This is a genomic window from Alistipes timonensis JC136, assembly GCF_900107675.1.
In the GTDB taxonomy this organism is placed as follows: Bacteria; Bacteroidota; Bacteroidia; order Bacteroidales; family Rikenellaceae; genus Alistipes; species Alistipes timonensis.
Window position 1 is genome coordinate 57672 of record NZ_FNRI01000004.1, and the last position, 57671, is coordinate 115342.

Below are 57671 nucleotides of genomic sequence, written 5' to 3' on the forward strand. Positions count from 1 at the left end.
TTCCGCTCCGCACGGTGCGTGCGGAGACCAAGGGGGAAAGGCCGAAAAGGGCGGCGAGCAGCAGGGCGTAACGTGTCAAGCCGGAAGCAAAAAGGGATTTTACGACGCAAGATAGCAATTTCTGCCCCAATCGCACAATCCGGCTGCAAAAAAGTCGGTTCGGACATCGGGGCGGAATCGGGGCCTGCAGGTTATTTGCCTTGCAGGGCATCCATGACGGCGTTGCTCTGGCGACGGTAGAGGCGCAGGTTGTAGGTGAGTTGAAGCGACACGTAACGGCCCACGCCGAGGTTCGTCACGTTGCGCAGCGTGGTGCCCGTCACCGTGCGGCGGAAGGTCGTGCCGTTCTGGTCCAGCAGGTCGTTCACCCCGACGCTCACCTCGCCCAGCCGGTTGCGGAAGAGTTTCACGCCCAGCAGGGCGTTGCAGATCAGGCGCTCTTCGAGGAACGTGTCGGTAATGCCCTTGTAGTAGTTGTAGTCGGCGTTGGCGCGCACGACGAGGCGTTTCCACGCCACGAACGTGGCTTCGGCCCGGGCGGTCTGGCTGAAATAGGTGTTGTCCAGCGTGCGGACGTGCGACGTGCTTTTGCTCACGTTGTAGCGTCCCGTGTAGCTGACGCGGAAATCGACGCTTTCCGAGATGTTGCTGCCCAGCACCACACCGGCGTTGTAGGAGCTGTTCGACAGTTCGTTGCGCTCGCCGTTGATGATGCTCGGGATGCGTCCCGTCGAGACGCCCGCCCGGAAATTGAGGTTCGAACGCAGCCTCCGTACCGGCATGCCGTAGTTGACGCTGGCGCGCAGGCTCCAGTATCCCGGGAGGTTCACCGGCTTGGTGAACTGGTTGCCCTCGCCCAGCAGCGTCCCCTCGTCGTCGATGACGAAATCCGGCGTGTCGATCACCAGCGAGTCGGTGATGGTGTTGGGGCTGAGGGCCGCCTCGGCCGAAACGGTGAACGTGCGTCCCCGTTCGGGACTGGTGCGGATGTACTGCCCCGTCAGCCGGTGGGTGTAGACCGGGTCGAGATGCGGGTTTCCGGCGAAAACGTTCTGACGGTTGGTGGTGTTGACGATGCCTTGCAGGTCGGTGGCGCGGGGATTCGACGTGCGGCCCACGGCCGTGAATTTCAGGGTGTTGTTGCGGGTGATGCTGATGTTCGACACCACGTTGTAGGTGAGGTTGTCGAACGACGCGCCGGTCTTCTGCCGGTAGGGAAAGGCGTAGTCGCTGTCGAATTCGGCGTGCTGGTAGTAGAGCGTCGCCGCGACCTTCGTCTTTTTGAAATAGTATTGGTAGGTGCTGCCGACGCGGTGGGTCAGGAACGCATAGTCGTACTCCGTGGACTGCTTCGGGTTGCGTTCGTCCGGAAACACATTCTCCTTGGTGAGCACGAACGTACTGCGGTCGACGCTGTTGTCGGTGTAGTTGATGCGGTATTCGAGGCTCAGGCGCGACCGTTTCGAAAGCGCCCGGGTGTAGCTCGCGCTGCCGTTCACGTCGTAGCCCGGCTGGTCGCGGTCGGTGCGCGAGACGTTGCGCGAGGAGTAGTCCGTGGTGTCGCACTCGATGTCGTCGGGGTCGCGGAAGGTGTACTGCCGCGGGAAACTGAACTGCTCGTAGGAACGATAGGTGCCCCCGAAGCCGAACGTGAGGTTGTGCGACTTCTTGCCCGGCAGGCGGTAGCGGTAGATCAGGTTGTTCGAGACGTTGAATCCCTTGCTGTCGCTCAGCCCGAAGTTGCGGCGGCGGTTGACGAAGCGGATGTCGTCGTCGGAGAACTTGTTGTCCGTGCGGCTCAGGAGTTCGTTGCGGGCGTTGTTGTCCTGCAGGCTGAACGACGTGCGCATCATCATCGAATGGCGTTCCGAGAACCGGTAGTCGATGCGCGAATTGAAACGGTGGTTGAGGTTGAGCGCCTTCGAACGGTTCTCGTCGTTGTAGAGCACCAGTTTGTCCGATGCGGTGAAGGTCTGTTTGTCGCTCCGGCTGGTGTTGTGGTTGTCGGTGCGGTTGAAGAAGTAGCTGGCCGTGACCTTGCCCTTTTTGCCCCAGTCGTCGCTGTAATTGACGCCCACGGCCTGCACGGTCGAGATGCCGTCCATCGGGCGTACCATGAAATTCTTGTTCGAGGTCCGGGAATTCGATTCTTCGGTGGTCCCGAGGATGTCCTCGAACGAGAAGTTCTGGCGGCTGACGTTGTTCACCAGCCCGATCACCGAGATCCGGCGGTCGTTGTTGAAGATGTTGACATTGCCCCCGCCGATGTACTTGTCCGGGATGCCGTAGGCCCCGAACACGCGGCCGAAAGCGCCCCGCCGCTTGTCGGGAAGCGTCACGATGTTCAGCGCCGTGACCCCTTCGCCGGTGTCCACGCCCGTAAACTCCGATTGGTCGCTCTGCGTGTTGTAGATGTCGATGCTCTCGATCATGTCGGCCGGGATGTTGCGCACGGCCGACATCACGTCGTTGCCGAAAAATTCGCGTCCGTCGACATAGACGCGCTGCACGCTGCGGCCCTGCGCTTCGATTGCCCCGTCGGCGATCTCCAGTCCGGGCATCTTCGAGATCAGCGATCCGGCGTCCGAGCCGAACGACACCTTGTAGGCCGAGGCACGGTAGGAGAGCGTGTCGCCGCGGACCGACGACCGGAGTGCCGGGACCTCCACCACCACGTCGTCGATGGTCTCGGCACGGGGCGCGAGCCACAGCGAGTCGAGCGCCACGGCGGTCGTTCCGACCCGCAGGTCGGTGCGCAGCGAGTCGTAACCCAGCGAAGTGACGGTCAGGCGGTATTCGCCGCGCGGCACGCGGGGGAAGAGTCCCCGGCCGTCGATGTCCGAAGTGGTGTAGAGAGCCGCGGCCGCGGTGTCCGTGCGGCTGCGCAGCTCGGCGACGGCGCCCACCACGGCGTCGCGCGTCGTGCGGTCGGCGACCCGGAAACGCACGGCGACGGGCTGTGCCGCGGCGGTCGCGGCGCAGAGCGTGCAGAACAGCAGGAGCAATGTTTTTTTCGGGTGCATCGGTCGGTAGTCGTTCGATGTGCAAAGATAAAGGTTTCCGGTGCTCGGAATTTCGTTTTTTCATTATATTTGTCAAAATAATTCCGTTCACTCCCCGAGACGTTATGAAAAACAAGGATATCTTCACTTTCCGCGACGCGGAGAAACAGGCGGGCCCGGTCGCCTTTTCGACGATGCTCAAACCCGCCGGCTCGGCGTGCAACCTCGACTGCCACTACTGCTATTACCTCGACAAGGCCGTGCAGTACGGCGGCAAACAGGCCGTGATGAGCGACGAGCTGCTGGAACTTTACGTCCGGCAGTATATCGAGGCCAACGACGTCGATACGGTGCAGTTCTGCTGGCACGGCGGCGAGCCGCTGCTGCTGGGGGTGGATTTCTACCGCCGGGCGATGGACTTCCAGCAAAAATACGCCGACGGCAAGCGGATCGAGAACACCCTCCAGACCAACGGCACGTTGGTCGACGAGGCGTGGTGCGACCTCTTTGCCGGGAATAATTTCCTGGTGGGCATTTCGCTCGACGGTCCGCAGGACATCCACGACGCGTTCCGCCTGACGAAAGGCGGCCGGCCGACCTTCGAGCGCGTGATGCGGACGATCGGAATGTTCCAGCGCAGCGGCGTGGAGTACAACACGCTGAGCGTGGTGAACCGGCTGTGCGAAGGGCGCGGCGGGGAGATCTACCGTTTCTTCCGCGACACGGTGCACAGCCGTTACATGCAGTTCCTACCCGCTGTGGAGCACGTCGTCGACAAACCGGGTTTCCATCGTCCGCTGATCGTGTCGCCCGAGAGGGAGGGGGCGCGGCTGGCCGAATGGTCCGTCACGGCCGAGGGCTACGGGCAATTCCTGTGCGACCTCTTCGACGAGTGGGTCGTGAGCGACGTGGGGCGCTGCTACGTGCAGCTGTTCGACGCCACGCTGGCCCAGTGGTGCGGCGTGCAGCCGGGCGTCTGTTCGATGGGCGAGACGTGCGGCGACGCGCTGGTCGTGGAACACAACGGCGATGTCTACTCGTGCGACCATTTCGTCTATCCCGAATACAAGCTGGGCAATATCCGCGAGACGCCGCTGGCGGAGATCTACCGCTCGCGCAAGCGGGTGGATTTCGGCCTTGCCAAGCGCAATGCGCTGCCCGCCGAGTGCCTGCGGTGCAAATATTACTTCGCCTGCCGTGGCGAGTGTCCGAAACACCGCTTCGAAACGGGGTCCGACGGATGCCGCAAGAATTCGCTCTGCGAGGGGCTGTACCGTTATTTCCGCCATGCGGAACCCTATATGGACTACATGCGCGAGCTGTTGTCGAAGCAGCAGGCCCCGGCGTGGGTCGTGCCCTTCGCCCGCAAGCGCATGGGGCTGATGTAAAAATGCGACGATCCGGATTTGTGTACAGGGCTTGCGGGTCCTGTTTTTTTATGTTTTGTTCCGGGGCGATCCCGCCTTTCGGTCTTTCCGGCCGGGCCGAATAATTAAAATCTTTTAGTTTTATTTCAGGCGGGTTTAACGATTAACCGACAACGCTTTAGCCGTCGGGCGGGGCTCTCCTGCGGTCCGGGCCCGGGGTGGGCCGGTGCAGTCAAAGCGGGCGTTTCCCGTTTTAACTGTGATGCTGTACACAGAAAATATCCGATTATTTCCCATTATTCTTCAGGCGTTTATCGTTTCCTATTACCGTTTGCTGGATGACGTTCCCTTGTCCTGACATCCCCTCTTTCCTGGACGTCATTACTCATTTTTGAGGCCGTAACGCCGGCTTTGTCCGCGTCAAACCGAAGCTAACATTCCAGGCACCATCTGCAAAACGTGCCTCACCGTCTCCGCATTCCTGCGGGGCGCCTGTGGCACCATACCCGTCCGGATCGTTCGGAACCGCACCCGTCATACGAGTTTCTCAGCGCTTAATTCATTGTCTTTTATACCTTTGTGCGCACCTGAAGTCACTTGTTGCGTAAGTGCCGTCGCCGGATATGAACGGGTACGGCCGCCCCCGTCATGTCCGGACCGGACATTTTCTTCATTTTTTCTTGGGACAAAACATCCCTGACCATCTCTACACTAATAGAAGACAATATGGATCAACAATTTTGGAATTTGATCCGCGAGGGCGATGAGCACGCCTTCAGGACACTATACAATCTGTATGAAAACAGATTATTCCGGTATGGAATGGGAATCGCGTATGACGAAGAGTTGATAAACCATGCCATTCAAACGCTGTTTACCTATCTTTTCGAGCGTCGGAAAAGCATTTCCGTGCCTGTATCGCCGTTCGCCTACCTGGCCAGTTCGCTGCGCCGGCTCGTTCTGAAAGAGGCGGGAAAACGCCGGAACGACTGCCTGTCGATCGACGATGTGCAGGTCGCGGGTTATGATTTCGGCCTGGAGGTCGATGCCGAGGCCACGATGGTCCGGGCGGAATGTACCGAGCAGACGGTCCGGGCCCTGCAGGGCGCCCTGAACGGACTTACGAATATGCAAAGAGAGATAATATACCTGAAATATTACGAGGGATTGGACAACAAGAGCATTTCCGAAATCACGGGGTATGCCGACAAGACAATCCGCAATGTGGCCTCCACGGCACTTGCCCGCTTACGGAAAGACAAGATGCTGGGCCGGGCGTACGGATGATCGTTCCGGATATTTTTTGAATGGGCGTTGAATAAAACAGGAGGAAAAAGGAGATGGAGCAAACTGATATGGACGACTTGTTGTCGAAGATGGTATTGAAGACTCCGATCAACAGACACATGGAGGAGATCGGCGAGATTCTGGCCCGCAAACGCGCTGCCAGCCGCCGCCATGAGACTTTTCGCCGCCGGCTGACGCAGTGGAGCGTGGCGGCTTCCATCGTCGTGATAACGGTGGTGAGCAGTCTGATTCACTTCTCGGAGACCTATTTCGAGAGCGGGGGACAAGAGCTGGTCCACCTGCTGCCCGACAACTCCGAGGTTATCGTCATGCCCGGTTCCCGGGTGTCGTACAACCGCTTTACCTGGCTTTTCAACCGACGTGTCACGCTCGAGGGCGAGGCCGTGTTTTCCGTCACGCACGGACCCCGCTTCAGCGTGGGGACCCGTTCGGGCGAGGTCGTCGTTCTGGGAACGCGGTTCCGCGTGAAGCAGCAGGAATACGACCTGCTGGTCGTGTGCTACGAAGGATCGGTGCGGGTCGTCGTTCCCGTCGGGGAGTTGGTGCTGCAACCCGGCCGGAAGGTCCTTTACGACTCGGCCGGCGTCCGGCTTTCGGACGTTTCCGAGCCGTTGCCGGCCGTCCTGTCGTTCAATGCCGTTCCGCTCGAGGAGGTCATCCGGAGCATCGAGGAGATTTTCGGCGTCACCGTGACCGGGCAGGAACCGTATGAGGCCATCGTATTCACCGGATTCATAACCACCTCCGATCTGGACGGGACGCTCGAGGCTGTTTTCCGGGCCTGCGGTATTCCCTACCGGGTTTCCGGGAATGAAATATCGCTGAAATGATGGGACGCCTGCTGTGTACGCTTGCGTTCGTGATCGTTTCGGCCGTGCCGGGTTCCGCCCTTTCGGCCCGGCCTGCAAACCTCACACACCTGCTGGAACGCCTTGCGGTCGAGCGGAATGTTCACATTGCTTTCAGCCATATGCTGACCGATCCCGTCGTCGTGCGGGACCCCTCGTCGGAGGGGGATGTCCCCGCCGTGCTGGAACGCTGGCTCGAAGGCACGGACCTGCAGTTCAAACACCTGGGCGAAAACTACTACATATATAAGGGGTACCGGCAGGATACTTTGCCCGGAGTCTCGGCCGCACCTGTTTCCATGCCTGCCCCGGCGTTCGACCCGTTGCCGGTCGTCGCGCCCGTCCCGCTCCCGCAGTCTGTGCAGAGACGATTTTACGAATCCCTTCGGGCGGCCTCCGTGCCGTTGCCTGCTCCGCACTCCTCCTTTCGGCCCGTCCGGTTGGAGCCGGTTCCGATATTTCGCCCGGCGGCCGCCCTGCCGACGCCCGGAAGCGGGTATCTGCCGGCGTGGGCGGTCAAAACCAACCTGCTTTACGACGCGACCCGGACGCTGAACCTGGGCGTGGAGTTCGGCCTTACGCGCCGGTGGTCGCTGGACGTTTCGGGGAACTACAATCCGTGGACCTTTTCGGAGAACCGGAAGATGAAACACTGGCTCGTCCAGCCGGAGGTCCGCTGGTGGAGCTGCACCCGGTTTTCGGGGCACTTCGTGGGGTTCCACGCGCTCGGCGGCGGATACAACTGGGGCGGGATGCTGCCGTGGGGAATCCGTCCGGGCGCAGGGCTCCGCGGCCACCGCTATCAGGGCTGGCTCGCCGGCGCGGGCGTGAGCTACGGCTACCATTGGGTGCTGGGCAACCGCTGGGGCCTCGAGGCGACGGTCGGCGCGGGCTATGCCTACCTCGATTACGACAAATACCCGTGCGCCAAATGCGGCCGGAAGATCGGCAGCGAGACGCAGCACTACTTCGGCCCCACCAAAGCAGGTATCACGCTGATTTTCATGGTGAAATAAATCTCAGTCCGAGTTCGCGCGGAAAATAGTCCTGAAATTCTTGGGACAAAATCGGGATTGGCGTCTCTTTACTTACAGAGCGACTTTTCCGGAAGACGGGTTTCCGCAGCGTGCGTTCGCACGTGGGATAAGAAGACGCAGTAAAACAATACGAGAAAAAATGAGAAAAGCTTTGATGCTGGTCCTTGTGGCGATATGCTTCGGCTGTTACGGGTCGTATGCGCAGAAAGCGGCGGTCAAAACCAACCTGCTTTACGACGCGACCTCGACGCTGAATCTGGGCGTGGAGTTCGGCCTTGCGCGCCGGTGGACGCTGGACGTTTCGGGGAACTACAATCCGTGGACCTTTTCGGAGAACCGGAAGATGAAACACTGGCTCGTCCAGCCGGAGGTCCGCTGGTGGAGCTGCACCCGGTTTTCGGGGCACTTCGTGGGGCTCCACGCGCTCGGCGGCGGATACAACTGGGGCGGGATGCTGCCCTGGGGCTTCAACACGGGCAGGATGTTCGGTTCGATCCGCAACGAAAATATCCGCAACCACCGCTACGAAGGCTGGCTCGTCGGCGCGGGCGTGAGTTACGGCTACCATTGGGTGCTGGGCAACCGCTGGGGCCTCGAGGCGACGGTCGGCGTGGGCTATGCCTACCTCGATTACGACAAGTACCCGTGCGCCAAATGCGGCCGGAAGATCGGCAGCGAGACGCAGCATTACTTCGGCCCCACCAAAGCGGGGGTCACCCTGATATTCATGATCAAATAATTTGCACTTCCTGACTATGAAAAAGATACGCATGATCTTGTTGGCGGCATGTCCGGCACTGGCCTTCCCCTTTGCGGGCGGCATGGCCCAGGTGCGGCAGGGCAATGTCACCGTGCAGGTGAACGAACTTGCCCAGCGCGGCGATTCGCTCTACGTCGATATGGCCGTGACGACCCGGGGACGCAGCGTCCCCTCGCGGATGAGCGCGGATTTCATCCCGGTGCTCGTCTCCGGTGAGCGTTCGCTGGCCCTGCCTGCCGTTTCGCTCATGGGACGCCGCAGCTATAAGAACCACCGCCGCGCAATGGCGCTGATGAGCGCCGGAGCGCGCGCGGCCTATGAAAAATCGGCCCCGTATTACGTGGTGCCGGATTACAAAGGCGACAGCCGGATGGACTACCGTCTGACGCTGCCTTACGAATCGTGGATGTCCTCGGCACGGCTGAACCTGCAGCGGGACGACTGCGGCTGCGGCAAATCCGCCGTAACGGACGTGCGGCTGCTGGCCGGCAAGGTGGACCTGGAAGAGGTGATCGTCGTCGAACGCTACCTCGTCCAACCCCATCTGGCCTACGTACAGCCCGAAGCCGAGGCGGTGAAGAGCCGCGCCGAGCAGGGCGAGTCGTTCCTCGACTTTGCCGTCGGAAAAACCGTCATCAACCCCGAATTCGGCCGCAATGCCGCCGAGCTGGAGAAAATCCGCCGGATGATCGACCTCGTGCAGGGCGACAAGGATGTGACGATCAACCGTATCTCCATCACGGGCTACGCCTCTCCCGAGGGTTCGCTGGCGATGAACGAACGCCTCTCCGAAGGGCGCGCGAAGGCCCTCCGGGACTATTTGCAGAGCCGTTATCCTGCGATTCCGGGATCGCTCTACTCGGTCCGCTTCGGCGGCGAGAACTGGGAGGACCTCGTGAAGGCGCTCCAGACCTCCGACATGCCCGACCGGCAGGCCGTGCTCGACATCATCGACCGCTATTCGATCACCGAGGGCCGCGAGGCGAAGCTGATGGCCCTGAAGGGCGGCGCTCCGTGGCGTTATATGCTGCGGGAGATGTTCCCCGCCCTGCGTAAAGTGACGGTCACGGTGGATTACGACGTGCGGAATTTCGACGTTGAAGAGGCGAAGACCGTGGTGAAAACCCGTCCCCAGAATCTCAGTCTGAACGAGCTCTATCTGGTCGCCAACACCTGCGAACCGGGTTCGGCGGATTTCAACAACCTGTTCGAGACGGCGGTGAGGCTCTATCCCGAGAGTGTGACCGCGACCGTTAACGCGGCCGTCGCGGCGCTGGAGCGGCGGGATTTCGTCGGCGCCGAAAGATACCTCCGGAGCGTGAAGTCCCCGGACCGGATTCCCGAATGCGACAATGCCTGGGGGCTGCTGCTGATGCTGCGCGACCAGGATTACGACCGCGCCGAGCCCTATTTCGAAGCCGCCCGGGCGGCGGGTCTGGAAGCCGCGCAGCGAAATCTCGCCGAGATCGCACGCCTGCGGGAAAACCTCGACCGGATACGCGAAGCCGAGCTGAAGAACCGCAAACACGGAAGATAGAGAACCCAAATAGTGAAAACGCCTTATTTATCAATAAAAAATTCAAAACTATGAAGATGAAAACTGTTTTTGTCGCCTCTCTGGCGGCGATGGCTCTGGCTGCATGCAGCAAGGACGCCGATTCGGGGGCTCCGGCTCCCGCCGCGAAGACCAACTTCGCAGTCTCCCTCCCGGGCAATCTGGAGACCTATGCGGTCGAGGACCCGCAGGCCGCAGGCCAAATCACGCCCTATTACGACAATGTGACCGTTTATCTGGTCGATGCCGGTGAGAATGCAGTGGGCTATGCGTGGACCGATGCCGAAATCAAGGCCCGGCAGAAGCGTTTCGAGCAGATCGTCGAGCCGACTTTGGTCGGAGTCATTGTAAACTCGGGCGACGTGATGCTGCCGACGGGGGCGATTTCGCTCGCCGATCTCAATGTGGTCATGCAAACACTGGCGGTCGCCGATCAGAACAAGCCGATCAAAACCCTTGCGGCCGAGGATGCCAAGGGCAATGCCGCCGGGGATTACCTTCCCATACAGCAGGTGATCCTCATGGGCCAGCAGACGACCTTCACGGACGAGACTTCCGATGACGGCCATACGCTGAAGAAAGCTGCTGTGGAGCTCGAATCGCTGGCAGCGCGTTTCGAGGTGGGCACCGTAAAGCCGGGTACCGGTCTGGATGCGCTGACCGTCGAGGCCGTCTACATCAACAATTTCCACAACAATTACGGCGGTTCCGCCACCACGTCCTATACCGAGGCTTCCTGGCCGTCGACTTATGCCCCCTCGTGGGCGACCGACGCCTACAACGCGGCCGTGACTTCCACGGACGGAACGAAGGTGTATGCTTATCAGGTATTTGCGAGCAATCTGATTCCCCACATCGTCTATAAAGTGAGCGGCACGGTTTCGGCCGGCTATAAACTCGCCGACGGCACGGGTGATGCGGACAATCCGACTCCCTTCACCGGTAAGTTTATCACGGTCAAAGGTTTCAAGGAGAATGGGGTTACTCTCAGATCTATCGCGCCGCACAAGATTTACAAGATGGGGCTGGACGGTAGCGGCATCGAGATCACTCCCGACAAGATCACCGACAAGCCCGAGAAGAACAAGATCGACTTGGTCGTTGCCATCACGGTTGCCGATTGGACGACAGCCAACGTCATCCCCGAAATTTAAGTTTTTCCGAATCACCCCGGGGGAGGGGAAATCCTCTCCCCCGGATTTTTACTGAATGATCCATGAAAAAAATGCATAAAATCCTCTGCGTCCTGACCGCGCTGGTCCTGCTGGCAGCTTGTGACAAAGATGCCGAACAGGGCGGCATGCCCGCCGCCGGCAAGACCAATTTCGAGGTCTCTCTTCCGGCCGCTTTGGAAACTTACGCGGTCGAAGACCCGCAGGCCGCAAATGCAATCACTCCGTTCTACGACAACGTTACGGTTTATCTGGCGGATGCCGGCGGCAATGTGACACACTACGCCTGGACCGACGCCGAAATCAAGGCGAAGCAGAAGCGTTTCGAGCAAGTCACGGAACCGGCGCAGGTGCTCGTTATCGTGAATTCGGGAAGCGTCGTCCTGCCGACTGGAACCGTTCCCCTCAGCGAGCTTACGGCCGCAATGATGAGAAGCAGCGTGGCGGACCAGAACCAGGCTGCCAGAACCCTTGCGAACGAGGATGCCAAAGGCAATGCCGCCGGCACTTACAACTCCGTGCAGCAGGTGATGCTCGCCGGCGACCAGTCGGTCTTCACGACGGAAACGGCTGATGACGGCCACACGCTGAAGAAGGCGTCCGTGGAACTCAGCTCGATCGTATCCCGCTTTGAGATCGGAACCGTGAAAAAAGGGACGGGACTGGACGTCCTGACCATCGAAGCTGTTTACGTCAATAATTTCCTGAACTTCAACGGCGGCATCTACAATAGCACCGTCCAGAACTACGACGAATCCACCTGGCCTGCAACGTTCACTCCCGCCTGGGCGACCGACGGCTACAATGCGGCCGTGACCTCCGCTGCCGGGACGAAAGTTTATGCTTATCAGGTTTTCAGCGGCAGCGTGGTTCCCCATATCATTTACAAGGTGAGCGGGACGGTTTCAGCCGGTTACAAACTTGCCGACGGCACGGGCGATGCGGATAATCCGACCTCCTTCACCGGGAAGTACATCACGGTGAAAGGCTTCCGTGAAAACGGCACGCTGCTCTCATCCACCATGTCCCACAAGATCTACAAGATGGGTCTGGAGAACGGCGGTATCGAGATCACCCCCGACAAGATCACCGATAAGCCCGAGAAGGACAAGATGGACCTGATCGTAGGCATCACCATCGCCGACTGGACGACAGCCAACGTCACCCCCGAAATTTAAGTTTTGCCGAATTACCCGGAGGGGAGGGCTTCTTCCCTCCGGTTTTTACCCCAAAAAGCAACACATGAAAAAACTATCGAAAACCCTCTGTATTCTGATTTCGCTGGCATTGCCCGCTGGTTGTATCAATGAGGATATGAGCGATTGTCCGTCCCCGTACAATACGGAGCTTACTTTCAGCTACTCCGGCGATCGGCAGGACCCGGCGATGTTCTCCCGGACGATCGACGGGGTGACGCTTGTCGTTTTCGATAGGGCGGACGGACAGCATATTCTGGACAAAGCGATCGTGAAGGCCGACCTGAACCGGTTTCAGGGTACGGAGCTCGATCTGCCGGCCGGCGATTACCGGATCGTTTGCTGGGGCAATGCCTTCGACGACACGGAATTGCTTTCGGACAACCTCTCCGAAGGCCGCGTGCACGCGCCCGCCTACGGCTCGGGCGGGAAAATCGCCACCAACGACCACCTTTATTACGGTGAGTACGACATAACGGTTCCGACGGCCGCGGATGCGTCGGGAAAGGTGACGGGAGACATCCCGTTCCGGAGTGCGCATATCGACATGCGCATCTATATGAAGGGTTTGGACGGGCTGTCCGATCCGGCCGCGTGGCCGGAGCTCGAAATCGGGAATCTGATGCCCCAATACGATCTCCGGATGAACGCCATACAGCCTTTCGGCACGACGTATCATCCCGTGCTGGCACAAGACGACGAAAAAAAGGCGCTGGCGGCCTGCTTCCAAGTGCTGCGTTTCGCCGACGACAATCCGGTGACGGTCACCGTCCGCGAGGCCGCACCGGGCAATGCGGTCAGGGCCGCGGTGAATCTCCGGGAATACATGGAGAAGAACGACATATCCGTGGACAACCTCCACGAAGCGGCCGTCGAAATGCTGATCGAATTCACCGATCTGGGCGTCTCCATTACGATCCCCGACTGGAATTCGAGCATTACCGACCCCGAAATATAAGAACAGAAAAAGAAAGATTGAGCGATGAGAAAATATACTGTATTGCGGACCTGGGCCCTGTCCCTCCTGTTGTCGGGCCTCCTGTACGGCTGTGCCGAGGACCATACCGACGGCGGCGTCAGGACAGTGGACCTGCAACTTGCGCTGAACACCTATGCGGCGTCGGACGATCCGAATGCCTCGGCGAACGAAACCGCGGTCGGATCGGCGTGGGTCTATATTTTCAATGAGCACGGGGCGCTCGAGAATCCCGGCAGGACCGCCGTGTTGCCGGGGCCTTCGGGCTCCGCCGCCGACGGGAGCGGCCGCCTGAACGATACGTGGCGCGTCACCGTGGGACGGAAGGATATTTACGTGCTGCTCAACGCCGGACACCTGACGCGCGGCGGCACGGCGGTCGATCTCGCCTCCTACAATCCCTATTCGAAAACGGAGCTGGAGACGCTGATGACCGATCCGGCGAATTTCACGGCGGATTTCCCGGCTGCGGGGAGCGCCGGGATGCTGATGAGCGGCAAGTTGAGCACGAATGTCACCCCCGTCGCTTCGGTGGCGACGGTTCCCGTGGAACGCCGCTATGCACGCGTCGATCTGCGCCTGCGTCGCAAGGCCGATCTGACGGGGGCTGGCGTCGTCGTCAAAAGCACGACGTTCGAAAACCGCCGCGAAACGGCGCATGCCTTCGCTCCGGCGACCGAAAGCACGGGGGCCGACGCCGTGTGCCTGAACAGTCACGGAGATATCGCGCTCGGAGCGAGCACGACGGATTATACCGCCGTCACCTCGTTCTACACCCTGCCGCGCACCGGTGCGTCGAAAGCCGCCTGCCTGAAGCTGGCGATCAGTATCGACGGCAGGGATTACACGCTGCCCGTCTACATCAACAGCGGGGCGCTCGGCGGCAATACGGCCAATAACGAAAACCTGCCGCTGGACATCACGGCGAACAAGGTCTACAAGGTCGACGTGTCGCTCGACCGGCAGAGCGTTACGGTTGCGATGGACATTCTCGAATGGAACGAAGAATCGGTGAACGGCGACATCCAGGGTTCGTCGCTGGTTCTGGATTCGGTGGTTTTCGTCCGTGCGGGGCGTGAGACGCTCGTTCCCGTCGTCACGAAGGCCGATTCGGTCTATGTGAAACTCTCCGAGGCGGCCGTGACGGCCGGCTATTCGCTGACGGACGCCGATGCCGACGGTGTTTTGGGAATCGAGACCGCCGGCGGCAACGCCGCAATCCCCGTCACGGGCCCGGCCGCCTATCCCGTCGGAACCCAATACGGCATGACGGTCATGGCCGGCGACATCCGCCGCACGGCGCAGCTCCGGGTCGAAGGAACCCCGGTGCTGGAGGTGGCCGACAAGGTCGTTACGTTCGGTTATGCGGGTGAAACCAAGCCTTATCAGGTGACGAGTTACGTGGACCTCGGCGACGATGCCGGCACGAAGATTCCGGTGGCTTGGACGGCGGAGTTTTCGCTCGACGAGGGCCGGACCTGGACGGCGCCGAAACCCGCATGGCTGACGCAGTTCACCGATACAAACACGGGCAGCACGGTCCCGGCGGCGTTCGATGCACAGCTCGCGGCGGTAACCGGGGTCACTACCCCGGCACCCCGGGAGGCCCTGCAGGCCGCTGCTCCGGTGAGTGATTTCGACCTTTCGATGACGCGCTCCCTGCGCAATACGGCCAACTGCTATCTGGTCAATGCCTCGGGAACCTATACGCTTCCGCTGGTCTACGGCAATGCCGTTAAGAACGGCGGGTCCAACCCGGCGGCCTATACCTCGACGAAGAGCGGAGCGAACGTCCTGACCGGATTTGTCAACCACCTGGGCAATGCGATCAGCGATCCGTATATCTACAACAATCCGGGCTGTACGCCCGCCGACGCCTGCCTCGTCTGGCAGGATGCCGAGGGGCTGGTGCGGAACGTGGCCCTTACGGCTGACAAGCAGAGCATCGCGTTCGAGGTGCCGAAGGCCACGATTCAGCAGGGCAACGCCATTGTCGCCGTGCGCGACGCTGCGGGGGCGATCATGTGGAGCTGGCATATCTGGGTGACGGATTACAAACTGGGCGGCGATTTGCGTCCGGTGACGAACTTCCAGTCCATCGAATACTACCTCATGCCCGTCAACCTGGGTTGGTGCGACGGTCCGACGACGGCTTATGAAGGCCGCCGCGTGTCGGTAAGGCTCACGCAGGAAGGAAGCGGGCTGAGCAGGACCTTTACGCTCGATCAGCCCGGGCAGACGATCGTCGGATTCGGAAGCAATCCCTACTATCAGTGGGGGCGCAAAGACCCGATGCTTCCGGGCGTATACCTGGGGACCGGAACTACCGCTGTCGACAAGAGCTGCTATACCGACAGCGACAAAACCGGATACGCCTTCAATAAAACCGGGCTGACAACCAATGCGATCAGCGAATATATCGGGAATCCGCATTGTTTCAATACAAGCACCACCATGGACGAGCTGTACTACAACCTGTGGAGCGCCGACAATACGCAGACGGTAGCCAATTACGATCCGATTGTCAAAACGGTTTACGATCCGTCGCCCGTGGGATATTGCGTCCCGCAGGGGACTGTGTTCACGGGATTTTCGTACAACGGAGCCTCCATTTCCTCCGGCGGTTACGGGACGCAGATCAATTCTCCGTACCAGTCCGCAGGCGAATTCACGGCCGTCCGGGGATTCCGCTTCTATTGCAACAGGATGAACGGCGAGGGCGTTTTCGATCCCAATGGCGGTACGGTTTTCTTCCCGGCGACAGGTTACCGCAGCACAGGCGGAAGATTGTCCTCTTACGGCACGGACGGTGGTTATTGGTCCGTGATTCCGGTTAACGCGAGACTTGGCCGCAGCATACTGTTCAATAAGGATCGGATTTTACTGGCAAACAACCAGGACCGCTATACCGCCCATTCGATACGTCCCATTCTGGAACAATGATATTTTTGAATTACGGAGTTATGAAAAAGATACTTATATACGGGTTTTACCTGCTGGCGGCCGCCGCGCTGCTGGCCGGCTGCATCAGGGACGAAGCGGTGGCTCCCGCCGCGTCCGGCGACAGGCTGATCCTCCGGATGCCCGATGCGCAGGAGGTGGCCCTCACCCGCGCCGCTACGGAGGCCGAATGTCGGATCGGCAACCTCTATGCACTGGTCTACCGCGGCGGATCGCTGGTCTATAAACAGACGGCGGCTGCGGCTGCGGTCACCGGCAACGGGACGGCGCAGCCATCCGTCGACCTGAACTATAAAGTCCGTCCGGGCGATAAAATCTATGTCGTGGCGAATTATCCCGCATCGGTCGGGACTTCGCTGCAGGGCCTCGGTACGGGAGCTGCCGAGAGCGGCCTTTCGGCGCTGCTCGTCTGTGACAATCCCGTCTACGGCCGTGTCATGCAGCGTTCCGAAACGCAGCCGATGTACGGGTCGGTCATCTGGTCCGCAGGGTCGAACACCTGCGAGCTGGTGCGTTCGCTGGCCAAAGCCTCGGTCGTGCTGGACGATTCGGGCCTCTTCGCCGGAAAGACCCTGAGCTTCATCCTGGCGGGCGCTCCCCAGAAGACGAGCATGGAGGTCGTTTACGACACGGATGCGGACAAATACGAAATCCCGAACGTCGACGGACTCGGCGGGACGTGGAGCACGGCGGTCAATACCGACGACATGATTCCCCTGACGGGTGAGAATTACTGCGCTCCCTATCCGATTTCGATTGATGCCGGCGGGGTGTCGGTCGACAGGAACACGTTCGACAAACGCCGCTCGGCGCTGATCCTGTGCGCCGCTGCTGGGGAGGCGAAAGAGTACTACCGGCTCGACTTTTCGCGGCAGCTTTCCTCCACGACCATCCTGGGCGACGCCTCGAACGAATATATCGACATCGATCCCAATACGCACTATGCCTTCCATATCAGGAGCGTGAAGAGCGGCGGTTACTCCACCGCCGCCGAGGCGTGGCAGAATCCCGGCAGCAACATCGAATATACGGTCACGGTGTCGGGCGACGGGTGGAAAAGCTCCACGGGCAACGGTCAATACCTGGTCCGGACGGACCGGGATACGGTGCTGGTCCTGAAAAACGTCGCGGCGGCTTCGGACCTCGTGAAATTCGCCTGCCAGATGCCCGACGCCGGGCAGAAACCGGGTGGCGAACTTCCGGGATCGGTCGACACGCGGGTCGTGACCCTTGTCGGGCCGGACAAGGAGACCCTCGTTCCCGTTGAGAATATCCAGCTTTGCACGAGCGACGGCACCCCCGTTGAGAACAACATGTTCGACTTCTCGGGCGAGACGATTCCCGCCGACGGTTACCCGCTCAAATACATTGCAGGAGCCAGTGTCCCTGCGGGTCACGTGTATCTGAGGATTCGCTACGGCAATATCGACCATTACGTGCCGCTTGCGTATGTTACGCTCTATGTACGGGCCAACGTGAACACGATCACTTATCAGGGGAGGAAGGACGCCACCCTGGATGTTCGGAGCTATTACCAGGCTTCGGGTACGTCCGCCTGTTCGCCCTGCCCCTGGACGGCGGAGTTTTCCGTCGACGGCGGTGCGAGCTGGACGAAATCGGCGCCCGACATGCTGTCGGGATTTCCGGAGAGCGGGCGGGGATCGTATGATGCTCCCGAGGAGGGTTTCCCGAATCTGTTTAAGTTCGACGTGACGGCGCAGGCCGTCGCCGAGGACAATCCGCACAACGAGGTGCTGCGTGCCACGCAGAACGTCAGCGGCGTTTACGACCTCTCGACCAAGGGCGGCCGGACGGCTATGAACACGGCGAACTGTTATCTGGTGAGCGCCCCGGGCAGCTATACTTTTCCGCTGGTGTACGGCAACGGAGTAAAGGACGGTGTGCCCAATGCTGCGGCCTATGCCGCTGCGGGCGGAACGAACATTCTGGACCTGTTCCTCAATTATCAGGACGCCCCGATCGACGATCCCTATATCTACAATGATCCGGGCATCCAGTTGGCGGACGCCTGCCTCGTCTGGCAGGATGCGCCGAACCTGGTCAGCGGCATCGCACTGGCGGCGGATAAACAGTCGATCCGCTTCGAAGTCGACCGCAGCACGATCCGGCAGGGCAATGCCGTTATCGCCGTGCGCGATGCGTCGGGCGAGATCGTGTGGAGCTGGCATATCTGGGTGACGGATTACATCCTCGGCAGCGACCTGCGGAGGGTGACGAACTTCCAGGGCAATGAATATACGGCGATGCCGGTCAACGTCGGCTGGTGCGACCGGGAGGTCATGGTGAGCGAGGCCCGCAGCGTGATGGTGCGGATCACGCAGGACAGAACCGGCGTGAGCCAGACTTTTACCATCGATCAGACGGCCTATTCGAACGACCGTCCCGGCCATAACCCCTATTTCCAGTGGGGACGCAAGGACCCGATGCTGCCGGTCGTCGGAACTATGAAAGACAAGGATTTTTACACCGATCTCCCGGAATATGCCTTCGACAAGTCCGGAGCGGGCAAGGTCTCCGTCAGCGAAGCGATCCGGCATCCGCATGTATTCTATAACTACGGGTCCGAGGGTCCGGTGTTCGACTGGTGCACGGAGCGCTACCTCAATCTCTGGGGAACTTCCGTCAGCGGGATCGAACATGCCGTCGGGGTGAAAACCATCTACGATCCGTCGCCCGTCGGCTATATAATGCCTCCTGCGGGCTTTTTCACGGGGTTCTCGGCGACGGGCGGTACGGTCAGTTCGGTTTCGCAGTTCAATGTGGAGGGCGGTTTCGATGCCGGCTGGAACTTCTATGGTGAAAAAGGCGGAAAGGGCGGTCTTATTTTCCTTCCGGCGGTCGGTTACCGCACTTACGTGTCCGGTCACGGACTAACTTTCGGCAACACCGGTTACTGTTGGTCGTCCTCCACCTACGATTATGACAGCGGGTCCTCTTATAATTTCACGCTTTCCGAGGGCAAGCTGACGCCGACGTCCACTATAAGCCGTGCTGCCGGGCTTTCCGTAAGGGCTGTCAGGGAATAACGCCATGGGAAGAATCCGTTGCATACTGACCCTGCTGCTGCCTGCGGTTCTCGGCTCCTGCATCGCCGAGGATTACGAGGGGCCGGACCCGAATCTGCCCACGCGGACGATCCTCGTCTGGCTGGGCGGCGACAACAACCTCTCGGACGAGACGGAGCGCAAGATCGAGGCCCTGCGGCAGGGATGGACCTACACCGGAAACAAATGCCTGATCTACCGGGATTCCCGCGACGGGGCGCACCTGCTGCGCCTGCGCGGGGGTTGTCGGACGACGCCGACGCCCTATGTGGAGACCGTCCGGGACTACGGTGCGGAAAATTCCGCTTCGCCGGAGACCTTTGCGCGGGTGCTGCGGGAGGTTGCGGACGCTTATCCGGCGGACAGCTACGGGCTGATCTTCTTTTCGCACGCCAGCGGTTGGCTCCCGTCGGGGACGCTGCAAAATCCGCAGAAACGCTCCCGTTCGATCGGTATCGACGACGGGGGTGCGGAACGCGCTGAGATGGAGATAGCGGAGTTCGCCGCGGCCATTCCCGACGGGATGTTCGACTTCATCGTCTTCGAGACCTGCCTGACGGCGGGTGTCGAGGTGGCTTACGAACTGCGCGGAAAGAGCGGCTGCATGCTGGCTTCGTCGGCCGAGATCGTCTCTCCGGGCTTTACTCCGGTCTATCCGTCGGCCCTGCGGCTGCTGTGCAATACAGCCGTGGAGACGCGAACGGCCCTCGGGGCTTTCGGGCGGGCGTACATGGATTATGTTGCGGAAAACTATACCGGGGCACGCCGTTCGGCGACCCTGAGTTTGATCGATATAGGTGAAATATCCCCACTGGCTGCCCGGACACAGGCTGCGCTTCGGACTCGCTCAGCCGAAGCGCCCGACTTATCCCGTCTTCAACATTTTGATCGTCCGGGCAGCTATGGGGATTCTCCGGCTTTGCCGCGGTTCTTCGACCTGGACGAGTGGCTGGAGGAAGTGGCCGCCCCGGACGAATACGAGGCATTCCGGGTCCAGTTGGAGCGGACGGTGGTGTGGAAAGTCGCGACGGAGACGTTCATGGCGGGACAGAACGGATTCATGGTCCGCCGCCATTCGGGCCTTACGGGTTATATCGAGCAGGAGGCATTGCCCGACCTCAACCGCGCCTACCGCCGGTTGTCCTGGAGCGGGACCGTATACGGATATTGATGTTTAAAGCGTGAAGAGACCATGTCCGGAGAATCCCATCCCGAAAGAAAGCGCAGCCGCCTTACATGGGCGGCGGCATTTCGGGCTTGTATGGGCACCCTGTTCCGGATGTCGCTCGTGGGCCTGCTGGCCGTGTGCATGTTCGTTGCGTTCGTCGTCTGCCTGCCGTTCACGGGCATCGATTCCATCCGCAAACGGATGAACGACCCCGCTAACGAAGAGATTTAGGCCCCGCATTGCGGGGCTTCTTTTTTCGGCGGATCGCCCCGAGCAGGGGGAGCGCCGCTGCCAGCGTGATCCATACCACGACTGTCAGTGCATCGGTGACTCCCTCGACGTAAGTCTGGGGAGTCTGTTGCGTTTCGTGTGCCGCGTGGAAGGCCGTGCGGGCGGTGAATACGACCGTCAGGAGGGCGATGCCGAAACTGCCGGCGAGCTGTTTGATGCTGTTCGAAATGCCGGCCGCCGCGGCCATGTCCTGCTGGGTGAGGTTTTTGAGCGAAAAGAGGTTCAGCGGTGCGAACGTCAGCCCCATGCCGAAGCCCCGCAGGTAGAGGACGAACAGGATATGACGGTGGGTGGTGTGGATTGTGAAGCGGCTGGCCAGCCAGAAGCTCAGGGCCATGGCGAGAATGCCCGCGACGACCGGCAGGAGTGGTCTCACGTAACGGGTCATGTAGCCCGAGACGGCCGATAGCACCCCCTGGATAAGCCCTACGGGCAGGAAGACGCTGCCGGCCATCAGGGCCGTGTAGCCCAGTCCGCGCTGCATGTAGAGCGGCAGGAGATAGGTTCCGCCCAGCATCCCGACTGCAAAGAGCGTCAGCACGCCCATCGAGATTCCGAAATTCCGTTCGCCCAGCAGGCGTATCTGCAACAGGGGCGTCGGGTTGCGGAGTTCCGTGACGATGAAGAATGCGAATGCCGCCGCCGCTACGGCGAAACAGGCGATCACCGTCGGCGAGGCCCAGCCTTCATGGTTGGTGGCGGAGTTTCCGCGGGCGAGGGCGAAGATCGTGAGGGGCATGAACAGCACGATGGCGGCGAATCCCTTCCAGTCGAAGGGGTGGCGCACATCGCCCCGCCACTCCTTCTGGATGAAGACCGAGAGCAGGATGGCCAGCAGGCCCACCGGGACGTTCACGTCGAAGATCCTGTGCCAACTGTATGCGTCGACCAGATAACCGCCCAGCAGGGGCCCGAACGAGATCGAGGCCGCCGCGGCCATCGACCACAGGCCCAGCGCCAGCCCCCGCTCCTCGGGTTTGAACTCGCGGGTGACGATCGCCAGTCCCAATGCCTGGATGATCCCGCTGCCGAGGCCCTGCAAGGCCCGCGAGGCGATGAGGAATCCGTCGCTCGGGGACTTTCCGCAGAGCCACGACCCCAGGGTGAACAGCGCCATGCCGAGGATATAGACGCGTTTGTTGCCGAAACGGTCGGCGAACCACCCGGCCGAGGGAAGCATGACGGTCATCGTGATCATGTAGGCCGTGATGACCCATTCGGCCGTGGAGATGCCGATTCCGAACGAGGACATGATGGCCGGGAGCCCCACGTTGACCACCGTCACGTCCAGTACGGCCATGAAGGTCCCGAGCATGATCATTCCCAGGATCCACCATTTGTAGCCGCTGCTTTGGCGGATATGTTCGCGGAGGGTTGCCATCGGCGGGGCGGGGCTCAAAAAAAGTGCCAGTTTCCGGAAATGCACGATTGAAAAGGTCGTTGCGGGCGAACGGCGGTGAGCGCGGCAATCTGAACGGGAGTCGTGAGGTTGCGACAGGCTTATCGGATTGCCGCGCCGGGTTTGCGCATTGAAAAAAGGCGCCGCATCGTGCGGCGCCTTTGTGCGTGCAGGCCCTATAAGCCGGGTTCTGTTCCCGGGGCGAACCCCGGGCCCCTGTCATTTATCTAGGACGGCAGTCTCCTGCTGCCTCGAGCAACCTACCCCCCGGCATCGGGCGAGCAACCCTTAATTGCCGGTATACACGGTCTTGCAACCCACGGGACGTACTGCCGGGCGACATTGCTGCCCCCGCGGTGGGCTCTTACCCCGCCTTTTCACCCTTACCCGCAGTCGCCTGCGGGCGGTCGTTCTCTGTTACGCTTCCACAACCTCACGGCTGTCAGGTCGTTAGCCTGCGTGGCGCTCTGTGTTGCCCGGACTTTCCTCTCCCGGCCTGCGGCCGGCAGCGACAGAGCGGGCCTGCCGCGACAAAGGTAGGGAATTAAAAATTAAGAATTAAAAATTAAGAATTAAAAATTGCAGGCGGCAGGCCGGAACCGTTTGCGGCCGCTTCCTACAATATCTTTTTGATCCAGCGAAAACCCTTGTAGGGCGGGTAGCGGAACGGCAGGTCGGTGCGCTCCGGTGCGATGACCACGCCCCGGCGGTGCGAGAAGGCGTCGAAACTGTCGCGGCCGTGGTAACGGCCCATCCCCGAGTTGCCCACGCCGCCGAACGGCAGCCGGTCGTTGGCGATGTGCATGATTACGTCGTTGAGACACGCGCCGCCCGACGAGGTGCGCAGCAGGGCTTCGTTTCCCGTTTTCTCCGGTCCGAACCAGTAGAACGCCAGCGGTTTTTCACGCGCGTTGACGAATGCCAGGGCTTCATCCGTGTCGTCGAACGGCAGCATCGGCAGTACGGGGCCGAAAATCTCCTCCTGCATCACGGGCCATGCGGGATCGACATCCCCCAGCAGCGTCGGTTCGATGTAGCGGTCCGCCGCGTCCGTGCGGCCTCCGATCAGGATTCTGCCTTGTGAGAGGTAGCCGGCCACGCGCTCGAAGGCGCGGTCGTTGACCAGCCGTACGTAATGGGGACTTTGCTGTGCGTCGTCGCCGTGGAGCCGTTGCAGGGCCCGGGCGAACGTTTCCGTAAACCGGTCTTGCAGCGAACGGTGGATCAGTAAATAGTCGGGCGCGATGCAGGTTTGCCCGGCGTTGAGCGTCTTGCCCCAGGCGATGCGGCGCGCCGCGACCTCGATGTCGGCCCCGCGGTCCACGATGCAGGGGCTCTTGCCGCCCAGTTCCAGCACCACGGGGGTGAGGTTTTTCGCCGCGGCGGCCATCACGACGCGTCCCAGCGCGGGGCTTCCCGTGAAGAAGATCACGTCCCAGCGCATGTCGAACAATCGGGTGTTGACCTCCCGGCCGCCCTGCACGATGGCGACATACGCTTCGTCGTAGATTTCGGCGATCATCCGTTCCAGGGTCTCCGCGACGTGCGGGGTGTAGGGCGAGGGTTTCAGCAGGGCGGTGCATCCGGCCGAAACGGCCCCCACGAGCGGATTCAGCAACAACTGTACGGGGTAGTTCCACGGCGAGACGATCAACGCCTGCCCGAGCGGCTGGGAGAGGATGCGGCTTTTCGACGGCAGGAGTTTCAGCGGCGACGGACGGCGCTCGGGGCGCATCCATTTGCCGAGGTTGCGCAGGTGGTTGCGGACCTCGTCCCGGACGATGCTGATTTCGGTGAGGAAAGCCTCTTCGGGCGACTTGTGCAGGTCGAGCCACAGGGCGTCGCACAGGCGTTTCTCCCAGTTGACGAGGGCCGCTTCCAGGCGGCGGAGCATCGTGCGGCGAAACACTTCGGGAAGTGTCGCTCCCGAGTGGAAATAGGCTTTCTGGGCCGCTGAGAGGGCTGAAATGCGTGCGGCAGGGGTGTTTTCTAAAGGCATAGGCCGTTATTTTGGGGCTTTGGCGGAAACGTTGCAAAGCCGCTGCCGCACTCCGCGGCTATTTTTCGCGGAAGATGTTCAGGTGCGCCAGCAGCGGGTTGCGGCGGTCGAGCATGAGGAACTCCAGCAGCAGCAGGACCAGCGCAGCGATAAGCAGGTATTGATACTGTTCGTTGAACTCCTCGAAGCGGACCATCGACAATTCGGTCTGTTCCATCTCGTTGATCGTCCTGACGATCTCGTCGAGACCGATCGACTGCTTCGACGAACGGACATAGGCGCCGCCCGTGATGTCGGCGATCTTGGCCAGCATCTCCTCGTTGAGTTTCGAGACGACCATCTCGCCCGTCTCGTCTTTGATGAACTCCCCGCCGATCTGGATCGGGGCGCCTTCGGGCGTTCCGATGCCGATGGTGAAGATTTTGACCCCCATCTGAGCGGCGCGTTCGGCGGCGGCGATGGCGTCGTCATCGTGGTTCTCGCCGTCGGTAATCAGGATGATGACCCGTCCGTGGCTCTCCTCCGTATCGCCCGAGAAAGACAGCAAGGCTTGTCCCAACGCCTTGCCGATGGCCGTTCCCTGCACCGAGACCAGCGACGGGTCGATCCGCCGCGCAAAGGCCCGGGCCATGCGGTAGTCGGAAGTGATCGGCAGCTGGACCTTCGGTTCGCCTGCGAAGACCACCAGTCCCACGCGGTCCTGCTGCAATCCTTCGAAGAGCTTGCCGATGGCGTATTTGGTCCTTTCGAGGCGGTTGGGCTGGAAATCCTCGGCCAGCATCGAGTTCGACACGTCGACCGTGAGCATCATCTCGATCCCCTGGGCCTTCTCCTCGCGGAGTTTCGAACCGAACTGCGGACGGGCTGCGGCCAGCACCAGCAGCGTGACGGCAATGCAGAAGAGGATGAATTTGAAGGCCACGCGTCCGGTCGAGACCTCGGGCATCAGCTCCTCGAGGATGCCGGGGTTCCCGAAGCGTGCGAGCCGTTTGCGGCGGCTGCGCGCGGCTAAGCAGTAGAGCGCGACGAGCGCCGGGACGGCCAGCAGCAGCCAGAGATATTGCGGATTTGCGAAGCGGAACATAAGCAAATATTCTTTACGGGATTCGTTTCAGGACGAGATTCGCGAAAAGGAACTCGGCGAGCAGCAGCCCCAGTGCGGCCAGCACCCATGCGAGGTACAGTTCGTGGTAGGAGACGTGCTCGGTCACTTCGACCTTGCTCTTTTCGAGCTGGTTGATCTCGTCGTAAATGGCCTTCAGCTTGGCTTTGTCCGTGGCGCGGAAATACTGCCCTCCGGTCATGTCCGAGATTGCCGTCAGCGTCTTTTCGTCGATCTCGACCTTCTGGTTGACGAACGTGATGTTGCCGAACATGTCCATGGCCGGGTAGGGGGCCATGCCCTCGGTGCCTACGCCGATCGTGTAGACGCGGATACCCTGCGCCTTGGCGATTTCGGCAGCCGTGCGCGGGGCGATTTCGCCCCGGTTGTTCACGCCGTCGGTCAGCAGGATGATGACCTTCGATTTGGCGTCGCTCTCCCGCAGACGGTTGATCGCCGTGGCCAGTCCGTTGCCGATGGCCGTGCCGTCTTCGATCAGTCCGCTGCGGATGCGGGCCAGGAGGGTTTGCAGGGTGCTCTGGTCGGTGGTCAGGGGGCTTTGCGTGAAAGCTTCGCCGGCGAACGCCACCAAGCCGATGCGGTCGCCGTAGCGGTCGGCGATGAACGATCCGGCGACCTCCTTGGCGGCCGTGATGCGGTCGGGTTTGAAGTCGCGGGCCAGCATCGAGCCCGAAACGTCGATGGCCAGCATGATGTCGATACCCTCGGTGTTGGTGCGGACGTTCTGCTCGACGTCCTGCGGACGCGCCAGCGCCACCACGAGCAGCGCGAAGGCCGCCGCGCGCAGTACGAACGGCAGGTGACGCAGGTAGTAACGCACGGTCCTGGGGGCGCGCACGACGCCGGCGACGCTCGAAATGCGGATCGCGGCCCCGCCCTGCAGTGTCCGCCACACGTAGTAGCCGATCATCGGCACGAGCAGCGTCAGCAGCCAGAGGTAATATGGTGAAGCAAAGTGCATAATCGTTTACGTTTTACCAGTTTTTCTTTCCCCGGACCACCACGCCCTGTTTCTCCTTCAGTTTCTCCTGGGTCTTGTCCTCCTGGGCCTGGATGGCGTCGAGCATCTGCTGCTGTTCCTGCGGCGAAATGCCCGAAGGCGTCGGCTGACCCTGCCGGTCGCCCTTATTCTCCTGCGGGTCCTGTTTCCGGTCGCCCTGCCGGTCCTCCGGATCGCCCTTTTGGTCTTTATTCTGTTGGTCCTTGTTCTGTTGATCCTGGTTTTGCTGGTTCTGGTCTTTGTCCTGATCCTTGTTCTGGTCCTTGTCGTCGTTGCCGCCACCGCCGCCGCCGTTCTTGTCCTCGTCGAGCAGGCGCTTGGTGTAGGCGTAGTTGTACTTGGTTTCCATATCCGAGGGGTTCAGGCGCAGCGATTGCTTGTAGCTTTCGAGCGCTTCCTTGTACTTCTGCTGTTTGAATTGGGCGTTCCCGAGGTTGTAGAATGCCTCGGCACGTTCGTCATCCGTGCGCAGCGAGTCGGCTGCGGCCTGCTGCATGGTCTGTTCGGCGCGGTCGAACCGCTCGGCCTTGTAGAGTGCGTTCCCGAGGTCGTAAGTCGCCTCGAACTGTCCCGCAACAGCCTGCAAGGCCTGCTCGTAGCGGCTTATCGCCTGCTCGTAGTTGCCCTTGTTGTACTGCCGGTTGCCCTTGCGCACCAGCGAACGCTCGGGCATGCTCTGTGCCGAGACGCCGGCGGCGGCCAGCAGGAACGGAAATATATACAGGAGTTTGTACATCGTTGCGATCGTTTAGTTTTGCATCGGGGAGTCCTCTTCGGCGGGAATCTCCTCTTCGACGAGTTTGGTCTCCTCGACGAAATAGTAGGCTTTCAGGTAGTCGGCCTCGTTCTGCTCGGCCTCGGGCGTCGCCTTGGCGAATTTCACCAGGTCGGCATCCCGCAGGATAGCCGTCAGGTCCATCCGGGCCTTGTCGGGCAGCTCCTCCTGCCGCATTGCTTCGATGATCTCGTCGGAGGTCATCTCCATGGCTCCGAGGCCCCAGCGTCCGGCGATGTAGGTGCGCAGGATGTCCGTCAGTCCCGAATAATACTGCTTGTGGCGGTTGTTCTGCCACAACTTCTGGTTGTGGAGCGCCTCGAGCGCCTGGATGGCCGCCACGTGCGGAGGCAGCGGCGGGGCGGGTTTGAAGAGGTCTCCGAAGCCCTTGCCGCGGCTGGCGAGCCAGCGTTGGAGCGCATAGGCTCCGGCCAGCAGGATCAGCAGGATCAGGATGCCCCACGTCGCGTAACCTTTGATCTCGAGGAAACGGAACGGAAGGTTCTTCTGCGGTTTGAGGTCGTAGATCGACTGCGACGTGGAGTCGATCTGGAACGTGGCGACCTCCAGATAGACCGAGTCGCGGCTGCGGAGCGTGTCGAGAATATTCTTGTCGGCGTAGAGCACCTGCGCCGCGCCGAGGTTGTACTTGCCTTCGTCGAAAGCCGCCAGCCGGTAACGCTTGCGCAGTTTCAGGTGGCGTCCGTCGCGTTCGAGCGTATCCACGGGGCAGTCTTCGACCAGTTCGATCTTGCCGTCGCGGGGGTCGAACTCGGGGAACTCCACCACCTGCACCAGGTCTTTTTCCACGTCGATGATGTAGTCGAAGCGGTCGCCGATCAGGATGCTGTCGGGTTCGACGCGCGCCGTGACGGTGGGCGTGTCCTGCGCCCGGGCGGCGAGGGCCGTGAAAAGAAGCGCTATTGCAAAGAGTCGTTTCATCGCTGTTTGAACAGTTTCATTAATTCGGCCACGTAGTCGCCGTCGGTCGAGATCATGGCCGTGTCGATGCGGTTGTGTTTGAGCGTTGCGCCGATGCGCTCGCTGCGTTCCTGCCACGAGGCGGCGTAATGGTCGCGCACGGCCCGCGAGGCGGTGTCGACCCACACCTTGCGGCCGCTCTCGGCGTCGCGCAGTTCGACGATGCCCACGTTCGGAAGTTCCGTTTCGCGGGGATCGTAGACGCGGATAGCCACCAGGTCGTGCTTGCTCCCGGCGATTTTCAGGGCGTCGTCCAGCGCCGATTCGTCGCCGGACGAATCCATGAAATCCGAGAGGATGAAGGTCGTGCAGCGTTTCTTGTTGACGTTGGTCAGGAAACGCACCGGCTCGGAGAGCTTCGTGCCTGGCGACTCGGGCTGAAATCCGATCAGTTCGCGGATTATCATAAGGATGTGGCTGCGGCCCTTCTTCGGGGGAATGAACTTCTCGACCCGGTCCGAGAAGAAGATGCAGCCGACCTTGTCGTTGTTCTGCGAGGCGGAGAAGGCCAGCACGGCGGCGATCTCGGTGATGATGTTCTTTTTCAGACGGTCGGTCGATCCGAACATGCGCGAGGCCGACACGTCGACCAACAGCATCATCGTCAGTTCGCGCTCCTCCTCGTAGACTTTGATGTGGGGTTTGCGCGAACGGGCCGTGACGTTCCAGTCGATGTCGCGTACGTCGTCGCCGGCCCGGTACTCCCGCACTTCGGAAAACGACATGCCCCGCCCGCGGAAAGCCGTATGGTACTTTCCGGCGAAGATCTCGTTCGAAAGACCGCGGGTCTTGATCTCGATCTTACGGACGCGTCTGAGAATATCGTTCTCGGTCTCCTGCATCGTTAGGGTACGATTACGTTGTTGAGGATGTCGGTGATGATCTCTTCGGTGGTGATGTTCTCGGCCTCGGCCTCGTAGGTGAGTCCGATGCGGTGGCGCAGCACGTCGTGGCAGACGGCGCGCACGTCTTCGGGGATGACGTAGCCGCGGCGGCGGATGAAGGCGTAGGCGCGGGCGGCCTTGGCCAGCGAAATCGACGCACGGGGCGAACCGCCGTAGGCGATCAGGTTTTGGAGCTTCTGGAGGTTGTACTCCGCGGGCTCGCGCGTGGCGAAGATGATGTCGATGATGTATTTCTCGATTTTCTCGTCCATGTAAACGTCCTCGACCACCTTGCGGGCTTTGACGATGTCGTCGGGCGTGATGACCTTGCCCACCCGGGGCATGCCGGCTCCCGAGAGGTTCATGCGCACGATGTCGCGCTCCTCCTGCTTCTTGGGGTAGGAGATCTTGGCTTTGAGCATGAAACGGTCGACCTGCGCCTCGGGCAGCGGGTAGGTTCCCTCCTGCTCCAGGGGGTTCTGCGTGGCCAGCACGAGGAACGGCTGGGGCAGCGGATAGGTGTTGTCGCCGATGGTCACCTGACGCTCCTGCATGGCCTCGAGCAGAGCCGACTGCACCTTGGCCGGGGAGCGGTTGATCTCGTCCGCCAGCACGAAATTGGCGAAGATGGGGCCTTTGCGAACCACGAAATCCTCGTTCTTCTGCGAGTAGATCAGCGTACCGATCAGGTCGGCGGGCAGCAGGTCGGGGGTGAACTGGATGCGCGAAAATCCGGCGTCGACGGCTTTGGCGAGCGTGGTGATGGCCAGCGTCTTGGCCAGTCCCGGCACGCCTTCGAGCAGAATGTGGCCGTTGGACAGCAACCCGATCAGCAGGGTGTCCACCAGATGGCTCTGTCCCACGATGACCTTGCCCATTTCGGTGCGGAGCGTATCGACGAAGACGCTTTCGCGTTCGATACGCTCGTTGAGTTCTTTGATGTTGATGACTTCGCTCATTGTTTTATTATTGTTGTAGTATTGTCGGAGTTAACCTTTTAACGTTTGCAATGCAAAGATATTATTTTCTTTGGAAAATTCTTGCTCATTTCTTATTAACTTTGCGGTCATGGAATCCAACGAATCACCGATATTACGGGGCCTGAACCCCGCCCAGTACGATGCCGTCGTGAACTACGACGTTCCCTCGCTCATCATCGCGGGAGCCGGCTCGGGCAAGACCCGCGTGCTCACCTCGCGCATCGCATACATGATCGAGCAGGGTGTGGCGCCGTTCAACATCCTGGCCCTGACCTTCACGAACAAGGCCGCCGAGTCGATGCGTGAACGCATCGCGCAGATGTTGCCCGACAACCGCAGCCGCTATATCCGCATGGGTACGTTCCACTCGGTCTTTTCGCGCATCCTGCGGGAGAACGCCGAGCGGATCGGCTTCACCAATTCGTTCACGATCTACGAGCCCTCGGACTGCAAGAACCTCCTGAAGACCATCGTCCGCGAGCTGAACCTTCCGGACGAGAAGTACAAGCCCAACCTGCTGGCTTCGCGCATCTCCTATGCCAAGAACTGCCTCGTGACGCCCGGCGCCTACCAGGCCAACACGGTCTGCGCCACCGAGGACCGGCAGGCGCAGATTCCCGAATTCGGCAACATCTACAACATCTACTGCCAGCGCTGCAAGCGCAACGGCGCGATGGACTTCGATGATTTGCTTTTGCAAACCAATATCCTGCTGAGGGATTGTCCCGATGTGCTGGCCCGCTACCAGGAGCAGTTTCGCTATATTCTGGTGGACGAGTATCAGGACACCAACTATGCGCAGTACACGATCATCCGCCGCCTTTCGCAGACCCATTCGAAGGTCTGCGTCGTGGGCGACGACGCGCAGTCGATCTATTCGTTCCGCGGGGCCAAGATCGAGAACATCCTCTCTTTCAAAAAGGATTACCCCTCGGCGATGGTCTTCAAACTGGAGCAGAACTACCGTTCGACGCGCACGATCGTCGATGCCGCCAACTCGGTGATCGCCCGCAACTCGAAGCGCATGGAAAAGCACTGCTTCTCGGACGGGGATGTGGGCGAAAAGATCCGTATTCTGAAAGCCTACACCGACCGCGAGGAGGCCGAGATGGTCGTCACGGACCTGCGCGACAAGGTCCGCGCCGCGGGCGACGACTGGTCGGAGGCGGTGATCCTCTACCGCACCAACAACCAGTCGGCCGTGCTGGAGGACAACCTCCGCCGCCGCGGCATCCCTTACCGCATCTACAAGGGTTCGTCGTTCTACGACCACAAGGAGATTAAGGACATGATGGCCTACATCCGGCTGGTTATCAATCCCCGCGACGACGAGGCGTTCAAACGCATCGTGAATTATCCGGCCCGCGGCATCGGCGACACCACCGTGCAGCGCATCGCGCAGCTGGCCGCCGAGCGGGGGCAGTCGATGTGGGAGGCGGTCGACGCACTGGTCGCAGAACCCGTCACGGACCCCGTGCAGAAGACCATCGCCCGCAAGGTGACGGATTTCGTGGCCATGATCCGGTCGCTGTCGCTCTCGCGCAACGACAAGGGGCTTTACGATTTCGGTCTGGAGATCGCCTCGCGGTCGGGCATCATCGCCGCCTACCGGACCGAGAACACCCCCGAGGCGACCTCCGCGCTGGACAATATCGAGGAGCTGCTCAACTCGATGCAGGAGTTTAAGGAGCGCTGCGACGCCGAGATACGCAACGGCGAGCGTCCCGAAGAGGAGGTGGCGACCATCGAGGAGTGGCTGCAGAACGTGATGCTGATGACCGACATGGACAAGGACAACCCCGACGACAACAACAAGGTGACGTTGATGACGGTCCATTCGGCCAAGGGTCTCGAATATAAATACGTGTACATCGTGGGGCTGGAAGAAAACCTCTTCCCCTCGCAGCGGGCGGCCGAATCGCCCGACGGCATCGAGGAGGAACGCCGCCTGTTCTACGTGGCCCTGACCCGTGCGAAGGTCTCGGCGACGATCTCCTACGCCGAGATGCGGTTCAAATGGGGCAACATGGAGTTCTCGCGTCCGAGCTGCTTCCTGCGCGAGATCGATCCGCGATACGTCGAGTCCGACGCCGATTTCGCGGAGGTGCGTCCGCGCCGCCGGGACGACGACGGGGAGGCGCCTTCGGCCATCGACGAATTGCGCCGGCGTTTCGACTACCGCTTTCAGCAGAAACAGCAGGGCGGCAGCCGTTTCGGCGGCAGCGGCGGCAACGGAGGGGGCCGCAGCGGCTCTTACAGTGGCGGTTTCGGCCGTCCTGCCGACGGCGAGTCGGGTCCTGCGCGGCGATTCGCGCGGGCCGCGCAGCCCCAGCGTTCCGGAACGCCCGATCCGGCCCTCGTGCAGACCCCGCGGCCTTCGACCGACGGCATGCGCCGCGTCGGGGTGCGGCAGGCGATGGACGGCGGGCTCTCCGCCGGGAGTGCGGCGCCCGTGAGCGGCGAATATGCCGTAGGCCAGCGCGTCGAGCACCCGAAATTCGGCGTGGGCATCGTGCAGCGCATCGAAACCCTCGCCACGGACCATAAATTGGTGGTGGCCTTCGACAATGCGGGCGAAAAGACCCTGTTGGCGAAGTTTGCCAAACTGACGAAACTCTGACCGCGATGGAGACGCCGCTCGTATCGGTCTGCATGACCACCTATAACCACGAGGCCTGGCTCGCCCAGGCCATCGAGAGCGTGCTGGCCCAGCAGACCGCGTTCGGCGTGGAACTGGTGCTGGGCGAGGATTGCAGCACGGACCGCACGGCGGAGATATGCCGGGCCTATGTTGACAAATACCCGGACCGCATCCGGCTGGTAACCTCTCCGGAGAACGTGGGCTGGCGCGCCAACTACCGCCGGACGTTCGAGGCCTGCCGCGGGAAATACGTCGCCTACCTCGACGGCGACGACTGGTGGTGCGATCCGCTGAAGTTGCAGAAACAGGCCGACCTGATGGAGGCCGACCCGGAGTGCGGCATGTGCTACACGCGCGCTTCGAACTACTGGCAGGCCACGGACCGCACGGAGCCCGACCATCCGGACCATTACACCGACTTCGACCGCCTGCTGTGCAGCCTGACCATCGCCAACTGCGCGACGCTGGCCCGCCGCGAACTGATCGCACGCTATTATGCGGAAGTGCGTCCCGAGGAGCATCCCGAGTGGAAGACCGACGACGCCCCGATGTGGCTCTGGTTCTCGGTGTGCAGCCGCATCAGCTATCTGCCCGACATCACGGCCGTCCACCGGCGCCTGCCCGACAGCGTGAGCCACAGTACGGCTTACCGCCGGCGGATCGCCTTCTGCGACTCGCTGATGGACATCAGCCTTTGGTTCGAGGCGCACTACGGCACGGGCGCCAACCGTTTCCGCATCCTCCGGCGGCGCAGTTCGGTGGCCCTGTGGGTGCTCTCGTGGGAGGGACCCGTGCGGGAATACCTTGCCCGCTGGCGGCGCGATGTCCGGGGATGCCCGCGGCTGATGTTCTGTCCCGAGGGGCCCGGGCTGCTGGTGAAAAAGATTCTTTTCCGACGTAAAAAATAGAGCCATGACAACGAAAGAGCGTTACGACGGCATTATCGCCTGGTTCTCGGAGCACATGCCCGTGGCCGAGAGCGAACTTCATTACACCGATCCCTATCAACTGCTGGTGGCGGTGATCCTTTCGGCGCAGTGCACCGACAAGCGGGTCAACATGACCACCCCGGCGCTGTTCGAGGCTTTTCCCACGCCGCACCACATGGCCCGCGCCACGGCCGAGGAGATTTATCCCTACATCAAAAGCATCTCCTATCCGAACAACAAGGCCAAAAACCTCGCGGGAATGGCCCGGATGCTCTGTTCGGAGTTCGGCGGGGAGGTTCCCTCCGACCTCGAACAGATGCAGCGATTGCCCGGCGTGGGGCGCAAGACGGCCAACGTGCTGGGGGCGGTGCTGTGGCAGAAGGAGGTGATGCCGGTCGATACGCACGTCTTCCGCGTCTCGGAGCGCATCGGACTCACGACCCGCTCGAAAACGCCGCTCCAAACGGAACTGGCCCTCGAAAAAAATATCCCCGGCCACCTGCTGCCCCTAGCCCATCACTGGCTGATTCTCCACGGACGCTACGTCTGCGTGGCGCGGGCCCCGAAATGCGACGAGTGCGGCATTGCGACCTGGTGCCGCAAGTACGCCGCTGACCACCGACAACCCAAAACTTCAGAAAAATGATAAAGATCGCCTTACGCCTTTTGCTGATTCTGCTGCCCCTGGGCGGCATGGCCCGGACCCAGCAGGACTCCCTGCGGGTGCTGTGGGTCGGTAACAGCTTCACTTACTACAATGATCTGCCCGCGATGGTGCAGAAGATCGCTTCGACCCAGAAGATGAAAATTTCCTGCACGCGCTTCCTCAAAGGCGGCGAACGCTTCTCGGGACACCTGAAAAACAAGGAGTTGCTGCAAGCTATTGCCGACGGCGGCTGGGATTATGTCGTCCTGCAGGAGCAGAGCACGGCTCCCGCGATGCCGACCGGGCAGGTGGCCCGCGAGGTCTATCCCGCGGCCCGGACGCTCGACAGCCTGGTGCATGCCGCTTCGCCCGACGCCCGGGTGATCTTCTACATGACCTGGGGACACAAGTACGGCAACCGCAAGCCCGTGGCGGAATACCCGCTTATGAACGAATACGAGGGCATGCAGGAGCGGCTGAAGACCAGCTACCTCGAGATGACTTACGACAACGACGCATGGTGCGCTCCGGTGGGTATGGCGTGGCGGACGGTGCGCCGCGAGCGTCCCGACTGCATCCTCTACCGTCCCGACTGCTACCACCCCGAGGTTCCGGGCAGCTACCTGGCGGCCAACGTCATTTTCACGACGATTTTCCAGCGGCCCTATCAGACCGCCTTCACCGCGGAGCTTCCGGCCGAACAGGCCGAATACCTCCAGCAGACGGCCCAGCGGAGCGTTCTCGACAACCTCGTGCTGCTGAACATCCGGTAGGCCGTTGGTATATCCCGCGTTTTTTCGTACCTTTGGCTTCGCCGAAGATACTGCCGCTCGGCAAAATGCAAGCGAACTTGCTTTTGCCCTCGCTTATTCGTATCTTTGCCGAATCCACCAAAGCGGAGGAAACCGAATGAAGCTATCGAAAGAACATATCGAACGCCTGCGGGAGATGCTCGGGCGTCCCCGGCAGCGGATCGTCATCGTTTCACATACCAATCCCGACGGCGACGCCGTCGGGTCGTCGCTCGCGTGGGCCGAGGTCCTGCGCACGATGGGGCACGAGGTGACGTGTGTCGTTCCCAATAAATTCCCCTATTTCCTCGACTGGATGCCCGGCATCGACGAAATCGTGGTCTTCAAAACCGACACCGAGGGGCGTGCCGCGCGGGCCATTGCCGAGGCCGATATTCTTTTCTGCCTCGATTTCAACGCTATTTCGCGGCTGGAGATTCTCAGCGCCACCATCGAGGCCAACACCACGGCCCGCCGCGTGCTGATCGACCACCACCTCTCGCCCGACGAAGGGTTCGACCTCTCGTTCTCGCATCCCGATTCGTCGAGCACGTGTTTCCTGGTTTACAGCATCGTCGAGGCGATGTGCGGCACCGACGCCATTACGCGCAGCATGGCCGAGACGCTTTACGTGGGCATGATGACCGATACGGGCAATTTCGCCTTCTCGTTCCTCACCCCCGAGCTGTTCCGTGCCGTGGCCGTGCTGCTCGAGAAGGGCATTTCGATCCCCGACATTCATAACAGCGTCTACAACGCCTATACCGAGGGCCGTGCGCGGTTGTTCGGCTACGCCATCAACCGTAAGATGGAGGTCATTCAGGACGGTACGGTGGCCTACATGTCGCTGATGGAGAACGAGATGCGCCGCTTCCAGTTCCAGCAGGGCGACAGCGAGGGATTCGTCAACTACGCCCTCACGATCAAAAAGGTCAAAATGTCGGCCATGTTCCTGGCGCACCGCAAGTTCATCCGCGTCTCGCTGCGTTCGCGGGGCGGTGTCGACGTCAACCTCTTCGCCCGGAAATATTTCGACGGCGGCGGTCACAAGAACGCCGCGGGCGGCAAGTCGTTCGTTTCGATGCAGGAGACCATCGACCACTATGTCCGCTCGGTGAAGGAGTTCGCCGCGGAGGGACACCTGGGCTGACGCCATGGACGATTTCCGCCTCAAAGTCTTTATCACCGCGGCCCGGACGCTGAGTTTCACCCGGACCGCCGAACAACTCTACATCTCGCAGCCCGCCGTCAGCAAACACGTCGGCGAGTTGGAATCCCGTTATAAAGTACAGCTTTTCGCCCGCCGCGGCAGTCGTCTGGAACTGACCGACGCCGGACGCACGATGCTCGAAGCCGCCGAACGGCTGGCCGACGACTACCGCCGCCTGGAGTACGAAATGAGCCTCTGCGCAAGTCTTACGGAGGGCGAACTGCGGCTGGGAGCCAGCACGACCGTTGCCCAGTATCTCCTGCCGCCCATCCTCGCGCGTTTCACGGCGCGTTTTCCCGGGGTGCGGGTCTCGGTCCTTTCGGGCAACAGCGCTGAGGTCGAGCAGGCGCTCGGGGAGCATGCCGTCGATCTGGGCATGGTCGAGAGCGTCAGCCGCCGGCAGGGGTTGCACTATACCTTCTTCGCTCCCGACGAGCTGGTGCTGGTGGCCCGCACGGGCGGAAAATATGCCCGCACCGAGTCGCTGACCCCCGAACAGTTGCTTTCGACGCCTCTCGTACTGCGCGAGAACGGCTCGGGAACCCTCGAGGTGATCTCTGCGGCGCTTGCCGCAAAAGGCATCCGCCTCTCGCAGCTCGATGTGGTGATGCGCCTCGGCACGACCGAGGGCATTAAAGCCTTTGTCCGCAACAGCGATGCCCTGGCCATCGTGTCGGTGACCTCGGTGGTGGACGAACTGCGCAGCGGCGCGCTGCGGATCGTCGACATCGAGGGACTGACTTTCTCCCGCGATTTCAGTTTCGTGCACGCAGAGGCCGAGCCTGCGCGGCTGGTCCGGCAGTTCATCGACTTCGCCCGGGCGAACCGCTGATTCTTTCCGTGTTATAACTTCAGGTTATTTCGTATAACGACTTTTTGTTTCATATCCCGATAAAAGATACGATCTTTGCCCCGTTGGTAGAGAAAAAGTTATCGTATCACGCATTATAGAATTGAGGATATGTTGGAAAAAGGCAACCGGGCGAATACGCTCCACGGAATTCTTCTGATCGCGCTGTTTTCGTTCGCGGCATTCTACATCGCCGAAGTTCCCGTCGTCAGGCGGCTTTCGTTCAGCCCGCTGATCGTCGGCATCGTGCTGGGCATGCTCTATGCCAACAGCCTGCGCAACAAACTGCCCGAAACGTGGGTTCCGGGCATCAAATTCTGTACGAAGCAGGTGCTTCGCTGGGGCATCATCCTTTACGGATTCCGCCTGACGCTGACCGAGGTGGCGGCAGTCGGCATCCCGGCCGTCGCTGTCGACCTGATCGTCGTCGTGGTCACCATTCTGGGCGGCGTCCTGCTGGGACGCCTGCTGAAGATGGATCGCGATACGGCGCTGATGACCTCGACGGGCAGCGCCATCTGCGGAGCGGCGGCCGTCCTGGGCGCCGAGCCGGTCGTGAAGTGCGAAGGCTACAAGACCGCCATCGCCGTCTCCACGGTCGTTATCTTCGGAACCCTCTCGATGTTCCTCTATCCCGTCATGTACCGTACGGGCATGCTCGACGGACTGACCGATACCGGCGTGGCCGTCTATACGGGCAGCACGCTGCACGAAGTGGCTCATGTGGCCGGGGCGGGCAACGCGATGGACCCGACCGATGCGCTCGGAATCGCCGGGACGGCCACCATCACCAAGATGATCCGCGTCATGCTGCTGGCCCCCGTGCTGGTGGTCATGGGATTCGTGCTGGCGGGCCGCCGGAAGAGCGCCGGGGGTAAAAAGGAGAAGAGCAAGATCGCCGTGCCGTGGTTCGCTTTCGGATTCATCGGGGTCATCTGCCTCAATTCGCTGCTGCAATACCTTTTCGGCGTGGAGAGCGTCCGGGAGATTCCGCTGAACGGCGCCATCGAATATGCCGATACCTTTATGCTGACGATGGCCATGACGGCGCTGGGCACCGAAACGAACCTCGCCAAATTCAAACAAGCCGGGGCCAAGCCCTTCGTGCTGGCAGGGCTGTTGTACGTCTGGCTGCTCGTGGGCGGTTATTACGTCACGAAATACCTCGTCGGCATGCTGTAACGGCTGTTTTTACGCCAACCGGGGCAGCGTCGGGGCTTCATGCTCCGAATAGCGCAGCACCCGCTCCCGCACGAAGTCCGCGAAATCGCGGGCTTCTTCGTTCGTGAGGGGTCCGGGACGGCTCATCAGCACGAGCCGATGGGCGTGGAACGGCTTCCGGAACGAGGGATGGATATACTCCTGGGGGTTTTCGACGAATCCGAGCCGCTGGTAGAAATGCAGGCGCCGGATGGATATTTCGTCCTCCGGAGGGTCGATCTCCAGGATGACGCGTTTGCCCTCCGCAAAGGCCGCGAGGGCTTTCGAACCCATGTTCTGACCGCGCAGGCGGGGCGATACGGCCAGATGCTCGACGTAATGAAAATCCCCGGCCTTCCAATGGAAGAGGATGCCGATGAACTCCTCGCCGCGCCAGATGCCGTCGGCTTCGAAATGCGGATCGCCGAACGCGCGGTCGTAGTCGGCGGCATTCCAGCGTTCACAGTCGGGAAAAGAGATTTCGTAGAGGTCCCATGCCTCGTCCCAACCCTTGTCGGAGCGGGATTTGAAGGGTATGAATTGCAGTTGCTCGGTCATAATCTCGAATTTTCGGCAAGATACGGCAAATTTCGTAAAAAATCCAATCCGCCGCCGGAACGTCATTTGGGGACCCTATGAAAGTGAAGAAACTGTTTGTTTCGTCGTCAGGGTGCCGAGCGCTGTCCAGTGAGGAGGATTTGAGGCTGTGCCTCAATTCCCTCTGACGCTGTTCCGGTTGTCCGACCGCGGGATTCTCACCCCTTGGCGAGCAGTTTGCGTAAATATCGCAGCGCCTTCTTCATCTGCGCTTCGACGGTATTGACGGAGATTTCCATCCGGAGGGCTATTTCGGCGTTGGAGAGCTCTTCGCTGCGGCTTTTGAGGAACACTTCCCGGCAGCGGTCGGGAAGTTGGGAAACGGCTTCGGCGACCAGTTCGAGCATCTCCTCGGTCTCTATCTGCGACTCCCCCGGGCCTGCGAAAATATCCCCGAGTTCTTCGAAAGGAACGTAGGAAAACCGGTTGTCGCGGATATGATTGAGCGACCGGTTGCGCACGGCCCGGAACAGGTAGGCCCTGACCGAGCCCGTCACCCGCAGCTTTGCCGCATGCTGCCAAATATGGGTGTAAACGTCGAGCACGACCTCTTCCGCCGATGTACTGTCGCGTATCCAGAACTCCGCGAACCGGCACAACGGCGCATAGTAGCGGTCGAACAACTCCTGGAAGGCTGCAATTTCCCCCCCCCTCCTTCGGCGATGCGCAGCCACAATTGCAGATCGTACTCGTTCTTGGACATGATGTCATGCGAAATGGTACAAAGATAGTGATTTTCGGGGGAAAACAGCGGACCGCAGTCTATCCTGCGATCCGCTGTTCCGCATCGGAACTATTCGATGTCAAGGAAAAAGTATTTCGCGTAATCGAATCCGGCTCGATCGTAGAGGCCGGGCAGCAATCGTTTCGCCCGGCGCCGGAAATCGTCGTAATCCTTTCGGTCGTACGCCCAGGCGATTTCGGCTATCGCCGCCATCCTCGGAAGGGTCATTCGCTGCACATGTCCGAAATCCGCGATGTACTCGGTCCATAGGTTTCCCTGAATGCCGAGAATGTTCCTGTACTGGTCCGGTTTGAGCCGGTCGTAGGGATCGAGCCGGTATACCTGCCTCACGGAGAGGTATCGGGTCGGTCCGATGGGTTCCAGCTTTTCGGGGTGCGATGTCTGCGCGTAGTCGAGGTAGCAGTTCCACTTCGGGGTCATGATTACGCGGTTTCCCTTTTTCGCGGCCTCGGTGCCCCGGAACTGGTCGGTCCATGCCATGATAACGGCCGATTTCGAAATCCCTCCGGACATGATTTCGTCCCATCCGATGAGTTCGCGGCCGTGCTTGTGAAGCCACTTTTCGACGCGGTGCATGAAATAGCTTTGCAGTTCGTCCTCGTTTGCGAGCCCCTCTTCGCGGATGCGTTTCCGGCAGGCCGGACACTCCTTCCAGCGATCCTTGGGACATTCGTCGCCCCCGACGTGTATGAGCTTCGAGGGGAAGAGCCCGAGAACCTCTTCGAGAACGTTCTCCACGAATTCGAAGGTCGCCTCTTTCCCCGCGCAGAGCACGTCTTTGGATATTCCCCAATGGGTCCATACTTCGTATCCCTCTCCGCGGCATCCCAGAGCCGGATATGCGGCCAGCGCCCCGAGCATGTGCCCGGGCATGTCGATCTCGGGAATCACCTCGATATAGCGCTCTGCGGCGTAGGCCACGATGTCGCGGATGTCGTCCTGGGTGTAGAAACCTCCGTAGGGAGTTCCGTCGTAGCGGTTACGGCTTTCGTCGGTTTTGTCGTATCGTCCGATGACGGTCTCTTTGCGTATGGACCCGATCTGTGTCAGGAGGGGATACCGTTTGATCTCGATGCGCCATCCCTGGTCCTCGGAGAGGTGCCAGTGGAACCTGTTGAGCTTGTGCATGGCGAGAATGTCGATAAAGCGTTTCACCTCGTCCACGGTCCAGAAATGGCGTCCGGAATCGAGCATTCCCCCGCGATGCGCGAAGCAGGGTTTGTCGGCGATTTCGACGGCGGGGACGGTTCCGTCGGGAGCGACGAGCTGGCGGAGCGTCTGCAAGGCGTGGAATACGGCCTGCGGGGAACCTCCGCCTATGCGGATGCCCTTGGGCGTGACCGCGAGCGTGTATTCTTCGGGTTGCAGCGCATCGTTTACGGCGAGGGACAAGGCTCCCTTTTCGGCCACGGGCAGGCGATACCCGACGACGGGCTCGATGTCGGCGGCGAACACTTCGGCGGGGCGCCGGAGTTCGGGAAGGGCTCCGATCGTGGTTTTGGCGGTGATGCGGAACTGTCCCTTTCCCGGGATGAGAGATTCGGGGCGCGGAATGATGTCGATGTTCCGGGCGCAGAGCGCGGCGGCGGACATCAGGGCGGCGAAAGACAGGAGAATGTGTTTCATAGGTCGGGATTTAATGGTTTGAAACCGCCTGCGGGAGAATTCCCGCAGGCGGAGTGCTGTCAGTCGAGATCCAACTCTTCGAGGTTGCCCCAGACTTCGAATTCGGCGAATGTACCGCCCTTGTAGGTCATCGGAATCGGCCTTACGCTCGATCCGCTGTTCCACGACATGTGAAGCGTGAAACGGATGTAGCGGGCCCGCTGGATTTCGCCCAGATAGACCGAGTTGTGGAGCGAATGGGACATGAACGCCCCGTCGGGACTCGTGCCGGTGAACCGTTCGCCGTACGTCCAGTCCGCGTCGTTTTCCATGCCGTCGCCCGTGATGGTTCTGGCCGTTTCGATCGTGATGTCGCCCGGAGGATTGTTCAGGGCGCCGTCGGCTTTGGTGCGGGCCGTGATGCGGACGCCGCGCACGGTCACTTCCCTGCCCATATCGAAAACGAAATAGAGCGGAACGTAGACCACCGGACCGACGGATGCCTTGAAATTGTAGGTCCAATAGCTTGCCGGATTGCCGTCGAGCACATCCTTGGCCCAGCCCGTTTTGGGATTGCCTTCGCCCGGCGTGTACTCCGAGGTGCAGTGGACCACCTTCCAGCCGGTGCGGTCGAGCAGTTCGGCGGGCGGCAGTACGCGCTTGTTGAAGAGGATGTAGTAGACGCCGCCCTCGTCGGAGGTCCGGGCCCCGGCGTCGCCCTTGATTTCGTCGATGGTGACCGGCAGCAGGTATTGTTCGCCGTCGGGCATCATCTCGCTGCTCAGGGTTACCTGTGCCGTCGACGAAACGTCGTTGTAGCGGGGCAGGATCACCTCCTTCTTCGAAAATTCATAGGCCTCGGCGGGTACGAGTTCGTAGGACGTGCCGTGGGCCTTGTTGTAGGCCTCGACCAGCGTGCGGTCGACCTTGAAGGTCACCGTGAGGTTCTCGGCGCTGACCGATCGGGCGACGGCCCGGATGTCGACGGTCTGGGTTTTGGGTTCGAGCAGTGAAATCTCCAACGGCTCGTTCCCGGCGTTCTGGATCGCCAGGACGGCCGGTCCGTTCAGCCCCGATCCCTTGTCGTCGTCCTTGCAGCCTCCCAGCGCGATCAGTAGCGCGGCGGCCGCCAGAAGACGGATGGAAGCGTATCGTTTCATAAGTCGTGTTCGTTATCGGTTATGGATACTGTGATTATTACTGCCTGGCCGGGAGTTTGATGTCGAGCATCACCGGCAGGTGGTCCGAGGCCTTCGTCACGTCGCCCGATTTGAACCAGCGCAGGATTTGTGAGCCCACGACTTCGCATTTCGGGGTTCCTTTGAGCTGCATGATGTAGTCGATGCATTTCGTGGGATTGTCCGACGGAAAGGTGCCGAATCCGGTGATGGTCAGTATCTCCCAGTCTTTTTGGAGGAGTTTTCCGGTTTCCGAGTTCGGCGTGGCGTTCATGTCGCCTCCGAGGAAGACGGGCTTTCCGGAGTTGCCGTACTGCTCTTTCATCGTTCGGGTGATCAGTTCCACCTGTCCCACCTGGGCTTCGGCCGAAACGTGGTCTAAGTGCGAGGTGCAGATCACATAATCCTTCATCTCCATGACCACCAGTACGCGCGGTTCGGCGCCCACGCCCTTGGGCAGGGCCACCGAGAATTTCCGTACGGCTTTTTCGCGGGTGGTTACGCCTTCGCCGTATTCGCCGCCGTCGTAAGGCATGGCCGCTCCGTATTCGAAATCCCAGCTGCCCATCAGGGAGGCGAAATGTTTGAGCTGATAGACGTGGCGCGTACGGTTGGTGTTGTTGTCGAGCTCGTTCATGCAGATGGCGTCGGCCTCGATCTCCTTCATCATGTCGGCGATGAGCTGGTAGTCGTCTTTGATGTATTTGTTGAAGACGCCGACGTTGTAGGTTACCAGGCGCGTCACGCCCTCGCCCTTGGAGTTGTCGACCGAGACGTGGGGCGGGATTGCGGGGTTGTAGAACGGTTCGTTCTCCATACATGCTGCGGCGTTGAACGCCAGTCCGAGCAGCGACAGGGTCATCAGGTATTTTTTCATGAGTTTCAACATATTTGAGGTTGTTTTTCGGTTAAAAATCGAGTCCGTCATTCCATCCGGGATTTTGGGTCAGGGCGCCGCCTGTCAGCGAACGGTCATCGGTCGGAATCGGATAGAAATAGTCGCGTGCTTCGTTCCAGATGCCCGGATTGTTTTTGTGCGGCGAGATGTAACCGTGGTCACCGTCGGAGAAGAGGATGTCCTGGTCGATCACCAGTGTCAGTTTGGCCGTGGTCGACGGCGTTTCGCCTTTGGCGGCGAAATAGACGTCGGGCGTTCCGTCGCCGTCGATGTCGTATTCGCCCTTGGACGGGATGTAAAGGCCCAGCAACGGCTGTTCGAACGTTTTACCTTCCTTCCAGCGGATGATGTCGTAGTAGCGGAATCCTTCCATGGCCAGTTCGACGGTGCGTTCGCGGCGGATTTCGAGGATCACACCCTTGTTCGGCCCCGTGACGTTGGGATAGCCGGTCTTCGCGGCCGACAGGTAGGGGTCGGGGGCGGCGTTGGCGTCGTCGAGGATCAGGTTGGGCATGCCCGCGCGGTCGCGCAGCCGTTTGACCGACAGGTTGATGTCCTCCTGCGTCAGGGTTCCCAGTTCGGCCTTGGCTTCGGCATAATTGAGGTACACCTCCGCCGACCGGAAGATCGGCAGGTCGTTGAACGATTTGTTGTAGGCGTCCTGGGCGGTTCCGGTGACGAATTTGACGATGTGGTAGCCGGTGATCGAATTCGCCAGGTCCGGCGCCAGTTTCGCCGTGGCTCCGATGCGTGTGTAGCCCGGCGTGCGGATGGTCTGGGCCAGACGCGGGTCGCGGTTCGAACACTGCTGCTTGAATTCCATGGTTTCCCAGCCGGCCTTGTCCGTGAACCGCGAGCCGTCGGCCATCAGGTAGCTGTCGACGATCTTGCGCGTCATGCCCGGTTTGCCGTACGAGGCGCTGATGGTGTAGAAATTGGCGTTGTGGAAGACGCCCAGCGCCGAATTATAATCGCGGGCGAGGATGACCTCCGTGTCCTGGGCGTTTTCCGAGGCGAACAGGTCGCGGTAGCTGGTCGCCGTGCCGGTTGCCGTGTAGAGCGAGTAGCCGCTGTTGGTGATGAACTCCTCGGCAGCGTCGGCGGCCTGTTCGAGATACCATTTCCAGTCGTGTTCGTAGCCGTCGATGCCGTGGTACTTGCGGAACGTGCCCTCGAAGAGGCAGAAGCGCGATTTGAGGGCCAGGGCGGTCCATTTCGTCACCCGATAGGTGTCGCGCTGGGCCGGCAGGTGCCGGACGGCGAAATCGATGTCCTCGATCATGCGCTGCATGACATACTCGCGCGAGTCGCGGGGTCGTTTGAGCTCGGGATCGGCCGAGCCGAGGGGCTTGGCGTACCAGGGTACGTCGCCGAAGCGTTTCACCTTTTCGAAATAGAAATAGGCGCGGAAGAACCGGGCCACGGCGTCGTAACGGTTGCGCACGTCGGTATCCTTGCAGTTGCCCGAATATTCGAGCAGCGTGTTGAACTTGCGCAGGTCGGTCCACGTCCAACCGCTGCCCGAAGCGGGGATGGTGCGGCCGTCCCGCATTTCGGCGGCGATTTCGTTTTTCACGATGTTGTCGTAGCCTTCGTTGTAGAGGCCGTCGCCGGGGAAGATCGTATAGAACGTGTTGCTGAAAGCCTGCAGCTCGTTTTCGTTCGAGAAGAAGGTCTCGGGCGACATCTGCGCCAGCGGGTATTTGTCGAGCCAGTCCTCGCACGAGGAGAGCGTCAGGATGCAGCTTGCGGTCAGTATCGATAGAATCTTTTTCATGGCTGTCTCGTTTTAGCGGTTAGAAGGTGACGTCCACGCCGAACATGTAGGTCCGCTGCCAGGGGTAGAGGCGCAGGTTGCCGTTCGTGGCGGCCATTTCGGGGTCGATGTAATCCGAGTGGATGCCCGACCAGGTAAAGAGGTTTTCGCCCGTGAAGTAGATGCGCAGGCTCTCGATCAGCGCCTTGCGGGTCCATTGTCTGGGCAGCGTGTAGCCCACCGTGAGGTTTTTCAGACGGCAGTAGCCGATGTTTTGAAGATAACGGTCGTTGACGGCCGTCAGCTCGCGGTTGGTTCCCTGCAGGGCGGTGTAACCGCGCGGACGCGGGAAATAGGAGTCCGGATTCTCCTCCGACCAGATTTCCCGCACGAAGTTCTTGGGGATGTAAGTCGCGTAGGGGCGCGCGTAAGGACCCCAGAATGCCAGCGCATTGGCTGCCGGATACCAGTCCCGGCGGCCGATTCCCTGGAAGAAGATCGAGAAGTCGATGCCTGCCCACTGCAAAGCGAGAGTGGCTCCGTAGTGGTAGCGCGGCTGGCTGTTGCCGATGATCTCGCGGTCGCCCGGATCGTCGACGGTATTTTTGCCGAGGGTGATTTCATTGTCGCCGTCCAGGTCGCGGAATTTCATATCGCCGGCGCGGAGTCCCTTTTCGGCGCCTGCCGAGGCGTTGATGATCTCGTTCACGGTCTTCTGATCGACGGGATAGTTGCGGGCTTCCTCGTCCGAGGCGAACAGTCCGTCGATGCGGTAGCCCCAGATTTCGCCCCAGCGCATGCCTTCGTAATAGGTTTTGGCGAACGTGCGTTCGGGGTTGTCGAACCTGGTGATGTCGGTGATGTAGTCGTTGAAGGTCAGCGTCACGCTGTACGAGAACGGGCGGCGCAACAACTGGAACTCGTCGCGCCAGTTGAGCGAAAGTTCGTAGCCCTTGGTGCGCAGGTCGGCGCTGTTCATTTTGGGTGAATCCGCACCGTAGGTGGCCGGCAGCGCGATGCCTGCGGTGAGCATGTCCTTCGTGTCGCGGATGTAGAAGTCGGCCGAGAACGCCAGGCGGTTGTTCAGGAAACTCATGTCCAGACCGAGGTTCTTGTGGATGCTCCGCTCCCAGGAGAGGTCCGAGGCCACCGGAGCCGAGATGGTCGCCGTGGTGGGTTTGTCGCCGCCGAACAGGTAGCTTTGGTTGCTGATCGAGATCTTGCGGATGTAGTCGTAGTAACCGACGTTCTGGTTGCCTAACTGTCCGTACGAAAAACGCAGTTTGAGGTTGTTGAACTGGTCGCGGATGCCGTCGAAAAACGCCTCTTCCGAAATGCGCCATCCGAGCGAGAACGAAGGGAAGAAGCCCCAGCGCTGTCCGCGTTTGAAGCGCGACGTGCCGTCGTAGCGGCCGCTCGCCTCGACGAGGTACTTGCCTTTGTAATCATAGTTCAGACGGCCGAAGAAGCCCATCAGGGCGTATTCGTTCTGGCCGCCGCCGACCTCCATGCGCTTGTCGCCGTCGGAACCCTGTCCCACGAGATTCAGGTCGTTGAGCGTCTCGGAGAGCAGGTTGTAACCCGTCGCAGCCACGTCTTTGAGGTATTTGGTCTCCCAGTTGAAGCCGACCATCGCCTTGAAATTGTGGTCTTGGGCGAACGTGCGTTCGAACGTGCCGTAGAGGTTGGCCTGGTAGTAGGTGTGGGTCATGCTCTTTTCGTAGAGCTTGTCCTCCATCTTTCCGGACGTGAGCGTGTTTATTTCGCCCGGATACTGCGAGTACTCGGTGTTGACCTGACGGTTGGTGTAGCGCGTGGTGTTGAACATGTAGGTGAAATTACCCTTGATTTCCAGTCCTTTGACCGGAGTCCAGGTCAGCTCCGTCGTGGTCGACATGTTGTCCGTGTGGTCGTCGTTGGTATGGCCGTCCTTGTTGAGTATCGTGGGCAGGCCGTCCATGATCTGATAGTTCGAGAACGACGTGTTGTAGACGCTCGTGCCGTCGGGATTGACCGGGACGAACGAGGCCAGGGCATGTACGGTGCTCCAGGAGAAGGCCGTGTTCACGTCGCTCGGGCCGGGGTAGAAGTACTTGTAGTTGTAGTAGCTGGTGTTGTTGCTGACTTTGAGCCACTTGTTGATGTCGAACGAGATTTTCGACCGGAAATTGATCTTTTGCAGTTTGTCGGGATGCTGGCGGAAAAGTCCCTCCTCGCTGTAATAGCTGCCTGAAAGCAGGTAGTTTACGCGGTCGTTGCCGCCTGACAGCGAGATGCTGTGGCTCGTGTTCGGATGTTCGTCCTTGAACAGGTAGTGATACCAGTCGGTGTTGCCGTAATACACATAGGTGTCACGGCCGTCGCGCTGGTCGATCTTCACCCACGGCCGGTCGGGATGCTCCGTGCGGTCGTTGCGGCGCGCCCAAAGTTCCATCATGTCCTGCTCGGTGTAGCGCGTATAGTTGTTTCCGGCGTAGGAACGCCAGAAGAGGTCGTTGAGATAGACCGAGTAATAGCCGCGGGTTTCATAGTCGGTCGAGGTCGTAGGTTCGTTCCAGCCCCAGCGGCCGCTGTACGTTATGCGGGTTTTGCCCGACGAGTCGCCGCTTTTGGTCGTGACGAGTACCACGCCGAACGCCGCGCGTGCGCCGTAGATGGCTGCCGCCGAGGCGTCCTTGATGACCGAGATCGAGGCTACATCGTTGGGATTGATCTTCATCAGGTCGCCTTCGGCCCCGTCGACCAGCACCAGCGGCGAACCGCCGTTGATCGAGGTGATGCCGCGGATGTTGAGCGAGGCGGGATTGCCCGGCCGGCCGGATGAGGTCGAAACCGTGAGTCCCGGAACCGAACCTTGGAGCATATGGGCCACCGAGGGTGCCGAGCGGTTCTGCAACTGCTTCTCATCCACCGTGGCGATGGCTCCCGTGAGGTTCACCTTCTTTTGGGTTCCGTAGCCTACAACCACGACGTCCTCCATGTTCACGGCGTCCTCCGTGAGGTATACTTTCAGGTTGTTCCGCGAGGCGGGCACGGGGATTTTCTTGCCGACGTAACCCAGGTAGGTGAAGTCGAGCGTTACGTCGGAGTCGGGAACCGTGAGCGAGAAGCTGCCGTTGGCGGCGGTTATCGTGCCGCGGGTGTTGTCTCCGACGAGTGTGACGGCGACGCCTGCCAGCGGGGCTTCGGACGAGTCGTGGACTGCGCCTGTGACCGTGCGGGATTTGGCAGGGATTTTACGGGCCGGGATCAGGACGATCTGGCGTTCGGTGATGGTGAAGTTGAGTCCGGTCGGGGCGAGCATCTCCCGGAGGGCCTTCGAAATCGGCGTTCGTCTGGCTTTGAGGCTCACATGCCGGGTAAGGTCGGTTTGTTGGGCGTCGTAGAAGAACGTGTATTTGCTGTTCTTCTCGATCCGGGATATGGCCTCCGAGAGCGGAATGTCCGAAAACTCCATGTCGAGAGTCGGTTCCTGCGGCTGGCCATATACAACCGTGCTGCCGGCGACCAGCAGCAAAAGGATTGCAAACAGTCTGAAATGCGTCATAATGGAAGTTTTAAGTTTGTGGTAAGTTTGCAGGGCATTGGTCGGATGCCGTTGCGGGGTGGTCGGAATCAGGTCGGAGGGTTACTTCATAGGCATTCGTTTTTAGGGTCCGTACGGAATTATTCGAGTTCGGAAATCGATACCGAGTTGTCTTTGGAGAAGGTATAGACGATGGGATTGATGCGGCTCATGATGCGCAGGATCTCTTCGAGCGGTTCGTCGGTGATGGTGAACGTATAAGCGTAGTCGTGGGCGATGGCCCGGTCGATATGTATTTCGGTGCCGTACCAGCGGGCCATGTAACGGCATATCTCGCCTAACGACTGCTTCTCGAACGTGAGTTTCCCCGCGGCCCAGCACGATTCCATCGCCACGTTGCCGTTCCCGATGTCGATTCTGCGGGTGGCGGTGTCGTACCGGGCGATCTCTCCGGGGTGGAGCCGCCTATGGCTGCCGTTGCCGTCGTCGAGCGAAACCGAGCCTTCGATCAGCGAGACCGATACGGTGTTGTCGGCGGCTGAGGTGCGGACGTTGAATTTCGTACCGTGGACGCGGACTTTCAGCCCTTCGACTTCGACGGTGAAGGGACGTTCGGGGTCTTTGGCGATGTCGAAGAATCCTTCGCCGCAAAGTTTCACGCTTCGGTCCTTGTCGTTGAAACGGGTATCGTAAGTGAGTGTCGAGCCGCTGTGGAGCCAGACTGTCGAACCGTCGGCAAGCCGGGCGTGCGACTTGCCCTCGAAGGCGCAGAGCTGCTGTTCGGCCGGGGCGGCTGCGGACCGGAACAGGTCGGGGCGTGCGATGAGGAGGGTTACGACGACGGTCGCGGCGGCCGCCGCGACCATACGCAGCAGGGAGGTTCCGCGACGGTATCCCCACGGCGTTGAACGGGGATTTTCGGGTGTGCCGATGCGCTGTCGCAACTGTTGCCACAATTTGTCGCGGTCAGGCTCGTAGTCTGCCGCCCGTTGTTGTATTTCGCGCCATACGCGGGTCAGGTTGTCGTAGAAACGGCGGTTTTCCGTTTCGGCGATCCACGTTTCGAATCGGAACTTTTCGGCGGCGTCGAGCGAGCCTTTGAGCGCACCGATCAGAAGGTCCCAGGTCTGTTTGTCCGGCTTCATAGAGCATGATGTGTTTTTAATAAGACACGGAAAAAACGGCTGACCGTTATGGAGCCGGCCGTTTTTTTGCGGAAAAAGCGCGTGCGTGCCCGCCGTCCGTTTCGCCGGATTAAAGTCATGCGTGTGGCGGGATTGTCAAATGGCTGTCAGTCAATGTTCTGATCTGATTCGGCGGTGCGTGTTCATCGCATTTCATCAAATTAATTCGACCGGTGCGTTGCATGTAACCTTTTTTTGTTTAATTTTGTGTATTCGGCTCGAATAGGGTGCGAAAAGAAAAAATTGGTTAGCCAATAATAACCTGAACGAAAAGGAATGAAATTTTCTTGCTGCCGCTTGTTTGATTGTTTCCGTTCGTATGCGATGCAAAACGTGCATGGTACGAATGGGAAAATTCCCCCCCCCTCAGCGACGGTAGCTTAGAGAGCGATCCTTTAACTAACATACCGACTTACCGTGTATATATTGCCTTTCCGGCAATGTATGCACGGTTTTTTTGTGCCCTTCTCCAACCCTGAATCCGATTCGATCAACCCCTAAAACCATACATTATGATCTTAAATTTCCAAAAATTGTTGAGTTGTATCTTAGGGTCGGTCCTGTTATTGACCGGTCCCAGTTGTAGCGGCGGTGAAAAGGGCGTCGACGATCCCGGCGGTCCCGAGAATCCGGGCGGCGGTTACGAGGATATTCAGGTGGTGGACGGCAAAGTCCGGTTCTATCTGACCGAGTCGGAAAATGCGGCTCGCAGGTCGATGGGCGTCGGGGATCGGGTCTGGAAAAAGTCGGCCGTTCAGGTCAACGGGAAATCCTATCCGGTCGTGACCGACGATAGCGGACGCTGTTACATAGAGGTCGCTGCGTCGGGTTCGGGTGCGTATAACGCCGTTTTGACCGCCTCGGGTTCTCAGGATTGGTACGGCTCGTCGGCCTATACGGAGGTGAAACTGCCTTATTCGCAGTTCTGGGAGGCTACCGCCGCATCGTTGCAGTCGTACCCCATGTACGGCTCCTACACCAAGGAGAACGGCAACAAGATGGTATTCGAGGATGCCTTCGCCGTACTGGACCTGGCGCTGACCGGTTCGGCCAAAATATCCTCCGTGAAGGTCAGCGGTTCCGCAACGGACGTTCTGGCCGGATTTGCGAATTTTCTGCCGTCGCAGGGAGGGTTTAAAATGACCGGAGGCGTCGGTTTTGCCGTGCTCAACTGTACCGACGGCGGCGACTGCGTGCCGCTGAGCAGCAGTACGCCCAAGCACTTTTACATTATGCTGGCTCCGGGCGATTATGCGTCGGGGCTGAAAATCACCGTGTCCGATTCGGAGCACCGCTCCATGGAACATACCCTGTCGCCGGCCCGGCTCGAAGCGGGCAGAGCTACCGCTGTGGCGTTGCAATACGCTCCCGACGCCGATCTCTTGTTTTCCGAGAGCTTCGATAATTTCGTATGGGGCGGCAATATCATGGCCGGTCAGGAATCGACGGGATATGCGCCGACGGCCGAAACCATCACGGCCGCTACGGGGACGGACCGGGACGGCTATGCGGATTCTTTTGAAAAGGTGTCCTGCAACAATCCGGGTTCCGCTTTCATCCAGTCGAATACCTGGGACGAAATCAGCGGCAAGACGGTCGGCACGTCGCACCTGATGTCCGATACGTATGTCGCCAGCCGCAATATCGGCGATTATACCTATATGTTCCGCTGTCAGGAGTATCAGGGCTTCCTCGCCTGCGGTGCGGGCAACACGGGACGCGGCATTTTCCAGACCGCAGCCCTGAAGGCCATCGACGGCATCCGTTCCGTCAAGGTTTCGTTCGATTTCTGCTACCAGTACGGATCTACGGACCTGCTGCTGTTTCAGGTCGTCAACGGAGGCATGATCGCATCGGCTTCGGTCGACGGCAAGGAGATACCTCTGACAGCAGAGAATTCGGGTTATCTGAGCGCTGCGGGGAAATATATCGTCGAGAAGAAGCACGTCACGCTTCCGTCGGGCGAGTCGGCGGCCAAGAAGTGGCACCGGGTGGAGGTCGTCGTGAACAATGCCACCGACGGCACGATGCTCTACTGGGGCGGCAACGACACCGGCAGCGGCGTTCACGGGTTCTATCTCGACAATATCGAGGTCCGCTCGCTGGGTGAAATGGCGCGGGGCGCCGACAACCTGCGCGTTCTCTATTGGAATATCCAGAACGGCATGTGGTCCGATCAGGGGAACAATTACAGCAATTTCGTCGCCTGGGTGAAAAAATACGATCCCGATGTCTGCATCTGGTGCGAGTCGGCATCCATCTACAAGAATAATACGAACTCGGGAGCACCGGAGTCCGAAAGGTTCCTGCCGGCCGGATGGCCCGCACTGGCCGCACGCTACGGCCATTCGTACACGGCCGTCGGCGGCCACCGCGACAACTATCCGCAGACCGTTACCTCGAAATATCCGATCGAAACGCTGTTGAAGATAACCGATTCGGACCAGGCGGGCAAACCGATCTCCCACGGCGCCGGCATTCAGCAGATCACCGTGAAGGGGCGTAAAATCAACCTCGTGACGCTCCATACGTGGCCGCAGGCCTATGCCTACGGGGTTACCGGCACGGCGGACCGCGAAGCGAGTGCCGCCAGGAAGGAGGGTGACAAGTACCGCGAATTCGAAATCGAGTACATCTGCGCGAAGACGGTGAACGATCCGGCATACGCCGCTCAGCAGGACTGGCTGATGATGGGCGATTTCAATTCCCGTTCGCGCCTCGACAACTGGTACTACGGCTATCCCGCCGACGATACCCGTTTGCTGGTCCACAACCACATTCTGGACCATACCGATCTGGTGGATATCATCGCCGAGCGCAATCCGGGCTGTTTCGTATCGTCGACCTACGGTAACGCCCGCATCGATTACATCTATGCGTCGCCTTCGATGTACGCCCGTATCGTGAATGCGCTGATCGTCGTGGACAAGTGGACATCGGCGACCAAGAGCCCCTATGTATCGAACTTCTACGACCCTTCGGACCACCGTCCGATACTGGTCGATTTCGAACTGAAATAACCGATTCAGAGAACATACAACCAATCGCTAACCTTTTTACTTATGAGAAAAACAGTTTTGACGGAGAGTTTCATCCGTTTTTCACGAAGGTTGACCGGTCTCGCGCTTCTGGTGGCGGCAGCGGGCATTGCATCGTGTGAAACGCATTCGAACTCCGAGCGCAACGAGTCGATCGCAGTCTATGCGGAACCGACCGGAGGGGAGCCCATCGACGCCGCTTACGTCGACGTAAGAGGCGGGCTCGCCCGAATTTATGTGGATTCCAACGTCGATTTCACCGCGTCGTGGCAGGACGACGCCACGACGCCCTGGGTCACGCTCCTGCCCGATTACTCGGTGGAGCCCCAGTCGGGACGCCGTGTGGTAACCCTGAATGTCCAGCGTCGCAGCAAGACATCCAGTTACTATACGCGCCGCACGGGCATGCTGATTTTGGCGGCGGCCGACGGCGGATTGAACTACAACCGGATTATTCCGGTCCACCAGGGCTCCACGGCCCGGGTAAGCAACGATTTTTCGTCCATGAAATACGGAAAGGAGGACCCCCGCTTCACCGACGGCGAGACTTCGATCGACAATTGGACGACCGCTCAGAAAAACTACGGTTTCTCGTCCACGAAAATCGAAGGGGAGACCGTCACCCACTGCTACGGCAAGAACGGTTACCTGAAACTGGGTGACGACAAGGGGCACGGCGCCGACCTGATCTCGCCTTACACCAATACGCTCCGGAGCGATTCGATGCTCATGGTTTCGTTCAGGGCCGTGGCCTACACCGATTATTACACCGGAACCAAGGACGATAACAAGATCCGGGTCGAGGTGCTCGACGGCGGTGTGATTGCCGATTTCGCCGATTCCGAAAAGACTTCGATCGATCTGGAAACCGTCTACTACGATCCCAGAAGCGATGAGTTTCCCGAAAACATGTGGGAGGGAAGCGATTTCCTGATCTTCGTGGTCAGCACGAAGGCCAACCCGATTACGGTCAATACGCGCATTCGCATCACCTGCGGGTCGCTGGCGCAGCCCTCGGCGGCCAACAGCCGTATTTTCCTCGATAATTTTTACATCCGCCGTTTGGAGGCGGACGGGCAGGACTATTTTACCCAGAACAACGGCAGCGGCAGGGATGTCATTCTCGGGGCGCCTTTCGAGGAGTAGCAAGCATGGAAATGGAATAAGTCGTTTTACCTAAAAAAGCCTAAAATGAATAGATTTTTTCAAATAATGAGAGCATCCGTCCGAGTGATGTCGCTGGTGGCGGTAGTGACGCTGCTTGCGGCGTATGCGGGGCCGGCGGCCGCTCAGCAGCAGGCCCGTACGGTCAGCGGAACCGTTGTCGATTCGGACGGCAGTCCGCTGACGGGTGCCACGGTGGTACTGTCCTCCGGTAAACAGGGGACGATCGTCGATGCGAAAGGCAAATTCAACATCAAAGCCGGGCCTTCCGATTCGCTGCACGTTTCCTATATCGGTTACAAGCCGCAAACGCTGAGCGTGGGCTCGCGGACGAATTTCAATATCCGGATGGAAAAGGATTCGTCCACCGACATCGACGAGATCGTGGTCATCGGTTACGGCCAGGTCGCCAAGAAGGACCTGACGGGTTCGGTCGCCACGGTCAAGATGAACGATATCAAGGACGTGCCCGTACTTTCGGTAGACAACGCCTTGCAGGGCCGTATCGCCGGTGCCGACTTCATGTCGACCACGGGTGAGCCGGGCGCTACCACGACCATCCGTATCCGCGGTACGCGCTCGATCAACGCCTCTAACGAACCGCTGATCGTCGTCGACGGCGTGATGGATGCCATCCATGACCTGAACGACATCAACTCCGATGATATCGCCGCCATTTCGGTGCTGAAAGACGCTTCGTCGACGGCCATCTACGGCTCGCGCGGCGCCAACGGCGTTATCCTGATCACGACCAAGCGGGGCCTCGGCTCCCAGGGCAAGACGAACATCACGTTCAAGACCGATATCGGGTTCTCCCAGCTGCCCCGCCGGCTCGATATCATGAACGCTTCCGAGTTCGCGCAGTATCGTAACGACTACGCCTATTTCGGCGGCGATGCCAATCACCCCGATGTAGGCAGCGACACCCCGCTTTCCGGTTCGGTGTACCCCGACCCGCTGTCGCTGGGCGAGGGAACGGACTGGATCAAGGAGATCACCCGCACGGCGGTTTACTCGAACTACGCCCTGTCGCTTTCGGGCACCAACGACAAGTCGTCCTATTACGCTTCGTTCTCCTACAACGACACCCAGGGTATCATTCAGGACAGCGGACAGCAGCGTTTCACGGGGCGTATCAACCTCGAACGCCAGTTGTTCAAGTGGCTGAAAGTCGGTTATACGGGGTCGTATACCTGGCGGCACAACGACCAGAACAAGGCCACGATCGGCGGTACGGCCTGGTACAGCGGGGCGCAGTACCTCTCGCCGATGCTCAAGCCGAACGATTCCTACAACCCCCTGTACTACAACGGACAGAAGGTGAACACCCCTCGTGCGCTCATCGACCAGAACACCTATTACCTCGAACGTCATTCGAACAACCACGCCTTCTCGCTGAAACTGGAACCGGTGAAGAATTTCACGATCAACAGTACCTTCTCGTATTATCTCTATCAGCGCCATACCTACCGTTACTACCCGGGAACTCTGCCCAAGAAGGGCGAGAATGAAGGCGGCGAAGCCTATCGTGCCGACTGGGATGAAAATTCGTTCTCGTGGGAGACCACCGCGGGATACAAGTTCGAAAAGAACGATCATTCGCTCGATGTTCTCGGCGGTTTCTCGGCTTACCGGTTCGCTTCGCATGATTTCAACCTCTCCGGCAGCGGGTACATGGACGACGCCATCATGTGGAACAACATGAATGCGGTTCTGGACAAGGAGACCTATTCGGCCGGTACGTCCTATTCGAAGAAGACCAAGATGTCGGTCTACGCACGTCTGAATTACAACTGGAAATCGCGTTATTACCTGACCGTGACGGGACGCTACGACGGCGCTTCGAACTTTGCGGCCAACAACAAGTGGGCCTTCTTCCCTTCGGCCGCTTTCAAATGGAACCTGGCCAATGAGAATTTCCTGAAAAACTGCCGGTGGATCGACGACCTTTCGATTCGTATGAGCGCCGGACTGACCGGTAACGACGCGATCAGCACCTACCGTTCGCTGGCCACGCTTTCGTCGACGACGGGCGGCTACCTGTTCGCCGGATCGCAGCCCGTTGCATTCTACCGCAGCCGCCTCGATTCGCCGGACCTGACGTGGGAAAAAACCGCCGCATACAATATTGCGCTCGACTGGTCCATGTTCAAGGGCCGTCTGAATATCACGGCCGAGGCGTACAAGTCCAAAACGACCGACCTGCTGATGTCGCTGGCCGTTGCGAGCCAGACGGGCTACACCTCCCGCTGGACCAATATCGGCTCGACTTCGAACAAGGGCGTCGAACTTTCGATCGAGAGTCAGAACATCATCCGTCCGAAGTTCCACTGGTCGACGACGCTGACCATGTCGCACAACGACCAGATGGTCGACGACATCGGTTCCGAGGATTTCATCTCGGCCTACAACTCGCCGGGCAACAACCCCTACATGATGTATGGTTACGTCAAGGGCTATCCGCTCAATTCGCTCTGGGGTTTCAAATACGGCGGAACGTGGAAAAATGCGGAGGAACGGGCGGAAAACAAGATTACGAAAACCTATGTCAGTCCGTCCAACTCCGACGGCGGTCCGCGCTACTACGACATTAACCACGACGGCGTGATGTCCAAGGAAGACCTGATCTACCAGGGCAACGCCGACCCGTATCTTTACGGAGGTTTGCAGAATACGTTCTACATCTACGGCCTGAAAGTGGGTGTCTATTTCGCCTATTCGCTCGGCGGCAAGATCTACAACTATTCGGAAATCTACATGGCGGGGTCCCAGTTCTCGAACCAGTATCGCTATATGCTCGATGCGTGGCATCCCGTCCGCAACCCCGATTCCGATATTCCGCGCGCCGGAGCCAAGAGCGACGCCGCCCTGCCGAGCGATTTCATGATCCACGACGCGTCGTATCTCCGGTTGAAGAACGTCACGCTTTCCTACACGTTCGACCTGAGGAAAAAATGCTCGTGGCTGAAAGATCTGACACTGAGCGTCTCGGGCGAAAATCTCTATTTGTGGAAGAAATACAACGGCTTCGATCCCGACGTTTCCAGTGAGGGTACGTCGTCGACGCTGCGCCGTATGGACCTGGGAGCCTATCCCAAGCCCCGCACCATCATATTCAGCCTTCAATTGAGATACTAAATTTAACAGCATGAAAACGATGAAAATCAAACATATGATCTTTGCGGCCGCCGGCTTTGTGCTCCTTTTGTTTCAGTCGTGTTCGCTGAACGAGGATACGTCCGGAATTTCCAGCCCCGATGACTTTTTCCGTAAATTCTCGGAATGTCAGTCGGTTGTGAACGGCTGCTATATTCCGATCAAAACGATCTACAACTATACCTACATGATCGCCACGGAGTGTGTCACCGACATTGCATATTGTCCTTCGGGTACGCTCGATGCCAGTCTGGACATCTCTCCCTCCGTGCCGCGCCTCGGTTCGACCGTCTGGACACAGGGCTATCTCGGCGTTCAGCGATGCAATTTCGCCGTCAACGGGATCGAACGGGCCTTTCAGAACGAAGTTCTCAGCGAGCAGCAGTACTATCAGCTGCTTTGCGAGGCCAAAACCCTGCGCGCATTCTTTTACTGGACGCTGACCAGTTTTTTCGGTGATGTCCCGTTCTATTTCGACGACGTTACGGACAACGAAGTGCTGAACCGGATTCAGGTGTTGCCCCGCATGGACGCCGGCGAAACCCGCGACAAGGTTATCGAGGACCTGCTCTCGATAGCTCCCCTCGCCGCCCAAACCCGTACTTACGATAACGAGGCCAACCGTCTGGGGGCTGCCTGTGCCTATATGCTCGTCGCCAAGATGGCCATGTGGAACAAGGAGTGGGATACCGCTCTGGACGCTTTGGAGA

42 protein-coding genes and 1 other RNA gene (2 of these 43 cut by a window edge) are annotated in these 57671 nt (G+C 60.0%); 24 read left to right on the forward strand and 19 right to left on the reverse strand.

Annotated features, from left to right (window positions below):
- Nucleotides 1-79 carry the start of a peptidase associated domain and porin domain-containing protein gene (locus BLU78_RS06345; RefSeq protein WP_010262079.1) on the reverse strand. Its footprint begins 2642 nt before the window's first position, so the window shows 79 of its 2721 coding nt (coding positions 1-79); its start codon is at nt 77-79; its stop codon lies beyond the left edge, outside the window.
- Between the two features lie 112 nt (nt 80-191).
- Entirely contained in the window at nt 192-3023 is a 2832-nt protein-coding gene (locus BLU78_RS06350; RefSeq protein ID WP_026020713.1) for an outer membrane beta-barrel protein, read from the reverse strand.
- A gap of 104 nt (nt 3024-3127) precedes the next feature.
- Here BLU78_RS06350 and BLU78_RS06355 point away from each other — a divergent pair, with 104 nt between their 5' ends.
- The 13 genes from BLU78_RS06355 to BLU78_RS14105 all read left to right on the forward strand — a co-directional run bounded on the left by BLU78_RS06355 (nt 3128) and on the right by BLU78_RS14105 (nt 20646).
- Nucleotides 3128-4390 carry an anaerobic sulfatase-maturation protein gene (locus BLU78_RS06355; protein ID WP_010262082.1) on the forward strand — a complete coding sequence of 421 codons (1263 nt, stop codon included), beginning with the start codon at nt 3128-3130 and terminating at the stop codon, nt 4388-4390.
- 705 nt (nt 4391-5095) lie between these two features.
- Nucleotides 5096-5656, forward strand: a complete 561-nt coding sequence (locus tag BLU78_RS06360; protein ID WP_020691969.1) for an RNA polymerase sigma factor — start codon at nt 5096-5098, stop codon at nt 5654-5656.
- Nucleotides 5657-5709: 53 nt separating this feature from the next.
- Entirely contained in the window at nt 5710-6507 is a 798-nt protein-coding gene (locus BLU78_RS06365) for a FecR family protein (protein WP_231290809.1), read from the forward strand.
- A gap of 494 nt (nt 6508-7001) precedes the next feature.
- On the forward strand, nt 7002-7541 hold the full coding sequence (locus BLU78_RS13990) for a DUF3575 domain-containing protein (protein ID WP_044106452.1): 540 nt from the start codon (nt 7002-7004) through the stop codon (nt 7539-7541).
- Nucleotides 7542-7701: 160 nt separating this feature from the next.
- Nucleotides 7702-8301, forward strand: a complete 600-nt coding sequence (locus tag BLU78_RS06375) for a DUF3575 domain-containing protein (protein ID WP_044106410.1) — start codon at nt 7702-7704, stop codon at nt 8299-8301.
- Nucleotides 8302-8317: 16 nt separating this feature from the next.
- Nucleotides 8318-9859 carry a DUF3868 domain-containing protein gene (locus BLU78_RS06380; RefSeq protein ID WP_010262089.1) on the forward strand — a complete coding sequence of 514 codons (1542 nt, stop codon included), beginning with the start codon at nt 8318-8320 and terminating at the stop codon, nt 9857-9859.
- Between the two features lie 56 nt (nt 9860-9915).
- Complete coding sequence (locus BLU78_RS06385) at nt 9916-11031, forward strand: hypothetical protein (protein ID WP_026020714.1); 1116 nt, start codon at nt 9916-9918, stop codon at nt 11029-11031.
- A 62-nt stretch (nt 11032-11093) separates the two neighbouring features.
- Nucleotides 11094-12227, forward strand: coding sequence for a mitochondrial porin family protein (locus BLU78_RS06390; RefSeq protein WP_020691965.1), 1134 nt, complete (start codon nt 11094-11096; stop codon nt 12225-12227).
- A gap of 64 nt (nt 12228-12291) precedes the next feature.
- Nucleotides 12292-13203 carry a FimB/Mfa2 family fimbrial subunit gene (locus tag BLU78_RS06395; RefSeq protein ID WP_010262092.1) on the forward strand — a complete coding sequence of 304 codons (912 nt, stop codon included), beginning with the start codon at nt 12292-12294 and terminating at the stop codon, nt 13201-13203.
- 24 nt (nt 13204-13227) lie between these two features.
- Nucleotides 13228-16164 carry a hypothetical protein gene (locus BLU78_RS06400; RefSeq protein ID WP_231290810.1) on the forward strand — a complete coding sequence of 979 codons (2937 nt, stop codon included), beginning with the start codon at nt 13228-13230 and terminating at the stop codon, nt 16162-16164.
- A 20-nt stretch (nt 16165-16184) separates the two neighbouring features.
- Nucleotides 16185-19229 carry a hypothetical protein gene (locus tag BLU78_RS06405; RefSeq protein WP_010262094.1) on the forward strand — a complete coding sequence of 1015 codons (3045 nt, stop codon included), beginning with the start codon at nt 16185-16187 and terminating at the stop codon, nt 19227-19229.
- A 4-nt stretch (nt 19230-19233) separates the two neighbouring features.
- Complete coding sequence (locus BLU78_RS06410) at nt 19234-20418, forward strand: clostripain-related cysteine peptidase (protein ID WP_010262095.1); 1185 nt, start codon at nt 19234-19236, stop codon at nt 20416-20418.
- Between the two features lie 90 nt (nt 20419-20508).
- Nucleotides 20509-20646, forward strand: a complete 138-nt coding sequence (locus BLU78_RS14105) for a hypothetical protein (protein WP_020691962.1) — start codon at nt 20509-20511, stop codon at nt 20644-20646.
- On the opposite strand, the gene BLU78_RS06415 is transcribed toward BLU78_RS14105, so the two are convergent.
- The 9 genes from BLU78_RS06415 to BLU78_RS06455 all read right to left on the reverse strand — a co-directional run bounded on the left by BLU78_RS06415 (nt 20630) and on the right by BLU78_RS06455 (nt 29826).
- Nucleotides 20630-22087: a DHA2 family efflux MFS transporter permease subunit gene (locus BLU78_RS06415; RefSeq protein WP_044106412.1), complete on the reverse strand. Its 1458-nt coding sequence runs from the start codon at nt 22085-22087 to the stop codon at nt 20630-20632. The two genes, BLU78_RS14105 and BLU78_RS06415, sit on opposite strands and share 17 nt — an antisense overlap.
- Before the next feature lie 180 nt (nt 22088-22267).
- Nucleotides 22268-22633, reverse strand: an RNA gene (rnpB, locus tag BLU78_RS06420) — RNase P RNA component class A.
- An 88-nt stretch (nt 22634-22721) separates the two neighbouring features.
- Nucleotides 22722-24104, reverse strand: coding sequence for an aldehyde dehydrogenase family protein (locus BLU78_RS06425; RefSeq protein ID WP_010262098.1), 1383 nt, complete (start codon nt 24102-24104; stop codon nt 22722-22724).
- Between the two features lie 58 nt (nt 24105-24162).
- Entirely contained in the window at nt 24163-25188 is a 1026-nt protein-coding gene (locus tag BLU78_RS06430; RefSeq protein WP_010262099.1) for a vWA domain-containing protein, read from the reverse strand.
- A gap of 13 nt (nt 25189-25201) precedes the next feature.
- Entirely contained in the window at nt 25202-26188 is a 987-nt protein-coding gene (locus tag BLU78_RS06435) for a vWA domain-containing protein (RefSeq protein WP_010262100.1), read from the reverse strand.
- 13 nt (nt 26189-26201) lie between these two features.
- On the reverse strand, nt 26202-26963 hold the full coding sequence (locus tag BLU78_RS06440; RefSeq protein WP_010262102.1) for a tetratricopeptide repeat protein: 762 nt from the start codon (nt 26961-26963) through the stop codon (nt 26202-26204).
- 12 nt (nt 26964-26975) lie between these two features.
- Nucleotides 26976-27944 (reverse strand): hypothetical protein, encoded by a 969-nt coding sequence (locus BLU78_RS06445; RefSeq protein ID WP_010262103.1) that lies wholly within the window; start codon nt 27942-27944, stop codon nt 26976-26978.
- Nucleotides 27941-28825, reverse strand: a complete 885-nt coding sequence (locus BLU78_RS06450; protein WP_010262105.1) for a DUF58 domain-containing protein — start codon at nt 28823-28825, stop codon at nt 27941-27943. Before BLU78_RS06450 ends, BLU78_RS06445 begins: the two co-directional genes overlap by 4 nt.
- Nucleotides 28826-28827: 2 nt before the next feature.
- Nucleotides 28828-29826: an AAA family ATPase gene (locus BLU78_RS06455; RefSeq protein ID WP_010262107.1), complete on the reverse strand. Its 999-nt coding sequence runs from the start codon at nt 29824-29826 to the stop codon at nt 28828-28830.
- Nucleotides 29827-29935: 109 nt separating this feature from the next.
- Here BLU78_RS06455 and BLU78_RS06460 point away from each other — a divergent pair, with 109 nt between their 5' ends.
- The 7 genes from BLU78_RS06460 (at nt 29936) to BLU78_RS06490 (ending at nt 38096) form a co-directional block, all read left to right on the forward strand.
- Nucleotides 29936-32467: an ATP-dependent helicase gene (locus BLU78_RS06460; protein WP_010262109.1), complete on the forward strand. Its 2532-nt coding sequence runs from the start codon at nt 29936-29938 to the stop codon at nt 32465-32467.
- A gap of 5 nt (nt 32468-32472) precedes the next feature.
- Complete coding sequence (locus tag BLU78_RS06465; protein ID WP_010262112.1) at nt 32473-33396, forward strand: glycosyltransferase; 924 nt, start codon at nt 32473-32475, stop codon at nt 33394-33396.
- Nucleotides 33397-33400: 4 nt separating this feature from the next.
- Nucleotides 33401-34063, forward strand: coding sequence for an endonuclease III (gene nth / locus BLU78_RS06470; protein ID WP_010262113.1), 663 nt, complete (start codon nt 33401-33403; stop codon nt 34061-34063).
- Nucleotides 34060-34836: an SGNH/GDSL hydrolase family protein gene (locus BLU78_RS06475; protein WP_010262114.1), complete on the forward strand. Its 777-nt coding sequence runs from the start codon at nt 34060-34062 to the stop codon at nt 34834-34836. Before nth ends, BLU78_RS06475 begins: the two co-directional genes overlap by 4 nt.
- Nucleotides 34837-34972: 136 nt before the next feature.
- The gene (locus BLU78_RS06480; protein ID WP_010262117.1) at nt 34973-36004 is read left to right on the forward strand and encodes a DHH family phosphoesterase; all 1032 of its coding nucleotides are present in this window, start codon (nt 34973-34975) and stop codon (nt 36002-36004) included.
- A gap of 4 nt (nt 36005-36008) precedes the next feature.
- Nucleotides 36009-36896, forward strand: a complete 888-nt coding sequence (locus BLU78_RS06485; protein ID WP_010262119.1) for a LysR family transcriptional regulator — start codon at nt 36009-36011, stop codon at nt 36894-36896.
- A gap of 129 nt (nt 36897-37025) precedes the next feature.
- Nucleotides 37026-38096 (forward strand): YeiH family protein, encoded by a 1071-nt coding sequence (locus tag BLU78_RS06490; RefSeq protein WP_010262120.1) that lies wholly within the window; start codon nt 37026-37028, stop codon nt 38094-38096.
- A 9-nt stretch (nt 38097-38105) separates the two neighbouring features.
- Here BLU78_RS06490 and BLU78_RS06495 read toward each other — a convergent pair whose 3' ends face one another.
- From BLU78_RS06495 to BLU78_RS06530, 8 genes are all read right to left on the reverse strand, one after another.
- On the reverse strand, nt 38106-38672 hold the full coding sequence (locus BLU78_RS06495) for a GNAT family N-acetyltransferase (protein WP_010262121.1): 567 nt from the start codon (nt 38670-38672) through the stop codon (nt 38106-38108).
- Between the two features lie 197 nt (nt 38673-38869).
- On the reverse strand, nt 38870-39334 hold the full coding sequence (locus BLU78_RS06500; RefSeq protein ID WP_010262122.1) for an RNA polymerase sigma-70 factor: 465 nt from the start codon (nt 39332-39334) through the stop codon (nt 38870-38872).
- Nucleotides 39335-39504: 170 nt separating this feature from the next.
- Nucleotides 39505-41082 carry a beta-N-acetylhexosaminidase gene (locus tag BLU78_RS06505; RefSeq protein ID WP_010262123.1) on the reverse strand — a complete coding sequence of 526 codons (1578 nt, stop codon included), beginning with the start codon at nt 41080-41082 and terminating at the stop codon, nt 39505-39507.
- A gap of 59 nt (nt 41083-41141) precedes the next feature.
- Nucleotides 41142-42221, reverse strand: coding sequence for a BT_3987 domain-containing protein (locus tag BLU78_RS06510; protein WP_010262125.1), 1080 nt, complete (start codon nt 42219-42221; stop codon nt 41142-41144).
- Between the two features lie 37 nt (nt 42222-42258).
- Nucleotides 42259-43128, reverse strand: coding sequence for an endonuclease/exonuclease/phosphatase family protein (locus BLU78_RS06515; RefSeq protein ID WP_010262126.1), 870 nt, complete (start codon nt 43126-43128; stop codon nt 42259-42261).
- Nucleotides 43129-43147: 19 nt separating this feature from the next.
- Complete coding sequence (locus BLU78_RS06520; RefSeq protein ID WP_010262128.1) at nt 43148-44914, reverse strand: RagB/SusD family nutrient uptake outer membrane protein; 1767 nt, start codon at nt 44912-44914, stop codon at nt 43148-43150.
- Between the two features lie 19 nt (nt 44915-44933).
- Nucleotides 44934-48440 (reverse strand): TonB-dependent receptor, encoded by a 3507-nt coding sequence (locus BLU78_RS06525; RefSeq protein WP_010262130.1) that lies wholly within the window; start codon nt 48438-48440, stop codon nt 44934-44936.
- Between the two features lie 119 nt (nt 48441-48559).
- Nucleotides 48560-49564 carry a FecR family protein gene (locus BLU78_RS06530; protein WP_010262131.1) on the reverse strand — a complete coding sequence of 335 codons (1005 nt, stop codon included), beginning with the start codon at nt 49562-49564 and terminating at the stop codon, nt 48560-48562.
- A 575-nt stretch (nt 49565-50139) separates the two neighbouring features.
- Between BLU78_RS06530 and BLU78_RS06535 the strand changes: the two genes are divergently transcribed.
- The 4 genes from BLU78_RS06535 to BLU78_RS06550 form a co-directional block, all read left to right on the forward strand.
- Entirely contained in the window at nt 50140-52623 is a 2484-nt protein-coding gene (locus tag BLU78_RS06535; RefSeq protein WP_231290815.1) for an exonuclease/endonuclease/phosphatase family protein, read from the forward strand.
- 42 nt (nt 52624-52665) lie between these two features.
- Nucleotides 52666-53787, forward strand: a complete 1122-nt coding sequence (locus tag BLU78_RS06540) for a hypothetical protein (protein ID WP_026020715.1) — start codon at nt 52666-52668, stop codon at nt 53785-53787.
- 87 nt (nt 53788-53874) lie between these two features.
- On the forward strand, nt 53875-56943 hold the full coding sequence (locus BLU78_RS06545) for a SusC/RagA family TonB-linked outer membrane protein (protein ID WP_010262134.1): 3069 nt from the start codon (nt 53875-53877) through the stop codon (nt 56941-56943).
- Between the two features lie 10 nt (nt 56944-56953).
- On the forward strand, nt 56954-57671 hold the start of the coding sequence (locus BLU78_RS06550; RefSeq protein WP_010262137.1) for a RagB/SusD family nutrient uptake outer membrane protein. Its footprint extends 815 nt past the window's final position; only the first 718 of its 1533 coding nucleotides appear in the window; the start codon lies at nt 56954-56956; the stop codon falls past the right edge of the window.

What these genes read in the sequence shown, in the direction of transcription:
- BLU78_RS06350 (WP_026020713.1), bottom strand. Translation starts at nt 3,023, where the DNA reads ATGCACCCGAAAAAAACATTGCTCCTGCTGTTCTGCACGCTCTGCGCC.
- BLU78_RS06355 (WP_010262082.1), top strand. Translation starts at nt 3,128, where the DNA reads ATGAAAAACAAGGATATCTTCACTTTCCGCGACGCGGAGAAACAGGCG.
- BLU78_RS06360 (WP_020691969.1), top strand. Translation starts at nt 5,096, where the DNA reads ATGGATCAACAATTTTGGAATTTGATCCGCGAGGGCGATGAGCACGCC.
- BLU78_RS06365 (WP_231290809.1), top strand. Translation starts at nt 5,710, where the DNA reads ATGGAGCAAACTGATATGGACGACTTGTTGTCGAAGATGGTATTGAAG.
- BLU78_RS06375 (WP_044106410.1), top strand. Translation starts at nt 7,702, where the DNA reads ATGAGAAAAGCTTTGATGCTGGTCCTTGTGGCGATATGCTTCGGCTGT.
- BLU78_RS06380 (WP_010262089.1), top strand. Translation starts at nt 8,318, where the DNA reads ATGAAAAAGATACGCATGATCTTGTTGGCGGCATGTCCGGCACTGGCC.
- BLU78_RS06385 (WP_026020714.1), top strand. Translation starts at nt 9,916, where the DNA reads ATGAAAACTGTTTTTGTCGCCTCTCTGGCGGCGATGGCTCTGGCTGCA.
- BLU78_RS06390 (WP_020691965.1), top strand. Translation starts at nt 11,094, where the DNA reads ATGAAAAAAATGCATAAAATCCTCTGCGTCCTGACCGCGCTGGTCCTG.
- BLU78_RS06395 (WP_010262092.1), top strand. Translation starts at nt 12,292, where the DNA reads ATGAAAAAACTATCGAAAACCCTCTGTATTCTGATTTCGCTGGCATTG.
- BLU78_RS06400 (WP_231290810.1), top strand. Translation starts at nt 13,228, where the DNA reads ATGAGAAAATATACTGTATTGCGGACCTGGGCCCTGTCCCTCCTGTTG.
- BLU78_RS06405 (WP_010262094.1), top strand. Translation starts at nt 16,185, where the DNA reads ATGAAAAAGATACTTATATACGGGTTTTACCTGCTGGCGGCCGCCGCG.
- BLU78_RS06410 (WP_010262095.1), top strand. Translation starts at nt 19,234, where the DNA reads ATGGGAAGAATCCGTTGCATACTGACCCTGCTGCTGCCTGCGGTTCTC.
- BLU78_RS14105 (WP_020691962.1), top strand. Translation starts at nt 20,509, where the DNA reads ATGGGCACCCTGTTCCGGATGTCGCTCGTGGGCCTGCTGGCCGTGTGC.
- BLU78_RS06415 (WP_044106412.1), bottom strand. Translation starts at nt 22,087, where the DNA reads ATGGCAACCCTCCGCGAACATATCCGCCAAAGCAGCGGCTACAAATGG.
- BLU78_RS06425 (WP_010262098.1), bottom strand. Translation starts at nt 24,104, where the DNA reads ATGCCTTTAGAAAACACCCCTGCCGCACGCATTTCAGCCCTCTCAGCG.
- BLU78_RS06430 (WP_010262099.1), bottom strand. Translation starts at nt 25,188, where the DNA reads ATGTTCCGCTTCGCAAATCCGCAATATCTCTGGCTGCTGCTGGCCGTC.
- BLU78_RS06435 (WP_010262100.1), bottom strand. Translation starts at nt 26,188, where the DNA reads ATGCACTTTGCTTCACCATATTACCTCTGGCTGCTGACGCTGCTCGTG.
- BLU78_RS06440 (WP_010262102.1), bottom strand. Translation starts at nt 26,963, where the DNA reads ATGTACAAACTCCTGTATATATTTCCGTTCCTGCTGGCCGCCGCCGGC.
- BLU78_RS06445 (WP_010262103.1), bottom strand. Translation starts at nt 27,944, where the DNA reads ATGAAACGACTCTTTGCAATAGCGCTTCTTTTCACGGCCCTCGCCGCC.
- BLU78_RS06450 (WP_010262105.1), bottom strand. Translation starts at nt 28,825, where the DNA reads ATGCAGGAGACCGAGAACGATATTCTCAGACGCGTCCGTAAGATCGAG.
- BLU78_RS06455 (WP_010262107.1), bottom strand. Translation starts at nt 29,826, where the DNA reads ATGAGCGAAGTCATCAACATCAAAGAACTCAACGAGCGTATCGAACGC.
- BLU78_RS06460 (WP_010262109.1), top strand. Translation starts at nt 29,936, where the DNA reads ATGGAATCCAACGAATCACCGATATTACGGGGCCTGAACCCCGCCCAG.
- BLU78_RS06465 (WP_010262112.1), top strand. Translation starts at nt 32,473, where the DNA reads ATGGAGACGCCGCTCGTATCGGTCTGCATGACCACCTATAACCACGAG.
- nth (WP_010262113.1), top strand. Translation starts at nt 33,401, where the DNA reads ATGACAACGAAAGAGCGTTACGACGGCATTATCGCCTGGTTCTCGGAG.
- BLU78_RS06475 (WP_010262114.1), top strand. Translation starts at nt 34,060, where the DNA reads ATGATAAAGATCGCCTTACGCCTTTTGCTGATTCTGCTGCCCCTGGGC.
- BLU78_RS06480 (WP_010262117.1), top strand. Translation starts at nt 34,973, where the DNA reads ATGAAGCTATCGAAAGAACATATCGAACGCCTGCGGGAGATGCTCGGG.
- BLU78_RS06485 (WP_010262119.1), top strand. Translation starts at nt 36,009, where the DNA reads ATGGACGATTTCCGCCTCAAAGTCTTTATCACCGCGGCCCGGACGCTG.
- BLU78_RS06490 (WP_010262120.1), top strand. Translation starts at nt 37,026, where the DNA reads ATGTTGGAAAAAGGCAACCGGGCGAATACGCTCCACGGAATTCTTCTG.
- BLU78_RS06495 (WP_010262121.1), bottom strand. Translation starts at nt 38,672, where the DNA reads ATGACCGAGCAACTGCAATTCATACCCTTCAAATCCCGCTCCGACAAG.
- BLU78_RS06505 (WP_010262123.1), bottom strand. Translation starts at nt 41,082, where the DNA reads ATGAAACACATTCTCCTGTCTTTCGCCGCCCTGATGTCCGCCGCCGCG.
- BLU78_RS06510 (WP_010262125.1), bottom strand. Translation starts at nt 42,221, where the DNA reads ATGAAACGATACGCTTCCATCCGTCTTCTGGCGGCCGCCGCGCTACTG.
- BLU78_RS06515 (WP_010262126.1), bottom strand. Translation starts at nt 43,128, where the DNA reads ATGTTGAAACTCATGAAAAAATACCTGATGACCCTGTCGCTGCTCGGA.
- BLU78_RS06520 (WP_010262128.1), bottom strand. Translation starts at nt 44,914, where the DNA reads ATGAAAAAGATTCTATCGATACTGACCGCAAGCTGCATCCTGACGCTC.
- BLU78_RS06525 (WP_010262130.1), bottom strand. Translation starts at nt 48,440, where the DNA reads ATGACGCATTTCAGACTGTTTGCAATCCTTTTGCTGCTGGTCGCCGGC.
- BLU78_RS06530 (WP_010262131.1), bottom strand. Translation starts at nt 49,564, where the DNA reads ATGAAGCCGGACAAACAGACCTGGGACCTTCTGATCGGTGCGCTCAAA.
- BLU78_RS06540 (WP_026020715.1), top strand. Translation starts at nt 52,666, where the DNA reads ATGAGAAAAACAGTTTTGACGGAGAGTTTCATCCGTTTTTCACGAAGG.
- BLU78_RS06545 (WP_010262134.1), top strand. Translation starts at nt 53,875, where the DNA reads ATGTCGCTGGTGGCGGTAGTGACGCTGCTTGCGGCGTATGCGGGGCCG.